General features: G+C 40.7%; 51 protein-coding genes, 3 tRNA genes and 2 riboswitches (1 of these 56 running past the window's edge). Of the genes, 24 read left to right on the top strand and 30 right to left on the bottom strand.

Translation table 11 applies throughout. From position 1 onward, the window contains the following. The 10 genes from alaS to C5N92_RS05080 form a co-directional block, all read right to left on the bottom strand. Nucleotides 1–2023: the 5' portion of an alanine--tRNA ligase gene (gene alaS / locus C5N92_RS05125; RefSeq protein ID WP_111749787.1), read on the bottom strand. The gene continues 602 nt to the left of window position 1, outside the view; only the first 2023 of its 2625 coding nucleotides appear in the window; it begins with the start codon at nucleotides 2021–2023; its stop codon lies off the left edge, out of view. Between the two features lie 227 nt (nucleotides 2024–2250). Beyond that, nucleotides 2251–2676 carry a universal stress protein UspA gene (uspA, locus tag C5N92_RS05120; RefSeq protein ID WP_111749786.1) on the bottom strand — a complete coding sequence of 142 codons (426 nt, stop codon included), beginning with the start codon at nucleotides 2674–2676 and terminating at the stop codon, nucleotides 2251–2253. Between the two features lie 128 nt (nucleotides 2677–2804). Further along, on the bottom strand, nucleotides 2805–3881 hold the full coding sequence (rlmM, locus tag C5N92_RS05115) for a 23S rRNA (cytidine(2498)-2'-O)-methyltransferase RlmM (protein WP_111749785.1): 1077 nt from the start codon (nucleotides 3879–3881) through the stop codon (nucleotides 2805–2807). After that, nucleotides 3881–4279, bottom strand: coding sequence for a DUF423 domain-containing protein (locus C5N92_RS05110; RefSeq protein ID WP_111749784.1), 399 nt, complete (start codon nucleotides 4277–4279; stop codon nucleotides 3881–3883). Before C5N92_RS05110 ends, rlmM begins: the two co-directional genes overlap by 1 nt. A gap of 105 nt (nucleotides 4280–4384) precedes the next feature. Further along, complete coding sequence (torA, locus tag C5N92_RS05105) at nucleotides 4385–6859, bottom strand: trimethylamine-N-oxide reductase TorA (protein ID WP_111749783.1); 2475 nt, start codon at nucleotides 6857–6859, stop codon at nucleotides 4385–4387. 119 nt (nucleotides 6860–6978) lie between these two features. After that, nucleotides 6979–7119, bottom strand: a riboswitch (molybdenum cofactor riboswitch). A 48-nt stretch (nucleotides 7120–7167) separates the two neighbouring features. Beyond that, a complete protein-coding gene (locus C5N92_RS05100) occupies nucleotides 7168–8244 on the bottom strand; it encodes a NapC/NirT family cytochrome c (protein WP_238138458.1) in 1077 nt (358 codons plus the stop codon). 189 nt (nucleotides 8245–8433) lie between these two features. After that, nucleotides 8434–10161, bottom strand: coding sequence for a LuxR C-terminal-related transcriptional regulator (locus tag C5N92_RS05095; protein WP_111749781.1), 1728 nt, complete (start codon nucleotides 10159–10161; stop codon nucleotides 8434–8436). 155 nt (nucleotides 10162–10316) lie between these two features. Further along, a complete protein-coding gene (locus tag C5N92_RS05090; protein WP_111749780.1) occupies nucleotides 10317–10844 on the bottom strand; it encodes an RICIN domain-containing protein in 528 nt (175 codons plus the stop codon). Between the two features lie 9 nt (nucleotides 10845–10853). Beyond that, on the bottom strand, nucleotides 10854–11687 hold the full coding sequence (locus C5N92_RS05085; protein WP_111749779.1) for a cytolethal distending toxin subunit B family protein: 834 nt from the start codon (nucleotides 11685–11687) through the stop codon (nucleotides 10854–10856). Nucleotides 11688–11695: 8 nt separating this feature from the next. After that, nucleotides 11696–12322 carry a cytolethal distending toxin subunit A/C gene (locus tag C5N92_RS05080; RefSeq protein ID WP_111749778.1) on the bottom strand — a complete coding sequence of 209 codons (627 nt, stop codon included), beginning with the start codon at nucleotides 12320–12322 and terminating at the stop codon, nucleotides 11696–11698. A 169-nt stretch (nucleotides 12323–12491) separates the two neighbouring features. Then, nucleotides 12492–12637: riboswitch (molybdenum cofactor riboswitch) on the top strand. Between C5N92_RS05080 and moaA the strand changes: the two genes are divergently transcribed. The 10 genes from moaA to C5N92_RS05030 all read left to right on the top strand — a co-directional run bounded on the left by moaA (nucleotide 12626) and on the right by C5N92_RS05030 (nucleotide 21770). Then, the gene (gene moaA / locus C5N92_RS05075; RefSeq protein WP_111749777.1) at nucleotides 12626–13645 is read left to right on the top strand and encodes a GTP 3',8-cyclase MoaA; all 1020 of its coding nucleotides are present in this window, start codon (nucleotides 12626–12628) and stop codon (nucleotides 13643–13645) included. (Overlaps the previous riboswitch by 12 nt.) Before the next feature lie 113 nt (nucleotides 13646–13758). Next, nucleotides 13759–14241, top strand: coding sequence for a cyclic pyranopterin monophosphate synthase MoaC (gene moaC, locus C5N92_RS05070; RefSeq protein ID WP_111749776.1), 483 nt, complete (start codon nucleotides 13759–13761; stop codon nucleotides 14239–14241). A 9-nt stretch (nucleotides 14242–14250) separates the two neighbouring features. Then, nucleotides 14251–14496: a molybdopterin synthase sulfur carrier subunit gene (gene moaD, locus C5N92_RS05065; protein ID WP_111749775.1), complete on the top strand. Its 246-nt coding sequence runs from the start codon at nucleotides 14251–14253 to the stop codon at nucleotides 14494–14496. Continuing rightward, complete coding sequence (gene moaE, locus C5N92_RS05060) at nucleotides 14497–14949, top strand: molybdopterin synthase catalytic subunit MoaE (protein ID WP_111749774.1); 453 nt, start codon at nucleotides 14497–14499, stop codon at nucleotides 14947–14949. Between the two features lie 32 nt (nucleotides 14950–14981). Next, nucleotides 14982–15470: an rRNA maturation RNase YbeY gene (gene ybeY, locus C5N92_RS05055; RefSeq protein ID WP_111749773.1), complete on the top strand. Its 489-nt coding sequence runs from the start codon at nucleotides 14982–14984 to the stop codon at nucleotides 15468–15470. Then, nucleotides 15470–17299: a GNAT family N-acetyltransferase gene (locus C5N92_RS05050; RefSeq protein WP_111749772.1), complete on the top strand. Its 1830-nt coding sequence runs from the start codon at nucleotides 15470–15472 to the stop codon at nucleotides 17297–17299. The genes ybeY and C5N92_RS05050 overlap by 1 nt, the downstream gene beginning before the upstream one ends. A 127-nt stretch (nucleotides 17300–17426) precedes the next feature. Next, on the top strand, nucleotides 17427–18419 hold the full coding sequence (gene mglB, locus C5N92_RS05045; protein ID WP_111749771.1) for a galactose/glucose ABC transporter substrate-binding protein MglB: 993 nt from the start codon (nucleotides 17427–17429) through the stop codon (nucleotides 18417–18419). 54 nt (nucleotides 18420–18473) lie between these two features. Further along, a complete protein-coding gene (gene mglA, locus C5N92_RS05040; protein ID WP_111749770.1) occupies nucleotides 18474–19991 on the top strand; it encodes a galactose/methyl galactoside ABC transporter ATP-binding protein MglA in 1518 nt (505 codons plus the stop codon). Nucleotides 19992–20005: 14 nt separating this feature from the next. After that, complete coding sequence (gene mglC / locus C5N92_RS05035) at nucleotides 20006–21016, top strand: galactose/methyl galactoside ABC transporter permease MglC (RefSeq protein WP_111749769.1); 1011 nt, start codon at nucleotides 20006–20008, stop codon at nucleotides 21014–21016. Nucleotides 21017–21101: 85 nt separating this feature from the next. Next, the gene (locus C5N92_RS05030; RefSeq protein ID WP_111749768.1) at nucleotides 21102–21770 is read left to right on the top strand and encodes a hypothetical protein; all 669 of its coding nucleotides are present in this window, start codon (nucleotides 21102–21104) and stop codon (nucleotides 21768–21770) included. Nucleotides 21771–21824: 54 nt separating this feature from the next. Here the strand turns inward: C5N92_RS05030 and C5N92_RS05025 are convergent, their stop codons facing one another. From C5N92_RS05025 to efeO, 3 genes are read right to left on the bottom strand one after another with little or no spacing between them, the layout of a single operon-like run. Further along, a complete protein-coding gene (locus C5N92_RS05025) occupies nucleotides 21825–23555 on the bottom strand; it encodes an FTR1 family iron permease (protein ID WP_111749767.1) in 1731 nt (576 codons plus the stop codon). Beyond that, entirely contained in the window at nucleotides 23512–24708 is a 1197-nt protein-coding gene (efeB, locus tag C5N92_RS05020; RefSeq protein ID WP_111749766.1) for an iron uptake transporter deferrochelatase/peroxidase subunit, read from the bottom strand. Before efeB ends, C5N92_RS05025 begins: the two co-directional genes overlap by 44 nt. 11 nt (nucleotides 24709–24719) lie before the next feature. Further along, nucleotides 24720–25532: an iron uptake system protein EfeO gene (gene efeO / locus C5N92_RS05015; RefSeq protein WP_111749765.1), complete on the bottom strand. Its 813-nt coding sequence runs from the start codon at nucleotides 25530–25532 to the stop codon at nucleotides 24720–24722. A 223-nt stretch (nucleotides 25533–25755) separates the two neighbouring features. Between efeO and C5N92_RS05010 the strand changes: the two genes are divergently transcribed. The 4 genes from C5N92_RS05010 to fbpC all read left to right on the top strand — a co-directional run bounded on the left by C5N92_RS05010 (nucleotide 25756) and on the right by fbpC (nucleotide 29306). After that, nucleotides 25756–25831, top strand: a tRNA-Gly gene (locus C5N92_RS05010). A 14-nt stretch (nucleotides 25832–25845) separates the two neighbouring features. After that, a tRNA-Cys gene (locus C5N92_RS05005) sits at nucleotides 25846–25919 on the top strand. A gap of 287 nt (nucleotides 25920–26206) precedes the next feature. Continuing rightward, nucleotides 26207–28246 (top strand): ABC transporter permease, encoded by a 2040-nt coding sequence (locus C5N92_RS05000; RefSeq protein ID WP_111749764.1) that lies wholly within the window; start codon nucleotides 26207–26209, stop codon nucleotides 28244–28246. 10 nt (nucleotides 28247–28256) lie between these two features. Then, the gene (gene fbpC, locus C5N92_RS04995) at nucleotides 28257–29306 is read left to right on the top strand and encodes a ferric ABC transporter ATP-binding protein (protein WP_111749763.1); all 1050 of its coding nucleotides are present in this window, start codon (nucleotides 28257–28259) and stop codon (nucleotides 29304–29306) included. 73 nt (nucleotides 29307–29379) lie between these two features. Here the strand turns inward: fbpC and C5N92_RS04990 are convergent, their stop codons facing one another. The 8 genes from C5N92_RS04990 to C5N92_RS04955 form a co-directional block, all read right to left on the bottom strand. Then, entirely contained in the window at nucleotides 29380–30339 is a 960-nt protein-coding gene (locus C5N92_RS04990) for an ABC transporter substrate-binding protein (RefSeq protein WP_111749762.1), read from the bottom strand. A gap of 194 nt (nucleotides 30340–30533) precedes the next feature. After that, a complete protein-coding gene (gene fdhE, locus C5N92_RS04985) occupies nucleotides 30534–31451 on the bottom strand; it encodes a formate dehydrogenase accessory protein FdhE (RefSeq protein ID WP_111749761.1) in 918 nt (305 codons plus the stop codon). Between the two features lie 118 nt (nucleotides 31452–31569). Continuing rightward, nucleotides 31570–32604: an ABC transporter substrate-binding protein gene (locus tag C5N92_RS04980; RefSeq protein WP_111749760.1), complete on the bottom strand. Its 1035-nt coding sequence runs from the start codon at nucleotides 32602–32604 to the stop codon at nucleotides 31570–31572. Nucleotides 32605–32744: 140 nt separating this feature from the next. Then, nucleotides 32745–34235 (bottom strand): helicase HerA-like C-terminal domain-containing protein, encoded by a 1491-nt coding sequence (locus C5N92_RS04975; RefSeq protein WP_111749759.1) that lies wholly within the window; start codon nucleotides 34233–34235, stop codon nucleotides 32745–32747. A 43-nt stretch (nucleotides 34236–34278) separates the two neighbouring features. Then, nucleotides 34279–34650 (bottom strand): hypothetical protein, encoded by a 372-nt coding sequence (locus C5N92_RS04970; RefSeq protein WP_111749758.1) that lies wholly within the window; start codon nucleotides 34648–34650, stop codon nucleotides 34279–34281. 83 nt (nucleotides 34651–34733) lie between these two features. Further along, nucleotides 34734–35969 (bottom strand): ATP-dependent RNA helicase RhlB, encoded by a 1236-nt coding sequence (gene rhlB / locus C5N92_RS04965; protein WP_111749757.1) that lies wholly within the window; start codon nucleotides 35967–35969, stop codon nucleotides 34734–34736. 73 nt (nucleotides 35970–36042) lie between these two features. After that, entirely contained in the window at nucleotides 36043–36318 is a 276-nt protein-coding gene (locus tag C5N92_RS04960; protein ID WP_111749756.1) for a HigA family addiction module antitoxin, read from the bottom strand. 10 nt (nucleotides 36319–36328) lie between these two features. Further along, nucleotides 36329–36607 (bottom strand): type II toxin-antitoxin system RelE/ParE family toxin, encoded by a 279-nt coding sequence (locus C5N92_RS04955; protein ID WP_111749755.1) that lies wholly within the window; start codon nucleotides 36605–36607, stop codon nucleotides 36329–36331. Between the two features lie 138 nt (nucleotides 36608–36745). Here C5N92_RS04955 and argF point away from each other — a divergent pair, with 138 nt between their 5' ends. The 3 genes from argF (at nucleotide 36746) to C5N92_RS04940 (ending at nucleotide 39529) form a co-directional block, all read left to right on the top strand. Next, entirely contained in the window at nucleotides 36746–37762 is a 1017-nt protein-coding gene (gene argF, locus C5N92_RS04950; RefSeq protein WP_111749754.1) for an ornithine carbamoyltransferase, read from the top strand. A gap of 169 nt (nucleotides 37763–37931) precedes the next feature. Then, nucleotides 37932–39194, top strand: coding sequence for a serine hydroxymethyltransferase (gene glyA / locus C5N92_RS04945; RefSeq protein WP_111749753.1), 1263 nt, complete (start codon nucleotides 37932–37934; stop codon nucleotides 39192–39194). Between the two features lie 56 nt (nucleotides 39195–39250). Further along, complete coding sequence (locus C5N92_RS04940) at nucleotides 39251–39529, top strand: DUF1294 domain-containing protein (protein ID WP_111749752.1); 279 nt, start codon at nucleotides 39251–39253, stop codon at nucleotides 39527–39529. Nucleotides 39530–39548: 19 nt separating this feature from the next. Here C5N92_RS04940 and C5N92_RS04935 read toward each other — a convergent pair. Beyond that, a tRNA-Met gene (locus C5N92_RS04935) sits at nucleotides 39549–39625 on the bottom strand. A 221-nt stretch (nucleotides 39626–39846) separates the two neighbouring features. Here C5N92_RS04935 and mltA point away from each other — a divergent pair. Then, nucleotides 39847–40950: a murein transglycosylase A gene (gene mltA / locus C5N92_RS04930; protein WP_111749751.1), complete on the top strand. Its 1104-nt coding sequence runs from the start codon at nucleotides 39847–39849 to the stop codon at nucleotides 40948–40950. 31 nt (nucleotides 40951–40981) lie between these two features. On the opposite strand, the gene mnmC is transcribed toward mltA, so the two are convergent. Then, a complete protein-coding gene (mnmC, locus tag C5N92_RS04925) occupies nucleotides 40982–42985 on the bottom strand; it encodes a bifunctional tRNA (5-methylaminomethyl-2-thiouridine)(34)-methyltransferase MnmC2/FAD-dependent 5-carboxymethylaminomethyl-2-thiouridine(34) oxidoreductase MnmC1 (protein WP_111749750.1) in 2004 nt (667 codons plus the stop codon). Between the two features lie 292 nt (nucleotides 42986–43277). Here mnmC and purR point away from each other — a divergent pair, with 292 nt between their 5' ends. Both purR and C5N92_RS04915 read left to right on the top strand, forming a co-directional pair. Beyond that, nucleotides 43278–44291 carry an HTH-type transcriptional repressor PurR gene (purR, locus tag C5N92_RS04920; RefSeq protein WP_111749749.1) on the top strand — a complete coding sequence of 338 codons (1014 nt, stop codon included), beginning with the start codon at nucleotides 43278–43280 and terminating at the stop codon, nucleotides 44289–44291. A gap of 9 nt (nucleotides 44292–44300) precedes the next feature. Further along, nucleotides 44301–44900 carry a DedA family protein gene (locus C5N92_RS04915; RefSeq protein WP_111749748.1) on the top strand — a complete coding sequence of 200 codons (600 nt, stop codon included), beginning with the start codon at nucleotides 44301–44303 and terminating at the stop codon, nucleotides 44898–44900. A gap of 176 nt (nucleotides 44901–45076) precedes the next feature. Here the strand turns inward: C5N92_RS04915 and C5N92_RS04910 are convergent, their stop codons facing one another. From C5N92_RS04910 to pheS, 4 genes are all read right to left on the bottom strand, one after another. Beyond that, nucleotides 45077–45610 (bottom strand): C40 family peptidase, encoded by a 534-nt coding sequence (locus C5N92_RS04910; protein ID WP_111749747.1) that lies wholly within the window; start codon nucleotides 45608–45610, stop codon nucleotides 45077–45079. Nucleotides 45611–45663: 53 nt separating this feature from the next. After that, on the bottom strand, nucleotides 45664–45960 hold the full coding sequence (locus C5N92_RS04905; RefSeq protein ID WP_111749746.1) for an integration host factor subunit alpha: 297 nt from the start codon (nucleotides 45958–45960) through the stop codon (nucleotides 45664–45666). A 15-nt stretch (nucleotides 45961–45975) separates the two neighbouring features. Further along, nucleotides 45976–48363 (bottom strand): phenylalanine--tRNA ligase subunit beta, encoded by a 2388-nt coding sequence (pheT, locus tag C5N92_RS04900; protein WP_111749745.1) that lies wholly within the window; start codon nucleotides 48361–48363, stop codon nucleotides 45976–45978. A gap of 133 nt (nucleotides 48364–48496) precedes the next feature. Then, the gene (gene pheS / locus C5N92_RS04895) at nucleotides 48497–49480 is read right to left on the bottom strand and encodes a phenylalanine--tRNA ligase subunit alpha (protein ID WP_111749744.1); all 984 of its coding nucleotides are present in this window, start codon (nucleotides 49478–49480) and stop codon (nucleotides 48497–48499) included. Nucleotides 49481–49786: 306 nt separating this feature from the next. Between pheS and C5N92_RS04890 the strand changes: the two genes are divergently transcribed. The 3 genes from C5N92_RS04890 to C5N92_RS04880 all read left to right on the top strand — a co-directional run bounded on the left by C5N92_RS04890 (nucleotide 49787) and on the right by C5N92_RS04880 (nucleotide 52416). Next, the gene (locus tag C5N92_RS04890) at nucleotides 49787–50467 is read left to right on the top strand and encodes a TIGR00153 family protein (protein ID WP_111749743.1); all 681 of its coding nucleotides are present in this window, start codon (nucleotides 49787–49789) and stop codon (nucleotides 50465–50467) included. 12 nt (nucleotides 50468–50479) lie between these two features. Next, a complete protein-coding gene (locus C5N92_RS04885; RefSeq protein ID WP_111749742.1) occupies nucleotides 50480–51742 on the top strand; it encodes an inorganic phosphate transporter in 1263 nt (420 codons plus the stop codon). Nucleotides 51743–51807: 65 nt separating this feature from the next. Continuing rightward, the gene (locus tag C5N92_RS04880) at nucleotides 51808–52416 is read left to right on the top strand and encodes a TIGR04211 family SH3 domain-containing protein (RefSeq protein ID WP_111749741.1); all 609 of its coding nucleotides are present in this window, start codon (nucleotides 51808–51810) and stop codon (nucleotides 52414–52416) included. A gap of 121 nt (nucleotides 52417–52537) precedes the next feature. Here the strand turns inward: C5N92_RS04880 and C5N92_RS04875 are convergent, their stop codons facing one another. Together C5N92_RS04875 and trmJ are read right to left on the bottom strand one after the other, a co-directional pair. Continuing rightward, nucleotides 52538–53746: an aromatic amino acid transporter gene (locus tag C5N92_RS04875; RefSeq protein ID WP_111749740.1), complete on the bottom strand. Its 1209-nt coding sequence runs from the start codon at nucleotides 53744–53746 to the stop codon at nucleotides 52538–52540. Nucleotides 53747–53958: 212 nt separating this feature from the next. Next, nucleotides 53959–54669 carry a tRNA (cytosine(32)/uridine(32)-2'-O)-methyltransferase TrmJ gene (gene trmJ, locus C5N92_RS04870; RefSeq protein WP_111749739.1) on the bottom strand — a complete coding sequence of 237 codons (711 nt, stop codon included), beginning with the start codon at nucleotides 54667–54669 and terminating at the stop codon, nucleotides 53959–53961. Nucleotides 54670–54794: 125 nt separating this feature from the next. Here trmJ and C5N92_RS04865 point away from each other — a divergent pair, with 125 nt between their 5' ends. Further along, complete coding sequence (locus C5N92_RS04865) at nucleotides 54795–55832, top strand: ABC transporter substrate-binding protein (RefSeq protein ID WP_111749738.1); 1038 nt, start codon at nucleotides 54795–54797, stop codon at nucleotides 55830–55832. Between the two features lie 82 nt (nucleotides 55833–55914). Here the strand turns inward: C5N92_RS04865 and xseA are convergent, their stop codons facing one another. Next, complete coding sequence (xseA, locus tag C5N92_RS04860) at nucleotides 55915–57378, bottom strand: exodeoxyribonuclease VII large subunit (RefSeq protein ID WP_111749737.1); 1464 nt, start codon at nucleotides 57376–57378, stop codon at nucleotides 55915–55917. Between the last annotated feature and the right edge of the window lie 293 nt (nucleotides 57379–57671).

Genomic DNA, 57671 nt, shown 5'->3' with positions numbered 1-57671 from the left:
CACCTGTCTGTTTAACGTGAGTACCACCACAAAGTTCTACAGAAAACGCTGTCATATCTACAACGCGAACTCTATCTCCATATTTCTCACCGAAAAGTGCCATAGCACCTTTTTGCTTCGCTGATTCAAGATCCATTACTTCAGTTGTAACTACAATGTTTTCACGAATTTTCGTATTAATAATACGCTCAATCTCTTCTAAGTCAGCTTTTGAGATTGCTTCACCTTGAGAAAAATCAAAACGAAGTGAAGTTTCTGACACCAAAGAGCCTTTTTGTGCAACGTGATCACCTAACACTTGGCGAAGTGCCGAATGTAATAAGTGCGTCGCACTGTGGTTTAAGGTAATAGCGTGACGACGTGTCGCATTCACTTCCGCTTTGACTTTATCACCAACGGCTAAAGCCCCCGAAGTTAATTGACCAATATGCCCAAAGACTTGACCATATTTTTGTGTATCTTTTACGTCAAAGTTGCAAACTTCTGACGTAATCACACCGCTATCCCCAACCTGACCGCCTGACTCTCCATAGAAAGCTGTACGATCTAACACAACAACGGCATTTTCACCCGACTGGATACTTTCTACCGCTTTGCCATTACTGAATAACGCAACCACCGTTGCATCACACGTTGTAACTTCATAGCCTTTGAACTCTGTTGAGCCATCGACTTTAATCACATTATTATAATCTGTACCAAAGTTACTGCTTGCCTGCGCTCTTGCACGTTGCGCTTGCATTTCACGCTCAAAGCCTGCTTCATCAATGGTAATATCACGTTCACGGCACACATCTGCCGTTAAATCGAGTGGGAAGCCATAAGTATCGTAAAGTTTAAACGCCACTTCACCCGATAAAACCTTATTATCCACTTTAGCTAACGCATCTTCTAACAATGCCAAACCACGCTCAAGGGTACGCGCGAACTGATCTTCTTCTGCTTTTAACGCTTTCTGAATATGGGCTTGTTTCTGCGTTAAAATTTCACCTGCGTGTCCCATTGCTTTAGCAAGGGTTGGCACTAATTGATAGAAGAACGCCGATTTCGCCCCTAAAATGTTACCGTGACGTACCGCACGGCGAATAATACGGCGTAATACATAACCACGACCTTCGTTTGACGGCATTACCCCGTCAGCAATTAAATAGGCACAAGAACGAATATGGTCTGCAATTACACGCAAGGATTTATTGTCTAAATCTGTCACGTTTAACAGAGACGCAATCTCTTTGATTAACGCTTGGAAAATATCAATTTCATAGTTGGAATTAACGTGTTGCAACACTGCACTGATACGCTCTAAGCCCATACCTGTATCCACAGATGGCTTAGGTAATTTCTCTAATGTGCCATCGGCTTGACGGTTAAATTGCATAAAGACCACGTTCCACACTTCAATGAAACGGTCGCCATCTTCTTCTGCTGAACCTGGTGGACCGCCCCAAATATGATCACCGTGATCGTAGAAGATCTCAGTACAAGGGCCACAAGGACCGGTATCGCCCATCTGCCAGAAGTTATCTGACGCATAAGGTGCACCTTTATTATCTCCAATACGCACGATACGCTCTGCCGGCACACCAATCTCTTTATTCCAAATTTCATAGGCTTCATCGTCGGTTTCATAGACGGTTACCCATAATTTCTCTTTTGGTAAGCCTAACCATTGTGGCGAAGTCAAAAACTCCCACGCAAACGCAATCGCATCGGGTTTAAAGTAATCACCAAAACTGAAGTTGCCTAACATTTCAAAGAATGTATGGTGACGAGCGGTATAACCCACATTTTCAAGGTCATTATGTTTACCGCCAGCACGCACACAGCGTTGAGAACTGGTCGCTCTGTTGTAACTACGCTTATCTAATCCTAAGAACACATCTTTAAATTGGTTCATTCCTGCATTCGTAAATAGCAAGGTCGGATCATTCTCAGGTACAAGCGAGCTACTTGGCACAATCTGATGTCCTTTACTTTGGAAAAACTCCAAAAAGGCTTGTCTAATCTCTGATGTTGTTTTCATTAATGTTACTCGGATATATAAAAAATGGTATATCTATGTTTTTACTAAAGTATATTAGTAATTAACCTCCGTATTCTACACATTTTTTTGAATACGTGTATTTTTTACTGAATAAATTGTGTGTTTTGTGTTAAAAAAAGACCGCTTGAGTAACTGGAAGCGAATGTTTCAGCTACACAAGCGGTCTTTTTTAACAACTATTTTACCAATGAATAGCCAAAGCTATTTTATTCACTGACGAGCGGAACAACTAGCATATCAACTGTCACACTATTCATCACTTGACGAGTAGATGACATAAACTTACTCCAAAAATCTTGGTGATGTCCCGTTACCAGTAAATCTACTTGGTATTTTTCGACAGCTTCTTCAAGTACTTGGCTAAAATCACCGCTACCATTTAATTTTTCAGTCACTGGATAGTTGACTTTATTGGCTAATTCCTCAAGTGCTTTTACTGTCTCTTCAGAAACAGAATCTTGCACTGATGACATATTAATATCAATAAGTCCAGTATAAAGATCTGAAAAATTCACATCTACATGAATCAGCGATAATTTTGCTCCACATTTCTCTGCAAGACTCGCCCCCTTACGCAATAACACCAAGCTTTCCTCAGAAAGATCTACTGCAACTAAGATATGTTTATACATAATAAGCTCCTTGTTATATAGGTTATTGAGTTACTTTCTACTTCTAGAGAAATACTACCACAGTCTTAATATATAAAATTTGAACTACTTCTCAAATTTAGTAAATTTCTTAAAATTTATTTGCAAATCTATTTTATTTGAATATGTACCGTAATCTCTTCCCTATCGTGATATAACTGTTTCGCTTGTAAAGTAAATTTCAACCCTTGCTTTTCTAAAATTTCTGCAATGGTATCAAAACAGAGTTGCACTTCTTGATAACGCTTTTTCATTGGTAATTTTAAGTTGAAAATCGTTTCACGACACCAGCCATTGACTAGCCATTTGGCAATCAGCTTACTGATCCGCAACGGCTGTTCCACCATATCGCACACTAACCAATCAATCTGTTTACGTTTTGGCGGTTGGAATTTAAAGCCGTCTTCCGCACAATGCTCAATTCGCCCCGTGTCGTGTAAACTTGCCGCCATTTTTCCGTGATCGACCGCATAAACAAACAATCCTCGCTTAACGAGCTGATAAGTCCAACCGCCCGGGCAAGCCCCCAAATCCACGCCGCACATCTGCTCGGTAAAACGTTGTTTCTCTTCGGCTTGTGGCACAAAGGTTAAAATTGCTTCTTCCAATTTTAAGGTTGAACGGCTCGGTGCATCGGCTGGGAATTTCAGACGTGGAATGCCCATAAAAAACGGTGATCGGTTATGATTATAAGCATAGCCCACATAACATTTGCCCGAACCGATAAACAAAACGTGCAAACTTACGCTATTTTTCGCCGTTTCTTTCGCCCCTAACCAGCCCTGTTTTTTCAAGGCATTGCGTAGCGGTACAGTAAATTTACGACAGAAAGTCAAAAGTTCTTTCGCTTCATTGGTATCAGGCGTTTCAACCAAAATATCGCTACTGTTTTTTGGGTTTAGGCGTTGATATTCCGCTAAAATTGGCGAAATACGATCATTTTCAGGCAAATCTTGCAACAATTCGCCCACCACAATCATCTGCCGCACAAAAATCAACTGATTAAACGCTAATTCTTTGGCTAATCTATCTGCTTCCCCTGCTTGATAGCACTCAAAAATCACATAGCCGCTGTTCTCTTTTAGGTTCGCAAAGCCGTAAATCCCCAATTGAGCGGCTTTATCGTTAATCTCCCCTGCTACTTCTTTTTCAAAACCAGCACGGCAATATAAAGCTAATTTATTCATTACTTCTGACTTCTCACACTAATATAAACCAACGCCGCCCAGCCGACTAAAAAGAGCGAACCGCCGATAGGCGTTATCCAAGCAATCGCACGGCTTGCCCCTAACGCAAGGGCGTATAAACTACCGCTAAACAATAAAATCCCTAACGCCCAACTGCCGCCAATTATATTAAAGGCTTTAGCTCGACAAGCGGGCGGATTTTGCGAAAAATTTGCAATTTGGAACAAGCCCAACGCCATTAACGCCAAAGTATGAAACATTTGATATTGCAAACCTGTTTCAATCCACGCTAACGCTTTAGGTTCTAACACTTTCTGCAAGCCGTGAGCAGCAAATGCCCCGAATGCTATGCAGAAAAAGCCGCTTAGAGCTGCGATTAAAAGAAATTTGTTTTTCATGGAGTCTCCTTAAAATAGGCAGACAATATACCATATTCCCATCTATTTTCTCAAAACAAAAGGCTAAACACTTTCGCATTTAGCCTTTGATCTTAAAGAAAAAGTTTAGCCTTGTTGATACTTCGGCTCTTTAAACACGGTCACTTCCGGTGCTTGTCCGACAAATTTTTCCACTTGGACAATCGCGGTATTTGGCGAGTTGCCTTGTGCGAGTTTTGATGTGCCTTCGTCACGGGTTAGTACGTTCGGGTTACCGAATTTACATAACGGTTTTTCGCTTGTGCCGAGATCTTGTGGATCGTACCAAGCCCCTTCGTGTAGTGCCACTGTGCCTTTGATCACGCCGTCAGTCACCACAGCACCAGCCAACACTTGCCCACGTTTGTTAAAAATACGCACAATGTCACCGCTTGCAATGCCACGTGCTTTTGCATCTTCCGTATAGATTAACACTGGCTCACGGTCTGCTACGGTGTATTTTTGACGCAATGACGTATGGCAAAGTTGGCTGTGTAAGCGGTAGTACGGGTGTGGTGTCACTAACGCTAACGGCTCTTCAGCGGTCACATTGCCGGCATATTCTGCTGGTACAAACCACGTTGGGTGTCCTTTACAGTCGTCATAATTCATTTTCGCAACGGTATCCGAGAAAATCTCGATTTTACCCGATGGCGTACCTAATGGATTGAGAAGCGGATCGTTGCGGAATGCTTCATAACGCACCCATTTTTTCGCTTTTTCTGTCGCTTTAAAGGTAACTGGTTTGTTCTCTTCCCAGAATTTTTCAAACTTCGGCATTAACACACGGTTCTTACGTGCGGCTTCAAAGGCGGTGTTATAGAAGCCTCTTAACCAATCCATTTCGGTTTTGCCTTCGGTAAATTGCTGTTCAACCCCTGCACGTTTTGCCAATTCTGCAAAAATGTCATAATCGCTTTTCGCTTCAAATTGCGGTTCGACCACTTTTTTCATCGGGTAAATGTTCATCATTGAATAGTCGCCCGACATTGTTAAGTCGTTACGTTCATAACTTGTGGTGGCTGGTAGCACAATATCCGCCATACGAGCCGTTGGTGTCCAGTTCACTTCATTCACAATGACAGTGTCTGGTTTTTGCCACGCTTTCACGAGTGTGTTAGTGTCTTGGTGATGCGTAAACGGATTACCGCCCGCCCAGTAAATCAATTTAATGTCTGGGTAGGTGACTTCTGTGCCGTTATATTGAATGGTTTTGCCCGGATTGAGTAATGCATCAGAAATACGAGCCAATGGGAACGAGAATTTAGACGTATCGTCCAACCACGTTTTTTCGCCAGCTTCGGTCGATGGGCTTGCAGTGATAGAGCCTAAAATACCGCCCGTTGCCGTTGGTGCACCGCCGTTTGCATAGTGATAGCTCAAACCAAAACCGCCACCCGGTAAGCCGATTTGACCTAACATTGACGCAAGGGTGACGATCATCCAGTGCGTTTGTTCGCCGTGACGCTGACGTTGCATACCCCAACCTGCCATTAACATTGTGCGTTTTGATGAAAAATCTGCCGCTAATTTTTTGATCGTTTCTGCTGGCACGCCTGTAATTTGACTTGCCCAAGTTGCATCTTTCGGCTGATTGTCTTCTTTACCAAGCAAATAGGTTTCAAATTTATCGTAGCCTGTGGTGTATTTTTTGATAAATGCGGTATCTACTTTACCTTCAGTGGCTAACGTATGGGCAATCCCTAGCATCAATGCCACGTCTGTTGCAGTGTTGATCGGCAACCACTCTGCTCCCAAGTATTCGCAAGTTTCGCTTTTTACTGGGTCGATACAGATCACACGTTTACCACTCTCTTTTAATTTTTTGAAGTATTCCACGCCTTGTTGGTCAGTCGATGTCCACGCATTGCGTAATGTCGTGATCGGGTTAGCAGACCAAAGTACCACGATTTCCGAGCTTTCCAACACTACTTCCCAGCTGGTTTGTTGCTCATACACTTCGATTGTGCCTAAAACGTGTGGCATAATCACTTGAGCCGCCCCTGTTGAGTAGTCGCCTTTTACGCCCACAAAACCGCCTGTTAAATTCAGATAGCGATGTAACAAGGTACGAGCGGCGTGCAACGCCCCTGAGCTATACCAACCGTAAGAACCTGCAAAAATACCGCCTGCACCGTGAGCATCTCGCACACGTTTCACTTCGTTATGCACCAATTCAAAGGCTTTATCCCACGAAATACGCACCCACTCATCACGTCCACGCAATGTTGTGTCTTTGTTGCCTTCCAAATAGCCTTTACGAACCATAGGATATTTCACCCGCACTTCGCTATAAAGTTGATCAGGTACGACATTTTGTAATTCATTTTCAATCACAGGCGTAATTGCTGCCCCTGATTTAACCGCTTTACCATTTTCGACTACCACGCCAATCGGTCCCCAGTGTGCTGCGGTCATTACCGCCGTTTGCTCTGCGGCAACAGCATTTGAACTGAGTAGCGATGTTACGCCACTTGTTGCAAGGGAAGCACCTGCCAAACCTAAAGATGAATTTTTAAGAAAATCACGGCGACTTGCGTTGAATTTGTCTTGCTTTTTCATTTGAAACCTCATTAATGAAATTTCACAACAGCATTTGCAAAAAAGAGAAAGAAAGATACCGCTTGTGATCCGTCAGAAAAGCCTTAAACGGATCACCACTTTCGCAAATACAGTTTGTGAAAGTTGATATAACGACACCTTTCTAAAGGGGAGTGGCACGCTCATTTCTAAACGTACCATTGTGTAATTTGCAAGCAAATTACAGGCACTGGTTCCATATCATCAGACTTAGGACGACAGGCTCGGAGTCGGGTTAGTTTGTCTCTGTGATTTGTAAATGCCAGAGACGAGCATTTTGTTGTAAAAAATTAGTGAGAACTACCCACAATATCTTTTGCATTACGTTGCAGATAAATCGTCACAGCACGCACATCATCTGCACTCATTGATGTTCTGTCTTTCATTGAATTGACCACGCCAATCCACTGGTTCGCCGTGTAGTGATCCGCACCAATCGGAGCGTGGCAACCGCTACAATGGGTTTGGTTTAGATTATTCCCAAATTGATTTAACGCATTTAAGTTAGAAGTCACCGCACTTTTCGGCAAAGTCACAGGGAAATGGACTTCTTTCCAATCTGATGCGGTTACATTGTCATAGACGGTTTTAGTTACTGTAACTTTCTCTTTTACCTCATCGCCCAATAACGCCACCATAATGCGTTTACCCAAATCCATATAGACCACAGACTCAGCTCCAACTTGTTGCCAGCCTTTCACCGTTGCCTGAACTTGATCGCCCTGCTCTTTCCATTCTGTCAATTCGGCATAAGGCATCAAACGTGCTTCGCCTGCATCAGAAAACTGGGCATTGCTCATCGCTAACGCATAAAGCGTCTTATCGCTAGCGGTGAAATTGCCGCCAAATTTTGCTAATTCGCCTGCCGCTGCCGCACTGTCCACAGGAATTTCAGGCATAAAATGGGCAATCCCTTTATGACAATCAATACAGGTCTGGTTGGTCTCTTGTGCTAACTTGTGCATTTTCTGTGCTGCTTCTTTTTGCTCAGAAATCACCATTGCATCAAAACTGTGGCAGCTTCGACAGGTTGCCGAATCAGTCGCTTTCATATCTTCCCAAACCTTTTGAGCCATTTCTAAACGATGTGCTTCATAGGCTTCTTGATCGGGTAACTTATTAGTGACATAGGTGTGCCAAAGATCTTTAATGGCAAACACTTTCGCTTTCACATAATGAATAGGATCTTCAGGAATATGGCAGTCAGCACATTCTGCACGAATACCCTTGCGGTTAGAAAAGTGAACACTTCCCTCCCACTCAGCTTGTGGGTGGCTCATTGAATGGCAACTGACACAAAACTCCGTGGTACTGGTCGCTTTCATCACATATTGCGTCCCACCAAAAATCCCTGCCCCAGCCAGCATTAACGCCAATCCACCCAAAATGGCTTTTTTCTTAAATCCCAACATTTGTTACCCCACAAATAAAAATACAACAATAAAAGTACGGAAATTATAGGTTTCAGGGAAAGCCATTCCAATACGCAGATTTGCGTATTTAGAGAAAGGAATTCGCGAAAAAATAGTGGGATTTGTAAATGAAATGTAACTTTCTTAAAACCTAAACCACGGCGGTAATTTAAATTTTGCTTCGGCAAATAAATTCGGGGCGATAACGGTGTTTTTGCCTTGTTGAATTTGGAACACCAAGTGCGGTTGGCTAATGGAGAGATCTGTTGTGTTATCGGGATAGGTTAAGCCAACTTGTTCATCATTGCCGAGATAGTAAGTGCCATTCACGCCGTGATAAATCAAAGAGCGAATGCCATTTAACACTTCTTTAAAGGCTCGTGGCGATGTGCTGTGTTGCCAAGTATTTGCCAAAATATGCACTTGATCATAAGCCACACTCGCTTGAGAATAACTTGGCTGATGTCCGAAAAGTTGTTGATATTGTTGGCGAAATTGTTGCCCAACGTGGTTGGTACTTAACCCTGTGGTAGAAGCCCAAACAACACCTTCGCACAGTTGTTGGTGGGGCAATAAAACAGACGGTGCATAAATGCTATAAATAATGGCGTTAATCGGTTGCTGAAGAAATGCTTGGTGAAAAGCTAAAATATCTTCCGCAAAATAAGAAGCCAGCACTACAATTTCAGGCATCAGTTGATGAACCTGTTTCATTGCATAGCTGAATGTCTGATCAGATTTTTCCAATTCAACGACTTCTACCGACCATTTCAATGCCCTTGCCGCCAAGATCAACTGCTCGACCCCAATATCAATTTTTTGCCATTTGACATTGAAGATCAACAACTGCTTATTTTTCACCAACGTAGGATACTGTTGTTGATAACTTTGCAGAAAACGCATTATCCCCAAACCGTAATTGACATCACTAGCACAGACTTGAAAGATATTCTCTATTTTTTCTAAGGGCAGATGTTGCGCCAGTTTATTGGTGGTGCTGTGGGTAGCAATATGCAAATAAGGAATGCCTTGCATCGCCACTAACTCGTGAATTTCAGGGGAGTAACAAGCGTAGTTGGTTGAAATTGCATCAACTTCTTTATCAAAGAGCTGTTGATAGGCTTGGCGAATACTTTCACGGTCTTCCACACAAAAGCCAGCAGTTTCTAGCTGAAGCTCTCGCCCATTAATTCCCCCTTGCTGATTAATGGTTTCGACCGCTAACATTGAGCCGTTAAGTAGTTCTTGGGTATCAATCAATCCAATGCCCTGTTCAACATAAGGAATACCAATAGTAATCGGCTTAGTATGCTGGTGTTTAATAGAAAATGGATTTATTTTCGTGAAATTGTCACGCTTTTTAGCTAGTTGCTCAATCTCATAACTGGCAAGAATGGAATGGGTTAAACACCCCGGTGTAGGCAGACAGCAGAGATTTTCCGTCACAGCAAAGACTGCTAAAATAGTGCGGTTCTCAATTGCCGTTTTTTCAAAAAGATGTTGAACGTGTTTGGCAACGGTGCGTTCGCTGATATAAAGCTGTTCGGCAATTTCCCCATTGCTCAACCCACTGCTAATTAAGGTTAAAATCTCTAATTCTCGGTGGCTTAATTCAAAAGGCAAATCCGTTTGGGTAACTTGCAACAGGGTAAAATGTTGCTTATGACGTTGCAAACTCACCTTAAACCATAAGCTAATCTCTTGTTTATAATAGAAAAAAGTCAGGCTATCTCGCTTTGAATAGATCAACGCCTGAGCATAACGCACCACCTCCACAAAGGAAGCCAAATACTCCGCCCCTGTTGTATCTTCCCACTCTAAAACCACCGCTTGTGTATCCACAAGACAAGACCAGCTTGTTCTGCTATCCATTTCTCCCCCACTGACAAGTTGCCTAGCCTAGCAGAAAGCATCATAAAAGCCTTGATATGTATCAAAGTCTAAAAATGATATTTGGAATAGTGGATTTAATTTGAACAATCATACCGCTTGCGAACCAGTAAAAAGGGGCATTCGCCCCTTGCTCCCTAATTTGATAACAGTTTACTTTGTCCAAACGGTGGGGCGATAATCCACAGATGTTTTAACGGGATATTCTCCGTACCTGTTTGTAAGCAGTTTTGATAGCCATAACTGCCGTAGTTCTCGCTAGTGAAACATTTTCCGCTGTTTGGCTCGGTAAGAATAAATGCCCCTGTGTCTGTGGGAATAAGATTAAACAAGGTTTCAATTTGTGTGCAGGGCAAATTACCCCCGTCTTCGCCCACCAAACAACGATCTTCTTTATCAATCACTCTAAACTGTACAAAGCGACGATTTTTTACGATAGCATCGACCAATCTCCACTGCACTTCTTTTGGATCATTGCGGTCGTAACTACGATTTGAGACAGGTTCCCCTGTATTCAGACTGCGTAATGAAATAATCGGCGGTTTAATTTCAGCTACATCAGGATAGCTTGATGGCGTTGGGGTCGGTGCTGGTGGTATCGGCGGTGTAGCCAACACAGACGAACAAAAGCCAATTGCTATAAGCAAGGTAAAACGCTTTAACATAGATCCCCCTTAACGTTTCTTCACAAAGCTCACAGGAAAATGATCGGAGGTAATCTGCGATCTCATTTGGTTAAACATAATACTGGCACTGACGGTGGTATTTTGTGTCGTTTGATCGGCATTATGCAACACAGCATAATCTAATACACTGCCCGAACGGTGTGTCGGCTCGGTCGGGGCGACAATCAAAGTGGCATTACGCAAACTCGCTTCGCTGTCTAATGCCTCTTGCATTCTGCCCGGTGAACGATTGAAATCCCCCACAGCCATCCAGCTAATATGCCGTCTCTCTGGCGTATTAAAGAATGTATGGATATTCTGAATAAGACTTAGGGAATCCGCCCCACCTGATGAAAGCGCGTGAATGCTGAAAAAGGCATCGTTGTCGATCCGAATGCCAATCGCAGGGCGCGAGGTGAGTACACTAGAACCCGAGTTGATCACAAACACTTCGCTTGCCATTCGGCGTGCAATAATGGCTAAATTGACCCGATTTGCCCCAACGTCAAGGCGAGAATAGTAGATATAGACATTATTCGGTCTGGAAGTCGTACCTAAATTCCAAATGTATTCATCAATCGGAAAGCCCACCCCTTCAGGCTGAACCATTCGGCGAGTATGTACCGCTGTAGCAGGCAATGTCCCTGCTTCTTGCACCATTAAAATTCCTGCAGCTTGAGGGCCTGTAAGCAATTGACGGACGTTGATGTTCCATTTGCTCTCATTAATCGCAGAAGATCCTTGCAAATTCCAAGTGGCAACGGTGTAATTTTCTAAATTTGCCCAAGCCATTTGGGAAGCGAAACAGCAAAGTAGTGCGATTATTTTATGAAATCGTTTCATTTTTCCCCCTATTTTAACGGACTTGCATTGAGCAACGGCGGTGTGAGATAAAAGGTTTGATCGTGCAACGGCGTAATTTTTTTATCATCACAACGATCTAAGGTGAGCGTAAAATAGCCTGTGGTACTGACCGCATTGTAGGTTAAACAACGCTGTTGCGAGACGCTTTTAATGAAAACCGCCCCCGTTGATGTCGGCAGTAGCTCAAAGTCTTGATCGAGATTATTCGGATCGCAGCTATCTTGAATAACGCCATTGCCATAGGCTTGCATACAAGATCCCATCTGCTGATTAGTAAAGCGAAAATGCTCTTGACGGAAACTGCGTTCAATCCGCCAGTTGCGAAGTTTTCCAAAATCTTGTGAACTCAACGGCGGGTACATCCAAAGCCAACTACGACGATCTACCGACCACATCGTGATCACTGCTCCATTTTGCCCCATAATGCTGATAAAATCCTTAAACTCAGGCATACCTGAACTTAATAATAACAGCCTCGGTTTCGTTTGCTGTATGGTTGGCGGCGTTGGATTGAGTGTTTCTTCAAACAGTTCTTGATCAGATTTCTCAAAATGACAACTGGTAAGAGGGATGATAGAAAGCGTGAGTAAAATAAGTTGAATTCGCTTTTTCATTGCTATCTCCTTAATAACTAAAAACGAATAATTTATGTTCAAATGTCAATTTAAGTCAATAAAATTTACAAAAAAGTAAATTTATGATTAATATATATCTGAAATGAATTTAAATTAAACAATCATACCGCTTAATCTTGCTTAATTTTCAGTTCATCACTACAATCTTTTTATTTTTGGACCCCTAGCCTGTTTTCCTAAGTCGGACGATATGGAAACTGTGCCTGTAATCGATTAATTACGCAAGATTACACAGGGATAGCAGAGAAATCGGCTATCCTCTCACGCTTAGAAAGGTGTCAAATGCAAATCCCGATTAAGAATGTTGGGAACGAGTTCGAGCAAAGTTTGGTCGACCGTTTTCAGCGTCAATACACTTATTTACGGCTGTCGATTACCGATGTCTGTAACTTTCGTTGTAACTATTGCTTGCCCGATGGTTATCAACCACCGTCGCACAAGCAAACCTTTCTAAAAGTCGATGAAATTCAACGTGTTGCCAGAGCTTTTGCCAATCTTGGCACGGAAAAAATTCGTATTACGGGCGGTGAACCAACATTACGCAAGGATTTTTTGGAAATTGCTCATACCCTGTCGCAAACAGCAGGTATTCGCCAAGTGGCTTTAACCACCAACGGTTATCGTATGGAGCGAGATGTGGCACTTTGGCAACAAGCTGGGATTACGAACCTAAATGTGAGCGTGGATAGCCTTGACCCACGTCAATTTCAGCTGATTACAGGGGAAAATAAACTCGGCACGATCTTAAACGGAATCGACCGAGCCTTTGAAATCGGCTATAAAAAAGTCAAAGTGAATGCGGTTCTGATGAAACAGTACACCGCCAAAGGCTTGGACGATTTTCTGCGTTGGATTAAAGATCGTCCTATTCAAATGCGGTTTATTGAACTGATGGAAACGGGCGAGATGGATAGCTTTTTCCAACAGCAACATCTTTCAGGGCAGACAATTTTGGATCGTTTAACCAAAGAAGGTTGGCAGTTGCAACCCAAAGCGATGTCAGACGGCCCAGCGAAAGTGTTAGCCCACCCTGATTATCAGGGGGAAATCGGCTTGATTATGCCTTATGAGAAGAATTTTTGCTCAAGTTGTAACCGCTTGCGTATCTCGGCGTTAGGCAAATTGCATTTGTGCCTATTCGGCGAAGAAGGCATTGATATACGAGATTTATTGCAATCGGACGAACAGCAACTCCAGTTAGAAACCAGATTAAAATCCGCCCTGCAAGGCAAGCGCGAACATCACTATTTACATATTGGGGATAGTGGGGTAAGGAATAATTTGGCGTCGATTGGGGGCTAATCCGTAGGGACACACTGCGTGTGTCCGCCCAATCTAATTTTGCGTAAAGATGATATTTAACGGACACACGCAGTGTGTCCCTACATCTGATTATATTTCAAACAGAGAACACAATGAACAACACCTTCACCCACATAAACCAAAACGGCGAAGCCAATATGGTCGATGTTTCTGCGAAACAAGATACCGTTCGCGAAGCACGTGCCGAAGCCTTTGTTAGAATGAACCCTGAAACCCTGCAAATGATTATTTCGGGCAATCACCACAAAGGCGATGTATTTGCCACTGCTCGTATCGCCGGTATTCAAGCGGCGAAATGCACTTGGGAGCTTATTCCGCTTTGCCACCCGTTACTGCTTTCCAAAGTGGAAGTGCAGCTTGAAGCCTTGCCTGAAACAAACCAAGTCCGTATTGAAAGCCTGTGTAAACTCTCGGGTAAAACAGGCGTGGAAATGGAAGCCTTGACGGCAGCAAGCGTGGCGGCACTGACAATTTACGATATGTGTAAAGCGGTGCAGAAAGATATGGTGATTGAACAGGTGCGTTTGTTAAGCAAAAGCGGTGGGAAATCGGGCGATTTTATCGTTTCAAAATAAGGAAAATGAATGATTAAAGTACTCTTTTTCGCCCAAACCCGTGAATTAGTGGGCGTAGATAGTTTAGAGATAAAGGCAGAATTTGCGACCGCAGAGCAACTTCGCCAACATCTGTCCGAACGTGGCGACAAATGGGCGTTAGCCTTGCAAGCAGGAAAATTGTTGGTTGCGATTAACCAAACCATTTCGCCATTATCCGCCGAAATCAAAGACGGCGATGAAGTGGCGTTCTTTCCGCCTGTGACTGGGGGCTAAATGCAGCAGACGTTAATTCGAGTTCAGCAAGATCCCTTCGATCAAAATGCGATCTACCAATGGTTGAGCGAACAGCATTCCGTTGGAGCCACGACCTTATTTGTCGGAAAGGTGCGTGAAATGAATTTGGGCGATAGCGTATCGGGTTTATATTTGGAACACTACCCTGCAATGACCGAAAAAGCGTTGCAAGAGATTGTTGATGAAGCCCGTAGCCGTTGGGAATTGCAACGTGTGGCGGTAATCCACCGTATCGGACAACTTTACACCGGCGATGAAATCGTGTTGGTCGGCGTTAGCTCGGCTCATCGTGGCAATGCCTACCACGCCAATGAATTTATTATGGACTACCTCAAAACCAAAGCACCTTTTTGGAAACGTGAAACCACAAACCAAGGTGAGCGTTGGATTGAAGGGCGTGAAAGCGATCAACAAGCAGCAGATAAGTGGTAACAAGCGGTCTGATTTAAGGAATTTTTTGCAAAATGAATTTATATATCGATTTACAAATTGCTAGCGAAAACAGCGAAGGTTTACCAACAGAAACCCAATTTCAGCACTGGGTGGATAAAGCCTTATCAATGGAAGCCAAAACAGCGGATTACCCTGAAACTGAAATCACCATTCGGATTGTCGATGAAGCGGAAAGTCACGATTTAAACTTAACTTATCGTGGCAAAGATAAACCGACCAACGTGCTTTCTTTCCCCTTTGAAGTGCCTGAAGGGATTGAATTACCGCTGTTGGGCGATTTGATTATTTGTCGTCAAGTTGTTGAAAAAGAAGCGGAAGAACAGCAAAAACCGCTTGAAGCCCATTGGGCACATCTCGCCATTCACGGCACTTTGCATCTTCTCGGCTACGACCATTTAACCGATGAAGAAGCGGAAGAAATGGAAAGTTTGGAAACAGAAATTATGCAAGCGTTGGGGTTTGAAGATCCTTATCTTGCCGAAAAAACAATTGAAGAATAATGCGTCATCTCGCTATCATCGACCACTTTCCTGAAGTAAATCATTTGTCTTGTGGGGGGATTTATCTCCCCAATCAAACTGTCGCCATTCCATTTTCTAATGCTAAAACATTACTCGGTCAAGAGTTCCCCTATACGATTTACGATATGCGGGCAAAGGGCGGCATTTGTTTTAATTTGGATGCATTTGCGATTGTGGCTGGGACGATTCAAGAAAATGGCACGCTCTATTTGCTTTGTCCTGAATGGGAAAACCTAGAACAGCAGTTGGATTTTGATGCATTACGTTGGAATGCTCAACAACCAATAGCGACACCGAATTTTTATCGTTATTTTAAAGGATTGGTTGAGCAGTTTGGCTTTTTGCAAATGAAAAATCGTAGGATGGGTCTTGACCCATCACCTATCGATTTGGATTTAAATGGTGGGTCAAGACCCACCCTACAAATGCAAAATATCTTTAATAACCTACCGCTTGATCCTGCAGATATTCATTTTATTCTTGCACCCCGTGGGCGTGGGAAATCGACTTTATCGGGCAAATTAGCCGAACAGATTTCTAAGACAGCTTCTGTATTAATTACAGCGAGAAGCCACTCTGCCCTACCTAATTTTTGGAAAGGGATAAAAAGCGACAATGTCACGTTTTTTTCTCCTGATCGCTTAATCCAGATGATCGAACAGCAGAATATCTCCCCAAAACAATGGCTGTTTATTGATGAAGCCGCAAGTTTGCCTTTGCCGATGTTGCAACACTTTTGTGACTATTTTGAGAAAGTAGTATTGACTACCACGACCCAAAATTACGAAGGCACAGGGCATGGTTTTTGTCTCAAATTTTTGCCGAGATTAAGTCGCTCTACAAAGCAGTGGGAATTGAGTAAGCCGTTAAGGTGGGGGGAGAATGATTTGCTTGAAACCTTTGTTAGTAAGTTATTGTTATTAGAAGATCTCCCCCTCTCAGCCTTCGGCAGCTCCCCCCGCAAGCAGGGGGAGCAAGATTGGCGCATTGCATTTTATCAACTTCTTGCTCAAGCCCATTATAAAACCACGCCGACAGATTTACGTCGTCTGTTTGATGCACCTAATCAGCACTATTTTGATATTACCGAAGGAAATCAATTGATTGCTGGAGCGTGGGGAGTAAATGAAGGCGAATTAGATAACGAATTAACCCAAGCGATTTGGCGTGGTGAGCGTCGTCCGCAAGGGAGTTTGGTGGCGCAATATCTCTGTTTTCAAGGGAATTTACCCGAAGCCTGTCTATTAAAATCGGTGCGGATTTCACGAATTGCAGTACAGCCTGAATATCAGCAACAAGGCTACGGCAAGCGGTTAGTTTCGCAAATTATTTTGCAAATCTCACCGCTTGTAGATTTTGTATCTGTAAGTTTTGGCATGTCTAAAGAATTATTACATTTTTGGCAATCTTGTGGATTTAAACTTGTTCAAATTACTCCAACGGCTGAAGCTAGTAGTGGTTATCCTAGTGCGATGATGCTCTACCCAACATCGATACCAGGCAGAACTTTTGTAGAAAAAGCACATAAACAATTTCAACGAGATTATCCCTTATTCCAAAATAATGAAGGAGAATTATCACTAGATCAGCAAGATCTAAACAATCTCCATGGTTTTGCTCATACTCAACGTACTTTTATAGCCTGTTACGTTAGCCTAAAGCGCCTTTATTTTATGTACCCAAAAGAACTAAATTTATTAAGAGACATTTTTACAACGCCATTGGATAAATCTACTACACATCAAAAGGCTTGGATTCAACAACTTCGTCAGATTGTTCAAAACTTAGACTTACACAAAGTTCATTAAAGTAATCGTTTGCGATTTTGTGAATGCGATCACATTCTTTTGCTTATTTTTGGAGTAAAATTTCAGTCAGTTGCTCACAAAGTGACAATTTAAACTTAATCCAAAAAAATCCAGATAGGAGCTGATTATGAAAAAAACAGTATTAAGTGCAGTTGCATTAGCTGTAGGTTTAGGTGCAATCGCATCAACAGCACAAGCGGCAGATCGCATTGGTGTAACAATCTATAAATATGATGACAACTTTATGTCATTAATGCGCCAAGAGATTGAAAAAGAAGCTAAAGCAGTGGGTGGCGTTGATTTATTAATGAATGACTCACAAAATGCACAATCAATCCAAAACGACCAAGTTGATGTATTAATTTCAAAAGGCGTTAAAGCGTTAGCAATCAACTTAGTAGACCCTTCTGCAGCTCCAACCATTATTGGTAAAGCAAAACCTGAAGGTATTCCTGTTGTATTCTTTAACAAAGATCCAGGTGATAAAGCTATTGGTAGCTATGACAAAGCATACTATGTTGGTACAAACCCACAAGAGTCTGGCGTAATCCAAGGTGAATTAATTGCGAAACACTGGAAAGCAAACCCGGCTTATGACTTAAACAAAGACGGTAAAATCCAATACGTGATGTTAAAAGGTGAACCAGGTCACCCAGATGCTGAAGCACGTACCAAATACTCTGTTGAACAATTAAACAAACTAGGTGTTCAGACAGAAGAACTCTTTGTTGACACAGGTATGTGGGATGCAGCACTTGCAAAAGATAAAGTAGATGCATGGTTATCAAGCTCAAAAGCAAATAGCATTGAAGTGGTTATCGCAAATAACGATGGCATGGCAATGGGTGCATTAGAAGCGGCAAAAGCACACGGTAAAAAATTACCTATCTTTGGTGTAGATGCATTACCTGAAGTGCTTCAATTAATCCAAAAAGGTGAAATTGCTGGTACTGTATTAAATGACGGTGTGAACCAAGGTAAAGCAGTAGTTCATCTTTCTAAAAACCTAGCTGCTGAAAAAGCACCTGCTGAAGGTACTAAATGGGAATTGAAAGAGAAAGTATTACGTATTCCTTATGTCGGCGTGGATAAAGATAACCTTTCTGAATTCTTAAAATAATAATTTGTTGTAGTGTGGGGAGGGAAACCTCCCCTATTTTATATGAGGTTGGATATGACAGAACACACTCCGCAACACAGCGAAATTCTTCTTACGATGAAGAATGTCAGTAAATCCTTTCCCGGTGTAAAAGCATTAGATAACGCTAATTTGACCGTTCGCTCCCATTCTGTACATGCATTAATGGGCGAAAATGGTGCTGGTAAATCAACTTTACTAAAATGCTTATTTGGTATTTATGCTAAAGATGAAGGTGAAATTCTCTTTTTAAATAAACCGGTTAATTTCAAAACCTCTAAAGAAGCCTTAGAGAATGGAATTTCAATGGTTCACCAAGAATTAAACCTTGTCCGTCAACGTAATGTGATGGATAACCTTTGGCTTGGTCGTTATCCACTGAAAGGATTTTTTGTCGATCATGCAAAGATGTATCGAGATACTAAAGCGATCTTTGATGAGTTAGACATCAACATCGATCCGAAAGAGAAAGTGGCAAATTTATCTGTATCACAAATGCAGATGATCGAAATTGCTAAAGCGTTCTCTTACAATGCCAAAATCGTGATTATGGATGAACCGACCTCTTCTCTCTCGGAAAAAGAAGTTGAACATTTATTCAAAATTATTGAAAAACTGAAAAATCGTGGTTGTGGAATTATCTATATTTCACACAAAATGGACGAAATTTTCAAAATTTGTGATGAAATTACTATCTTGCGTGATGGTAAATGGATCAATACTGTTCCTGTTAAAGAAACGACGATGGATGGCATTGTCTCTATGATGGTTGGACGTGAGTTAACACAACGTTTCCCACCAAAAACGAATACACCGAAAGAAGTGATTTTAGAAGTGAAAAATCTCACGGCAAAAAATCAACCTTCTATTCAAGATATTAACTTTGAATTACGCAAAGGTGAAATTTTAGGTATTGCAGGTTTAGTAGGAGCAAAACGTACCGATATTGTTGAAACAATCTTTGGCGTACGTGAACGCAAAGAAGGCTCTGTGAAGTTACATGGAAAAGAAATGGCAAATCGTACCGCTTTAGAAGCGATTAATAACGGTTTTGCCCTTGTAACCGAAGAGCGCCGTTCAACAGGTATCTATGCAAATTTAAGCATTGAATTTAACTCGTTGATTTCAAATATGAAATCTTATCTCGGCTCTTTTGGCTTACTCAGTAGTACCAAAATGAAAAGCGATACACAGTGGGTTATTGATTCAATGAATGTAAAAACACCATCCCATAAAACCAATATTGGTTCGCTCTCTGGTGGTAACCAACAAAAAGTGGTTATCGGACGTTGGTTATTAACCCAACCAGAGATTTTGATGCTTGATGAGCCAACTCGTGGTATCGATATTGGTGCAAAATATGAGATTTATCAGCTCATTATGCAACTTGCTCAAAAAGATAAAGGGATCATTATGATTTCATCGGAAATGCCTGAATTACTTGGGGTTACAGACCGTATTTTAGTCATGAGTAATGGTAAAGTTGCAGGTATTGTTGAAACAGCAAAAACTTCACAAGAAGAAATTTTGCAACTTGCTGCGAAATATTTATAAAAAGGAAGTGAATTATGTCTAGTCTCACTCAAACTAAATCATTAGATTTTCTTAAACAAAATGCGATTTACTTCGTATTATTAGTTTTATTAATCATCATCATCGCTCAAGATCCGAGCTTCTTGAGCTTACGTAACTTTAGTAACATTTTAACCCAATCATCTGTCCGCTTGATCATCGCATTAGGGGTAGCTGGTTTACTTGTCTCACAAGGGACGGACTTATCTGCAGGTCGCCAAGTTGGTTTAGCGGCGGTTGTGGCAGCGACAATGCTACAAGCAATGGATAATATGAACCGTGTGTTCCCAAATTTAGGCGAAATTCCTATTCCAGTGGTAATTTTAACCGTTTGTGCTATCGGTGCGGTTATCGGTTTGGTAAATGGTTTGGTCATTGCTTATCTAAACGTAACGCCGTTTATTGCGACAATGGGTACGATGATTATCGTCTACGGTATCAACTCGCTCTACTATGATGCGGTAGGTTCATCACCGATTGCAGGCTTTAATGAAAGCTTCTCTACCTTTGCACAAGGTTTCTTCCAAATCGGCACCTTTAGACTATCCTATATCACTATTTACGCAGCAATTGCTTCTATCCTAGTCTGGATTATGTGGAACAAAACTCGCTTTGGTAAAAATATCTTCGCTATCGGTGGTAACCCAGAAGCTGCGAAAGTATCAGGCGTAAACGTGGCGCGTAACCTTGTGGTTATCTATATGATCGCTGGTATCTTTTACGCATTCGGTGGTATGTTAGAAGCAGGTCGTATCGGTAGTGCAACTAACAACTTAGGCTTTATGTATGAGTTAGATGCGATTGCCGCTTGCGTGGTGGGTGGTGTGTCTTTCGCAGGTGGTGTGGGTACAGTTATCGGTGTAGTAACTGGGGTATTAATCTTCACCGTTATTAACTACGGCTTAACCTATATCGGCGTAAACCCATACTGGCAATACATCATCAAAGGTAGCATTATCATCTTTGCGGTAGCGATTGACTCGCTCAAATATGCGAAGAAAAAATAAATAATTCATTGATTACTTTAAGGGCTGATTTCAATCATTATATCGAATTCAGCCCTTTTAATTTAGATAAAGGCTAGGTCAGAATATGAGTTACTATGAACAAGACACAAAAAGAATTGAGCAGCTTGCTTGTGATTTATTCAATCAGATAGGCATTAAATGTTTTCTAAATAATTTAGAATCTATAACTGATGTAGACATAAAAACAGAAAACGATTTTAAAATTGATGTCCAGTTTTCAAAAAATTTTGATCGTTATGGTGACTACAGGCTAGATATTATTTCAGCCTATAAATCAGATAGCCTAGGTCAGGCAGGTTATCTAAATCAAAATAAGCCAATCTACAAGTATGATGCAAACCTACGATTTATCGAAAACTTTGATAAGAAATTTAATGTCAAGACAACAAAACCAGGCAAGATTTTCCAAAATGGCTATTTAGATGCCTTGATCATTTTCTTTTATAATGGAAGTGTTATACACAAAGATGATAGTAATCTAAATAAAATATTAATAATTAGAAAAGATGATCTCATCAACTTCTTAAAAAATAATAAAGAATTTCTCTTTGAAAAAATCAAATTAAATAATAAACAAGGCAATGGATTAGCTGATGTACACGGTTCTGCGTTTATCCCGATAAATGCAGAATATCTAGTCAAACAGACCGGTTGTATTTTTACAACATTAAATGACTTTTTATCAGAAGGTCCTAATATCCAGAAATACCTATTTTCAAATAGATTATCTTAAAAAATTATTCCGACTATATTACTTTGAACCACCACTCTTCTGATGGTGGTTCTTTTATCTATTTAAGAATTTAGTTATCACTAATATGATGAATATATAGATTAACTGAGCCACTAAACCTTCCCAAGATGAATAAAAACCGATCGCCGTCACATTTGGCACGCCATCAATAATATGACGAGGGAGAATTTGCGTGAGTTGCAACGCCTGAATACTTACCCCTAGAATCTTAAACCCTAAGCCGTAAATCAGTAGCGTCATCACTTTAAACAGATGATGAATCGGTAATTTATGTGAAAAACGATTCATCGCCCACGCCATTACCGCAAGTAAAATTAACGCAAACAGAATGCCGAGCAAGAAATCCTGCATTGTCATCATCGGGAGCATTCCAGCGTAAAACAAGATGGTTTCCGCCCCTTCACGAAAAACAGAGAGAAAACTTAACGCCAACATTGAAAATAGGCTACCCGTGGCAAGAGCCTGAGCCACCTGTTTGTTGATAAAGTTTTGCCAGCCTTTGAGTGAAGATTTACTATGTAGCCACGCTCCAACAAACAGCATCATTAACACAGCGACAATGCCGACCACACCTTCTAAAATTTCACGGTTTGTCCCCGCTGAAATGGCAGGGAACAGCAGTTGTAAAGCAACCGCTCCCGCAATGCTTGCTAATACGCCCAAACCTGCCCCAGCATAAACCCAACGTTTCGCTTGTGGTTGGCGAGCAACGGTTAAAGTCGTGAGTAATGCCATAATGATCAGCAAGGCTTCTGTGCCTTCACGCAATAAGATCAGCATCGCATCGACAATGCCGTAGCTAGACGCTAAATCAAGCTGTTGCAGATCGTCTAATAAGGTTCTAAAGTGAGCCAAATTATCGGCTTGATTGCCTTTGACCAAAATCACAGGCAGATCACTTTCTACTCGATTATACAAAGCCCCATCACGCGTTCGTACTTCACCTTCAAATACCGCCCATTGTTGAATAAACAGGGTAATATCCGCTTGCCCTTGCGATACTTGATTGTCGCTAAAGGCTTGATAACTTTTTTCAAGTAACTTAATGCCTTCTTGCAAGGTGGTTGGAGCATTGGCTGAAGCAGCTTGCGGTTGTAGCTGTTTGCCTGATTTAAAATCTGCTAAAGATTCGCCTAATTTAACCGCTTGTGTTTGCATTTCGGCAAAGTTAGCGGGTTCAGACAACATCGCAATGCGTAACAAAGTCATTGCCGTTTCAATCTGTCCGTAATGACCTAAACTGGTTTCTCGCACGATTTTTTCATTAAGTGTCCACGTCTGATTAAAACGTTTGTAGCCTTGCTGTACCGCTTCTAAATCCTGTTGTTGCACCGCTTGCAATAGCTTTTGATAAACGGGCATAACACGTTTGGCAAATTGTTGCCGTTTTTGCTCGTAATCGACAGGATTTTGCTCTTTCTCAAAGGCATATAAGGCTTTTGAAAGTTGCTCGAAATTGTCGAGATTTGGTTCAGAAATTGCAAAATTTAACGCAGAACTGACCGCTTGCCCTGCTTGCGAATTGTGGCTTGGAATTGCCACAAATTCTTGCTGTAAAGCGGTCAAATAAGGTTGAGATTTTGCAGCTTCACCCCTTTTCACTTCCGCCATGGCATCGGATAAATGCACAAATAGATGGCTGGTTTCCACTTTGGCGTAAGCCGAACTCAATAACGAAAAGCTCAGCATGACACTGAGCATAAATGTAAAGAAAGTATGGCTAAACTTGTTCAAACAAGACTTTACCCAAGTAATCCTGTTCATCTTTAACTCCAGCAAAGCAGGCAAATAATCCACTGCCAATATGGGTAATGTATTCATTCATTTTGTCGATATTGCCAAGGCTGTTTTGAATCGTGATAAATTGTTGTGGATCTTTTTGGAACGAGATAAACAACAAACCGGCGTCAAATTGCCCCGTTTTTGGATCAACACCGCTAGCATAAGAGAAAGAACGGCGTAGCATTTGTAAGCCTGTTTTCTTCGCTAAATGTAAGTGCGAAATTTCAGGGATAACAGGCTTGCCTTTTTCATCTTTTTGCTCAAGATTGACCGTATCAAACTCTTTTTTCATTCCGATGGGTGCACCCGAATCGCGATGGCGACCGAAAGTCTCTTCTTGCCCCATTAAGTTGGTTCTGTCCCACGTTTCCAAATGCATTTGAATACGACGAGCGACTAAAAATGTGCCGTTTTTCAACCAGTTATCATCTTGATACCAAACGGTTTCATCTAAAGCTTTACCTTGCGGATTGCCCGTGCCGTCTTTAAAACCGAACAGATTGCGTGGGGTGTCGCCCCCTTCAAAGGAGTTAAAACCCGCTTGGCTCCAACGCATTGTGATATTCGCCCTTGCCACACGCACCAAATTACGCACGGCGTGGAAAGCAACTTGCGGATCGTCTGCACAGGCTTGAATGCAAATATCGCCACCCGTGTAATGCTCTTTCAGCTGATCACGTGGAAAGTGCGGTAAATCTTTAAGTTGTTTTGGCTTGAGCTGACTAATGCCAAGTTTATCGAAGAAAGAAGCGGTTACGCCAAAGGTTAAAGTGAGATTGTAAGGGTTTAAACTATCCGCTTCGCCCGTATCCGTTGGCGGCACATAAGCATTTTCAGGGTAAGCTTTGACATTTTGCCCTTGAGTGAGTTTGGCACTATATTCTGTCCACGTTTTGAACATCTCTTTGATGCTATTGAGATCGGTGGTGTGAAGATCTAACACCATAAAGTAGATCTGTTTTTGAGCAGGAGTGGCAATGCCTTGTTGATGTGTGCCGTAAAATGGATAGAGATTTTTGATTTTTGGGGTTGCTCGTGGCTCCAAAGCAAAGGCGGTGCTAGCCATTAAGCCAGCACCGATTAATGTTGCTTGTTTTAGGAAATCACGACGAGCAGCATGGTTAGTTCCGCTCATAATTTATCCTTTTATTTACCAAGAAGAATACCCATTTGAGCTAATGGCTCACCTAATTTGTTTACCGCTTCCGCTAAGGCTTTGATTTCCTTATCGGTTAAGGTGTTGTAAGGTACATAGTCATAACCCTCTTTCGCTTTGTTATGTTTCGCTAATAACGCATTCACATCTTGGAAACGAGCGGCGATTTCTTTCGCCAATTTAGCGTCTTTTTGCTCTAATTTGGCTTTGAAGATCTCATAGATTTTTTCCGCCCCTTCAATATTGGCTTTGAAATCGTAAAGGTCAGTTTTAGAGAAAATCTCTTCTTCGCCAGTGACTTTGGTGGTTGAAACTTCATTTAACAAATCCACCGCCCCCGTAATCATCAATTCAGGAGTGACTTCTGCCGTTGGGATTTTCGCACGCAGTTCTTTTACATCTTTTACAAGCTGATCAGCAGTTGATTCTGTGCCTTTGGTGGTATTTTGTTCCCAAAGCACTTTTTCAATTTTGTGGAAGCCCGACCAATCTTTCTCTGTTTTACCTTCTTCTGCAACATCTGCAAGACGCGCATCAATGCGTGGGTCTAAATCGCCAAAGCTTTCTGCAATCGGCTCTGAACGCTCAAAATACATACGTGCAAGCGGGTAGATTTGCTTCGCATTTTGCACATCGCCCGCTTTTAAATAGCCAACAAATTTTTCAGTATCTGCGACAAGTTGGTCGATTTGTCCAACCACAAACTCTTTATAAGTTTGAGTTTCTTTTGATAAATCTGTTGCAAACACAGATGTAGCAACAAATAAACTCGAAATCGCAATCGTAAGAGATTTTAAACGCATAGAAGGCTCCTAATTTGTTTATCTATAATTAATCGAAAACATGTAAATACAACTTATTCTCAAAAAAAAGAATAGAGATATTATTTCACTTTTGCAATCATATTTACCAAAAAATCATCGCAATGCCCTTTTTTTCGACAGTTAATTTTGTTTTATAAAATAAATATTTGACACTAATTTAGAAATCAGTAAAATGCACCACGTTTTCAACGACAACTCAAATGCGGGAATAGCTCAGTTGGTAGAGCACGACCTTGCCAAGGTCGGGGTCGCGAGTTCGAGCCTCGTTTCCCGCTCCAATTTTCATATCTAAGGCGCGTTAGCAAAGCGGTTATGCACTGGATTGCAAATCCATGTAGCTCGGTTCGACTCCGGGACGCGCCTCCATAATTTCAATCTACTAAGTACTTTTAAATAAGTAGAACTGTCAATTTTTTATTACTATTCTATTCGGATAACCATTCAAAACTTTACTGTTTGTTTAATAAAAAATCACAATTTCTTTTAAGTCATTTCCTACAAATTGCACTCGCCTATTTATTCAGCATTTAAATGCGAATTTAATTGGCTTTTGCCAACTAGATCACATCTTTAGAGATAAGCGTTTGACGATCTTTACATAGCTTTTTATAGTACACGCCTTTCCTAAACAAAAATGAATTTTGTGAGGTAGTATGTCAATATCATTTTTTGCACGTCCATTATTTTGGGTGTTTTTTGCTTTATTGGGATTTTTAATTCTTCCTTCTAAAGCGTTGGATTATGGATTATTCGAGTCCACATCAGATGAAATCTGGCAAGCAATGGGTTGGTCTAGCACTAACTTAAGCTGGGCTTGGTTTTTCCCTTTACTTATCTATTTAATACCAAATAAAGAGAACAGTCGATCTCGTGCGATCTTAGAGCTGGTCGGCGTTGCGGCTATATTCTTATTTGTCTTTATTTCAGCCATTATTGGTAAAATTAGTCTTGGCTATTCGGTGATGTTCTTGATTGTGGCACTCGTCGCTTTAGCAACCAATGCGTTGGCAAATCTTAAAGTGATGCAAGGAGATCGCTTTATTATTGCCTCTTTAATCAGCATTATCCTGTTAATTTTCTTCTTTATCGTCTATCCGACCATTGCGATTTTTATCTCAATGTTTTATGACGGCAGTGAGTTTGTACCAAGCCAAGTATTCACCATTTTACAACAGCCTTATATCGTTCGAGTGATTGGAAACTCATTAAGTGTTGCAGGGACTGTTGGTGTACTTTCAACGTTATTTGGCTTGGCATTTGCTTTATATACCACCCGAATTGCTAAACGCACCGCATTTATTGGGAAAATTTTCTCTATTTTACCTATCGTCACCCCGCCGTTTGTAGTCGGTTTGGGCGTAACTTTAATGCTTGGGCGTTCTGGTTATGTGACTGCTTTTTTAGTTGAATACCTTGGCTTTAGTAGTAACTGGCTTTATGGTTTCACAGGGATTGTTATTGCCCATACTTTAGCACTCACGCCAATGGCATTTATGATTTTAGAAGGGGCATTGAAATCGATTCACCCGTCTGTCGAAGAAGCAGCTTATACCTTGCGTTCTAATCGCTATCAAGCCTTTTTCTATATCATTTTCCCACTGCTTAAACCTGCTTTAGCGAATGCGTTTTTAGTTGTAGCAATTCAATCTTTAGCCGACTTCAGTACGCCATTAGTGTTAGGCGGTAGCTTTGATGTGATTGCAACCCAAATTTATTTCTATATTGCAGGTTCGCAGTTAGATTATGCCTCTGCAAGTACCTTAGGTACCATTCTACTTGTCTTCTCTTTAGCAATTTTTGTGATTCAATATTTATGGATTGGTAACCGCTCTTATGTCACTGTTTCAGGTAAATCTTATCGTGGTGATGTGCAAGACTTACCAAGCGGTATGAAATGGCTCATTATTTGCACATTAGGCTTTTGGGTGGTGTTCAACTTTGTCCTTTACGGCAGTATTTTCTACGGTAGTTTTACGGTGAACTGGGGCGTAGATTACACCTTAACACTCAACAACTACATTAACCTATTCGGACAAGGATTTAGCGATGGCGCTTGGCCTTCACTGATTCAAACAGTTATTTTTGCCGCCAGCGCCGCCCCAATTACTGCGCTATTTGGTTTGTTGATTGCTTATGTGACGGTACGCCGTAATTTTAAAGGCAAAAAAACGCTCGAGTTTTTAACCCTACTCTGCTTTGCGGTACCGGGTACGGTTGCAGGGGTTTCTTATATTCTTGCTTTCAACAATGCGCCAATTTACCTAACTGGCACGGGCATTATCATCGTGTTATCTATGGTGATGCGTAATATGCCTGTTGGAATGCGGGCGGCAATCGCAGGTCTAGGGCAGTTAGATAAATCCTTAGATGAAGCATCTCTGTCGCTTAAAGCAGGCTCTTTTAAAACGATTTTCTTCATCGTTTTACCGCTATTAAAACCTGCCTTATTATCGGCATTAGTCACCAGTTTCGTGCGAGCGATGACAACGGTGAGCGCAATCGTCTTCCTTGTTACTGCAGATACTCGTGTAGCAACGTCCTATATTTTAAACCGTGTCGAAGATGGCGAATATGGTATTGCGATTGCTTACGGGTCGATTTTAATTGTCGTGATGATGGCGATTATCTTTATTTTTGACTGGCTAGTTGGCGACACACGCATTGCCCGTTCAAAAGCGAAAAAAATGAATTAAGGAGAGCAAAATGGAACAACAAAATGATTTTTTAGTATTAAAAAATGTGACTAAATCGTTTGGTAAAGCAACGGTTATTGATAATTTAAACCTGTCGATTAAAAAAGGCACCATGGTTACTCTGCTCGGTCCTTCTGGCTGTGGTAAAACGACAGTATTGCGCTTAGTGGCAGGGTTAGAAAACCCCACTTCAGGGCAAATTTTTATTGATGGCGAAGATGTCACACACAATTCTATTCAACAACGTGACATCTGTATTGTGTTCCAGTCCTATGCCCTTTTCCCGCATATGTCGATTGGCGATAACGTAGGCTATGGATTAAAAATGCAAGGCGTACCAAAGGCAGAACGTGAACAGCGTATCAAAGAAGCCTTAGAATTAGTGGATTTAGCAGGTTTTGAAGATCGCTATGTCGATCAAATCTCAGGCGGTCAGCAACAACGTGTTGCCCTTGCTCGTGCCTTGATTCTCAAACCTAAAGTGCTGTTATTTGATGAACCATTAAGTAACTTAGATGCAAATTTACGTCGCTCAATGCGTGAAAAGATTCGTGAATTACAACAACGTTTAAACATTACATCACTTTATGTTACCCACGACCAAAGCGAAGCCTTTGCGGTGTCAGATCAAGTGATTGTGATGGATAAAGGCGTTATCCGCCAACAAGATACCGCAAAAAATCTCTATTTACAGCCAAATTCCCTATTCCTAGCAAACTTTATGGGGGAATCCACCATTCTGGCTGGCAAACGTGATAACGATACCATCCACATTGGCGATTTCAGCTTTAACCTTGAAAATGCTGCACGTTTTAATGTGCCGAATGGCGATTGCCTCGTTGGTATTCGCCCAGAAGGGATTCGTCTGCTTACAGAAGGGTCCCCTGCTCAGCGTTGTGAAATCAAGCACGCTATTTATATGGGTAATCACTGGGAAGTAACGGCACTATGGCAAGGCAATGAAGTGATGATTAATCTAAACCCTGAAGATTATGATGAAACGCAACAGCACTGCTACGTGGAAATTAAAAATAAAGGGGTGTTCCTTTTAAATCCATAAAGTAATACAAGCGGGTAGATTCGACGTATTTTTTGCAAATCTGTCATTCAATCTACCCGCTTGCATTTAATGATTAGAATAACTCTTTCGCTTCTTTCACTAACGCATCAGAAACGGTAATACCTAACACTTTTGCGGTTTGCTGATTAATGGATAGTTCCATTTTGCTTACATCGTGCGTTGCAATGCTACCAGCTTTTTCACCACGTAACACTCGAGCTGCCACTTTGCCTGTTTCTGCGCCAATGTCATATTGATTTACCGCATACGCCGCTAATGCACCACGTTTTACTGTATCTCTATCTGCGGCAATCACAGGGATTTTCGCTTCAAGTGCCGCTTTGTGTAACGCTTCATAGGCAGAAACCACCGCATTATCTTCAGAGATATAAATCGCCTGAACTTTACCATTTAAGCTACGAGCCGCCGTGCCAATATCTGCACTACGTTGTACCGCTACAGGCACGACTTTGATATTTGCCTGTTTTGCTGTCGCTTCAAGTTCTTCAAGTACGATGGTTGAATTGACTTCGCCTGCACTATACACATAGCCCACGGCTTTTAATTCAGGCACAAGGCTTTGAATTAATTTAAGTTGTGGTTCAATCGGTTTGTGATCTGAAATACCTGTCACGTTTGTACCACTTGGCTCCCAAGATTTCACTAATTTTGCCGCAACAGGATCGGTTACTCCTGAGAAGACAATCGGAATAGAACGCGTTGCCGCCACCACAGGTTGCGCACTTGGTGTGGTAATTGGAATAATAATATCTGCTTTATCGCCAACAAATTTGCGTGCAATTTGAGCAGCTGTGGCGGTACTGCCTTGCGCTGATTGGAAGTCAATTTTGATATTTTTGCCTTCAACAAAACCTTCACGGGCTAATTCTTCAATCACGCCTTGTCGAATAGTATCAAGGGCAGGGTGTTCTACAATCGCAGTAATGGCGACATGATGTACTTTATCTTGTGCAAAGCCGTTGAGTGAAAATGCGGTTAATGCGGTGAGTAATAATGTTTTGCTGAATTTCATAGAATTTTCCTTAAATGTGAATTTGTATCTTTGTACTATTAAAATAGTACAATATATATAAAAATACTTAATCCGTTAGGGAAAAGCAAGGGGATTTTTATGTATTAAAAGAAAAGAACACACAAGCGGTCAGTTTATAATCAAGATTTGCAAAATCTACGGATAAACTGACCGCTTGTATGAAAAGAATAAGGTTATTCTACTTGAAATAGGAATGGATTGATCGCACTACGCGCCAAGCCTTTTTGCTCCATTTCGGCATCTAAGAATAGGGTGCCTAAATCATCAGCAATCGGCTCAACATGCGGATCTTTATCTTGATACATGACTTTAAGATAACTCTCACAGTCGCCGCAACTTTCTGCTTTCACAGCGGCATCCATGCTGTCTAAGCTCCAGTAATCCAATTTACCTGTTTGTTCGCAGTTACTGCATTTCGCACGCACCATATTCCATTCACTTTCACATAATGAACAGTGTAAATAGCGTAAGCCTTGTGCTTCACCAAAATGAATCACGCTTGCTACTGGTGCAGAATTACACACTGGGCACGTATGACGTTCTTCACCTTCTGCACGGGTATTACGTGGTAGCTGTTGGGTTAATTGTACCCAGTAAAGTGATAATACCGCCCAAAGGAAAACGGCTTTATCTGCCCCTACATCTTCATAACGCTCATTGAGTAAGTGATCGGCAAGGGTTTCTAACTCTGCACTTGATGCTTTCTCAAGCCATTCTAATGTTGCTAATACCGTATCCGATGCATAAGGTTTAAATTTTTCAATAAACGCTAAAAGTAACTGCTGCCACTCTGCTGAACGTTTAAAGCGTTTTGGATCTAACGGTTTAATCCCTTCATTTGCTTCTAGGTAAGCGGTCAGATCTTTTGAAATATTTGCAATCGGCTGATTTTGAAGAAGATCAAGCTGAACTTCTACGATATTTGCCACAAACTCAAGATAATCGCCAAATGGATTATTTTCTGCTAACTGGCGTAAGCGTTTTGCTCGGCGAGCATATAAATTTTTAGGGTTTGCATATAACAGATCAGGATGCTGAAATGAACTAGCAACTTTTTGAATTTCATCTTGTGGAAGGATTCGAATACTCATACGATTTCTCTAGTGGTAATTAATTTAGTGAGAATTTTACCGCACTTTATCCAAAATTTGTTAAAAAGTTGTAGCAAAAAAACTCCCCCAAATTAAGGGGGAGTTCTGCAGACAAATGCTATTGTGCTAATTTAACTTCGTTAACCCATTTATCAATCAAACGCTTACGCTCCTCATTTGAACCATATTTTTCAAAGTCGTAGTTGATTAAATTCAGTTTTGTAGGGTCAAGTGAATATGGAGAAGGTTCTGCAGTGGTATTTGTTAATACTTGGAAAGCTTCACCTTTTTGCCATGAAAGTTCTTGTGCTTCTTTAGATAATGCCCAATCCACGAAAAGTTTTGCGTTATCTAAGTTTCTTGCGCCATGTAAAATACTCACACCGCCTAATTCATAGCCAGTACCATCTGTTGGTGCAACAATTTCAAGATTAGCCCCATTTTTCTTTTCAGTTGAATAATCATGTAAGAAGCCGATACCAATCGCGGTTTCACCACGAGCTGCATTTCGTGACGGTGTAATGCCTGATTTAGTATATTGTGAGATATTTTTATGAAGTTGTTTGAAATATGCAAATGCTTTCTCTTCTCCCCATAGTTGAACAAAAGTCGCAATCGCTGTATAAGCTGTGCCAGAACTTTGTGGATCTGCAATTTGAATTTCACCTGCTAAACGAGGATCAAGCAACTCTTCCCATGTCGTTGGAACTTTCTCAATCCCTAATTTCTTCAATCGATCTAAATTCACGCCAAAACCTAAAATCCCCATGTAAATGGCAGAAGTATAGTTTCCTTTAACTTTTGCAGGATCACGGAATTTTTCCATGATTTGAGAAAGATTTGGTGATTGATAAGGCTGGAGCAGTCCCATTTCACCTGCTTGCGATTGAGGATCTAATGTACCACCATACCAAACATCCGCTTGTGGGTTTCCTTTTTCTGCTTCAACTTTAGCTAACGTACTTCCTGAGCCATTACGAATAAAAGAGACTTTAACATCATATTTTTCACCAAATGCTTTGGTTTCTTGCTCACAAAATAAGTTTGTTGCACTACAATAAACAACTAAACGTCCTTCCGCCTGAGCAGTAGATGAAACTGCTGCGCCCAAAAGTAATGTAGAAAGTAAATAAGAGAGTTTTTTTAGTTTCATTACATCATCCTTCTATGAATAAAAGTAGATGCAATATAACGAGATTTTAAGATGAATACTGTGACCTGATTCACAAATAAGAAAAAACGGTGAGTTTTTGTAAATTTTTTATGCAAACTCACCGCTTATATTAGTACAAATTATTTTTTCGTGATTGCACCCAGTAAACCACGCATAATCTGTTTGGTCACTTGGTTACGTAAATTACGTCCAACGGATTGAGCCACGCTGCCAACCACTTGTTCTGCAAGGCTTTGCTCGCTTTTTTTCTTCGTACCGAAAATACTACCAAGCATACCGCCTAAAAAGCTATCTTCTTCTGCTTTCTCTTGTTCAACAGCCTGTTGCTGAACTTGTGCTTGGGCATTTAAGGTTTCAAAGGCAGAAGGATTATCAATCGATTCACTGTAATGATGATAAAGATCATCTTGCTTCACAAGGGCTAAACGTTCATCTTGAGAGATTGGTTTCAGCTGACTTTGTGGTGGATAAACATAAGCAATTTCCACAGGGGTTGGCATACCTTTTTCATCTAATACTGAAATTAATGCTTCTCCAACGCCAAGCTGAGTAATAGCTTCAACGACATTCACTCCCGGATTTGCACGGAAAGTTTCTGCTGCCGATTTTACTGCTTTTTGATCTTTTGGAGTAAAGGCACGCAAAGCGTGTTGCACACGGTTACCAAGCTGACCTAATACTGACTCTGGCAAGTCTAATGGATTTTGCGTGACAAAATAGACGCCAACACCTTTTGAACGAATTAAACGCACCACTTGTTCAATTTTATCGACTAACACTTTCGGTGCACCGTCAAAAAGTAAGTGCGCTTCATCAAAGAATAAGACAAATTTCGGCTTATCAGGGTCACCCACTTCTGGTAATTGTTCAAACAACTCCGCCATAAACCACAGTAAAAATGCGCCGTACATTCTTGGTGAATTAATCAGTTTTTCCGAGTTCAACACATTAATCACACCACGACCATCACGGGTTTGAATCCAGTCTTGCAAATCTAATGCAGGTTCGCCAAATAAGTTTGCCGCTCCTTCATTTTCAAGAGCAAGTAACGCACGTTGAATCGCGCCAACACTCGCCGCCGAAACATTGCCATATTCTAATTGGAATGTTTTAGCATTTTCTGCCACAAATTTAAGCATTGCACGCAGATCTTTGAGATCGATTAATAATAAACCTTTATCATCTGCCACGCGGAATACAAGATTTAACAAGCCTTCCTGTGTATCATTTAAGTTAAGCAAACGAGCGAGCAACATCGGCCCCATTTCTGAAATAGTGGTACGAAGCGGAATGCCCGATTCGCCAAACACATCCCAAAATGAGACAGGAAAGCCGTTTAAGTAGCTTTCGCCGCCTAAACCAAATTGCTCAATACGTTCTGCAATTTTTCCTTGAAAACTGCCCGCTTGCACTAAGCCCGATAAATCGCCTTTAACATCAACAAGAAACACAGGCACGCCATCATTACTGAAAGTTTCAGCCAATTTACGCAATGTAACTGTTTTACCCGTTCCTGTTGCCCCTGCAATTAAACCGTGACGGTTTGCCATTTTGGCAGTTAATGAAATCGGTTTTCCTTCTTTTGATTGAGCAATTTCATAATTCGACATAGATTCATTTCTCCAATAAGCGTTAATTTATGAGATTATTCTATTACACTTTTTTACGGGCTTGGCGATTTTGTTTATTTTTTGCTTTAATATTTTCATTATTTCCAACAGAAAAGCCATTTTCCCAATTTGTTTTAAACTGCTGTGGGAGTGTTTTTAGCGATAATTGGCAAAAACCAACTCGCTGTTGTAGCATTTGTGCTTTTTGTGTAGAAAACGATTTTCCAACACGATAACCATCTAAATACCAATCATCTGTATCTAAACATTCCGTCGTATTTATACGTTTATTTACGATAGTATTGGAAGAATATCTTGCTTGTTCTTTGTTATGAACAACAGATACACCTTGGCGAGTACAACCTGCCACTGATAAAACTAATAATGCGGCAAATGCCGTTTTTATCATATCCATATTTTTTCTCCTTTTTAAAATAAAATAAGCGGTAAGTTGTCTTACCGCCCTGTGATAGAGTCTTTATTTTGCTAAATGTTCAATTACGATGACGATTTTTCTCTACGTCTATTTGATGCGATACTCTTAGAACGGGCTCGTTGTGGTTTAGGTAGATCAAGTAATACCTGACTGTCATATTGACTGACAGGAATCGGATGCCCGATATATTCTTCAATCGCCGGAAGATTGACCGCATAACGCTCACAAGCAAAGCTAATCGAAACACCACTCTCCCCCGCTCTCCCTGTACGCCCGATACGGTGAACATAATCTTCTCGGTCGTCAGGCAGATCGTAGTTAAAGACGTGGGTCACATCAGGAATATGCAAACCACGCGCAGCCACATCAGTCGCCACTAAAATATCCAATTCGCCTTGTGTAAAGCTATCTAGCAATGCCAAGCGTTTTTTCTGCGGAATATCGCCCGTCAGCAAACCGACACGATGCCCGTCAGCACTGAGATAGCCCCAAATTTCTTCGCATTTATGTTTGGTATTGGCAAATACAATGCAACGGTCTGGCCACTCTTCTTCCATTAAAGTGAGCAACAACGCCATTTTGTCTTCGTTAGACGGATAGAACAGCTCTTCTTTAATGCGATGCCCCGTGCGTTGTAACGGCTCAATTTCCACATATTCCGCATTGTGCATATCTTCAAACGCCAACTCACGCACACGGTGAGAAAGCGTGGCAGAAAATAGCATCGTCAAACGTTCTTCAGGTTTCGGGCATTTTCGCATTAAATAGCGAATATCTTTGATAAAGCCAAGATCGAACATACGATCCGCTTCATCAAGCACCACCACTTGTACCTTATCTAAATCAATCACGCCCTGTTTGACATAATCAATCACACGCCCAGTCGTTCCGACCAAAATATCCACACCACGCTCAATCTCTTGCAACTGCTTATCGTAACCGTCTCCGCCATACGCCAACGCTAAACGCAAATCAGCATATTGGGTCAGCATTGACGCATCAGATGCAATTTGCACCGCAAGTTCACGAGTTGGAGCAAGAATTAAGGCTCTCGGCTGATTTTTTTTAGTTGGAATTTCGTGGCTCAGTAGATGATGAAAGGTTGCCACTAAAAAAGCTAAGGTTTTACCTGTCCCCGTTTGAGCTTGCCCTGCAATATCTTGTCCTGCAAGAGTGTAAGGCAAGGTTTTCGCTTGAATAGGCGTACAAAACTCAAAGCCTTTGCTATCAAGAGCGGCTAACACGCTGTCGTGAATAGGGAAATCAATAAAACGTTGTTCAGTGAGATGTTTAGACATTGGGTTCTCCTACAAATGATAAGGGCGACAAGCGGTGAGTTTAAAGGAAAAATTTGCAAAATACATAGCAAAACTACGCAAATAATGGCTGTATATTAAAACTTGGACGTTGCTCAAGTTGCCATAGGTCGTATTGTGATTGCATATTGAGCCAAAATTGTGGCGTTGTTGTATTTAATAATGCACTTAAACGTAATGCCATTTCAGGTGAAATAGACGCTTTGCCGTTTAAAATACGAGAAAGTGTCACTCGGGTAACGCCTAAACGTTTAGCTACATCAGTAACATTATAACCTTCAATATATTCTCTTAAAATTAGTCCTGGGTGAGCTGGATTGTACATTTTCATTGATAACTCCTTAATGATAGTCTTGATAGTCCACGATTTCAGCGTGACCATTTTCAAATCTAAAAGTTAAACGCCAATTTTCGCTAACTTTAACAGACCAATGCCCTGCTAAATCACCTTGTAATTGATGTAAATTCCAACCTGGTACGCTCATTGCTAATGCTGTCTCGGCAGCATCTAAAGCAGTTAGTAGTAATCGAAGTCTATTAGCGTGATTTGCCTGAATACCTGCTGTTGAGCCTGTTTCAAAAAACAATTTCAAACCTTTATGCTTAAATGAAAGGATCATTTTTTCCCCTTTAACTGTATCGCCTAACTATACACAAAAAAACATAGCCTGTAAATAAAAGGGATAAAAGAAATTCTGATTGTTCTCCCCCCGAAAGCCTTTATAATAAGACAACTTTATTATCACAAGGAACCCATTATGTCTGCAAACACCACACCCAATCTTAAACATCGTCACTTTTTACGTTTAATGGATTTCAGCCCTGCTGAAATTCAGTATCTTCTTGATTTATCAGCAAAATTAAAAGCGGATAAAAAAGCAGGTTGCGAAGTGCCAACGATGAAAGGCAAAAACATTGCGTTGATTTTTGAAAAGAGTTCGACCCGTACTCGCTGTGCTTTTGAAGTGGCAGCGTTCGATCAAGGGGCGAATGTGAGCTATATCGGGCCAAGCGGATCGCAAATCGGGCATAAAGAATCAATGAAAGATACCGCTCGTGTGTTGGGCAGAATGTATGACGGCATTCAGTATCGTGGTTACGGTCAAGAGTTAGTAGAAATTTTGGCGGACTATTCGGGCGTGCCTGTTTGGAATGGTTTGACCGATGAATTTCACCCAACCCAAATTCTCGCTGATTTCTTAACGATGATCGAACATTCAAACAAACCGCTCAACCAAATCAAGCTCGCTTATTTGGGCGATGCTCGTAACAATATGGGCAATTCGTTTGTGGAAGGGGCGGCGTTAATGGGCGTGGATCTCCGTTTGGTTGCGCCAAAACAGTTTTTCCCTGAACAAGCGTCATTAGACGAAGTAGCAGAAATGGCGGCAAAAACAGGGGCGAAAATCACTTGCACCGAAAATGTAGCAGACGGCGTGAAAGATGTCGATTTCGTCTATACGGACGTTTGGGTTTCAATGGGTGAGCCTGAATCAGCGTGGGAAGCTCGAATCAACTTGATGAAACCCTATCAAGTCAATGCGGAGTTAATGAAGCTAACAGGCAACCCAAATGTAAAATTCTTGCACTGTCTGCCCGCTTTCCACGATGATCAAACCACGGTCGGCAAAGAGATTGCTGAAAAATATGGTATGAATGGGTTAGAAGTCACCGATGAAGTATTTGAATCTGAAGCCTCCATCGTGTTTGATGAAGCAGAAAACCGAATGCATACGATTAAAGCGGTGATGGTGGCAACACTAGGAAATCAATAAGATCGCAAGCGGTGAGTTTTGCTGAGAATTTTGCAAAACTTACCGTTTTTCTTTATTAAATTCTTTAATACACACTTCCCAAAAAAATCACTATCAAAACCCCTAAAAACTGCGTAAAATAGCCTTGATTATTAGTTACGCAAACGATTACTTATTATAGGAGAACCCCATGTTAAGACGTGATATGAATATTGCAGATTATGATCCAGTGCTATGGCAAGCGATTCAAGATGAAAATCGTCGTCAAGAAGAGCATATTGAACTGATTGCATCTGAAAACTATGCAAGCCCTCGTGTGATGGAAGCACAAGGCTCACAATTTACCAATAAATATGCAGAAGGTTATCCGGGTAAACGTTATTATGGCGGTTGTGAATATGCGGATATCGTGGAGCAATTAGCAATTGACCGTGCAAAAGAATTATTTGGCGCAGACTACGCAAACGTACAGCCACATTCAGGCTCACAAGCAAATGCTGCTGTTTACGGTGCATTGTTAACGCCGGGCGATACCATTTTAGGCATGAGCCTTGCACACGGTGGGCATTTAACTCACGGTGCTTCAGTTAGCTTCTCAGGAAAAGTTTACCATGCAGAGCAATACGGTATTACTGCAGAAGGTTTAATCGACTACGATGCACTACGCAAACAAGCTCACGAAGTGAAACCCAAAATGATTGTAGGCGGTTTCTCTGCTTACTCACAAATCGTTGATTGGGCAAAAATGCGTGAAATCGCAGATGAAGTCGGTGCTTATTTGTTCGTTGATATGGCGCACGTTGCAGGCTTAATTGCAGCTGGAGTTTATCCAAGCCCACTTCCGCATGCTCACGTTGTGACGACAACCACTCACAAAACATTAGCGGGTCCGCGTGGTGGTTTAATCCTTTCAAATGCGAAAGATGAAGAACTCTATAAAAAACTACAAAGTGCTGTGTTCCCACGTGAGCAAGGTGGTCCATTAGTTCACATTATTGCCGCAAAAGCCGTTTGCTTTAAAGAAGCGTTAGAGCCTGAATACAAAGTGTATCAGCAACAAGTGGTTAAAAATGCCAAAGCAATGGTGGAAGTATTTAAACAACGTGGCTACAACATAGTGTCAAACGGAACAGAAAACCACTTATTCTTAGTTGATTTAATCAGCCACGGTTTAACTGGTAAAGCAGCAGATGCAGCGTTAGGCAAAGCAAACATCACGGTAAACAAAAATGCGGTACCAAACGATCCACAAAAACCGTTTATTACATCAGGTATCCGTGTAGGCACACCTGCTGTAACTCGTCGTGGCTTTAAAGAAGCCGAAGTTAAAGAGCTTGCAGGCTGGATGTGTGACGTGTTAGATAGCATTGGCAAAGAAAACGAAGAAGCCGTCATCGATGCGACAAAAGCGAAAGTATTAGATATTTGTAAACGTTTACCAGTTTACCCATAAGCTTTCTGTACATTAAATTCAAACCCCGAATTATCGGGGTTTTATTTTGAAATTTTATGCTAATTTATATTTTAATTTATCTTGTTTTGATTAATTTATTGAGTGCTTATTTGATGTATCAGGATAAGCAAAAAGCCATTCAAAAGGCATGGAGAGAGCCTGAATCTAATCTACTTTTTCTCTGTTTTTGTGGTGGATTCATGGGGACTTATCTTGTGATGAAATATGCTCGCCATAAAACAAAACATTGGCAATTTCATCTCAGTGTCATTGTATCAACATTATTGTGGGTAGTTGGATTACCTATTTTATATTGGTATATAAAGACTTATTAGGATATCTGAAAGGAAAAACTGGTTGCGGGGGCCGGATTTGAACCGACGACCTTCGGGTTATGAGCCCGACGAGCTACCAAGCTGCTCCACCCCGCGTCTGAATGCGGACATAATACAGTTCTGAGAAATAAAAGCAATCTTTAAATTCACTTTAGTTATTTATTTGCTGTAATAACACTCAAAAAGCATATAAAAAATACGAATAATGCCATCTCACAAGCCATATATTATACTATCGTTAGTCTCGTTTTTTTGGTAATCTATACCCTTTTGGAATTTATTAACTACGTCCTTCTAATCTCACAGGAATATTCTCTATGTCTTGGAAAGCCTATAAAAAAATTGCCCTACTAACAGGTATTGCCGTACTTGTTGCAAGTTGCTCAACGACCACAAAGAAAACCACCACAGGTTATAATCCAGAAACAGCCAAACTAGGTGCCGTTTTCAAAAATCGTCAATTCATCCCTTATAATACACAATTTATTGCAACTTCTCGTGTGGCAGCGAGTGGAAAAATTGTTAACCAACGTGATTTCTTACAACAAGTTTCAAATGTAAGAGCCTATTCCAATAGTTTAATGAATCGCTACGCAGGAACCTATGGAAAACTTTCTTCTTGGTTAGCTAACGGCGGAAATATTAACGATCTCGCACGCTATGGTATCAATGCTCGTCAAATGCGTGGTGAAGATGGCTACCAAAACGTATTAATGACAGGTTACTATATCCCTGTCATTCAAGCTCGAATGACGCCACAAGGCGAATTTCGTCATCCACTTTATGCTATCCCCTATGGCAATAAAAAATTTGACCGTGCTGAAATTTATAATGGGGCCCTTGCAGGTCAAGGTTTAGAACTTGCTTATACCAACTCTATGCTTGAAAACTTTTTAATGGAAGTTCAAGGTAGTGGCTTTGTAGATATCGGTGGAGGTAACTTACGCCATTTTGCTTATGGCGATAAAAATGGTTATAGCTATACGAGCATTGGACGTTTATTAGTCGAAGATGGCGAGATTTCTAAAGAAAAAATGTCTATACAAGCCATTCGTGAATGGGGGGCAAGAAATCCACACCGCTTACAGGCTCTTCTTGAACGTAATCGTTCATTCGTTTATTTTAAACACGACCCAACTCTCAATGTAAAAGGATCTGCTGGCGTGCCTTTAGTAGCATTAGCATCTGTTGCTTCGGATAAACGCATTGTTCCAACCGGTAGTGTATTATTGGTTGAAATGCCATTAATTGACCATAACGGTAACTGGACTGGTCGACACGAATTACGTTTAATGGTGGCTCTTGATGTTGGTGGTGCGGTAAAAGGACAGCACTTCGATCTCTATCAAGGTATAGGCGATAAAGCAGGTCACCAAGCTGGACATATGAAACATTATGGACGTGTTTGGGTACTAAATTAAAATGTTAATCCCCGCAAATGCGGGGATTTTTTTATGCTACTTGTCGCCCTTTCAACAAATTCCGTACCCAGCTTCGATTGGTACTAAGGGCATGCAAAATATCTTGGCTTAAGGGCTGCGGTTCGCCACATAGTTGGCAAGCTAGCACTTCACCGAGTAAAAAGGCGGTGGTTAAGCCTCTTGAGCCTAAACCTGCGACAGTGTACAAATTTGGGTAGCAACGGGCTTGAGTCACCTTTTCTTTACGGCGAAGTTGGTTGTAAAGATTGGCATAATCGGCTTTTTGTGCCCCAAAATCAGGCACAGCCCCCACCATTGGCACTCGATCTCGAAAAGCAGAGCGAATACCGACTTTGGCTAAATTTGCTGAAAAATCAATCCCTTGCGTCCAATCGCAAGCGGTCAGATTTTGCTGAAGTTTTGCGATATTTTGCTCGTGTTCAGCCAAACTGAAGGTTTCATCGGCATTGTCTCGAAAATGGCTTGCCCCAATGCAATGGGTTTGTTGAGCCGACATTGGCGTGATGTAGCCATCATAACAGACGACGCATTTCAACTTGGCTAACGCTTGATTGGTCGGCACTTGGCTCACCTGCCCACGCACAGGATAAAGGGGAATGCCATGGGTTTGGCTAAATTCGGTCAGCAAATGCCCATTTGCCAAAATCAACGTTTGGTGAGAAAAGCTTTGCCCTTGATATTGCCAATGCCACTGCCCTGCTCGCCATTCAGGATTTTCGACCTTGTGATTAAGCACAATCTTCAAGCCACGTTCCGCCAACCACGCAAACGCCCTTTGCACAAACTGCACGGGGGAAAGCCAGCCCCCTTGTGCGATAAAGGCTCCGCCATTTTGCACGGGCAAACCGATTTTTTCGCTCAAGCTCTCCGCCGAACAAAGTTGATAAAGTTCGCTGTCCCAGCCCTGCTCTGCCATTTTTTGTAATTTTTGAGCGTTTTTTTCATTGTAAGCATACAGGGCAACCCCTGAAAATTGATGTTCAAATTTGACCGCTTGAGCCAGCTGTTTGAAGCGTTGCAAGGCGTAATCGAAACTATGCACATAAAAGCGGACGTTGCGTTCATCATCATCGCTCAACTGCGGATAAATCGCCCCTTGCAAATTACCTGACGCATTTTTCGCCAGTTGTTCATCTTTGCAATATAGGGTAACTTTTTTGCCACGCTCTAACAGCGACAAGGCAACGGCAAGGCTTGCAATTCCGCCACCGACAATCGCAACATCATCGCTAGACGTTTGATTTTGTTGATAAAAATAAGGATAAGCCAACACATTTTCATTTTGAGCCACAGGCTTTTCGCCCCACAACATTTCACGCTTTTTGCCAAAGCCTTTGCGTTTTTTTACCTCAAATCCCACCGCTTGCAAGCCACGCCGAACATTGCTTGATGCGGTAAAAGTCGCAAAAGATCCGCCCGCTTTGGTTAAGCGGAACATTTGCTGATAAAGTTTTTCATTCCACATTTCAGGGTTTTTGTCGGGCGAAAAGCCGTCTAAAAACCAACAATCGACACTGTTATTGTAGTGATCGCTGAGCTGTGGCAGATTTTGGTGCAAGTCGCCAAACCAAATATCAAGATAGACTTGCTCAAAATGGTAACGCTGACAACCAACTTGACGGGGTTGCCAACAAGCTGTCAATTTCGCCGAAAATTCTGCAAATTGTGGGTAAGATCGATGAATATCCGCTAATTGTGTGGAACGTAACGGGAATTTTTCAAAGGAAATAAAATAAAGGCGTTTTAATGGGGCATTGGGAAATTCGCTCAAAAAGGCGTTAAATCGCTCGGCTACAGCAAAAAAATTCAACCCCGTGCCAAAGCCAGTTTCAGCAATCACAAAAAATGGCTGACGATGCTGTTGCCACTTTTCCCACAGCTGATTACCCTCTTGAAACACATAATGACTTTCTGCAAGCCCGTCTTGCGTTGAAAAATAGATGTCGTCAAACCGCTCAGACACGGGCGTGTTTGAGTTATTGAAACTTAATTCAGCAAAGGTGAGTTTTGACATTGTTGCTCCCATTGGCAGTGTAAAACAAAAATGGTGAGCCAGTTTCCTAACTCACCATTTAAACGGTTCATTTCATTAGAAAATGTTGATACCAAACAACACAATCATTCCTAACGCACCTGCAACGGTTAATAACGCATAACCTAATGTACCCATTTTCTACTCCTTAAAAATAAAATTCCCTTGCATTCTAAAACTATTTGCTAAAAAAGCAATGCAAGCGGTTATTTTATTTAAGAAATTTGCAAATTTTTCGTTATAATGGGGCAATTTTTTTAGACGAGGAATAGATATGGCTACGATTAAAGATGTTGCCAAATTAGCTGGTGTTTCTACGACAACCGTTTCTCATGTAATAAATAAAACACGTTTTGTCGCAGAAGATACTACAAAAGCGGTTTGGGATGCCGTTTCTGAATTAAATTACTCTCCAAGTGCAGTGGCTCGTAGTTTAAAAATCAATACGACTAAATCTATTGGAATGATTATTACGACTAGTGAAGCCCCCTATTTTGCAGAAATAGTCCAAGCTGTTGAAGAGTACTGCTATCGCCAAGGTTATTCTCTTTTTTTATGTAATACACAAAATGAATCAGAGAAAGTACAAAACCATTTGGATATGTTAATTAAAAAGCGTGTAGATGGTATTTTAGTCATGTGTTCTGAATATACTGAGAACTCATTAGCGCTATTCAATGGAACGAATGTACCGATGGTAGTTATGGATTGGGGTCCAAACGATAATAAAAGCGATCGTATTTTAGACCATAGCTTTGATGGTGGTTATATGGCGACACGCCATTTAATTGAAAATGGTCACCGTGATATTGCTATTATTGCCGGCTATCTCTATAAAACGACAGCGAAAGCACGTTATGAAGGTTTCGTAAAAGCGATGACTGAAGCAGGTCTTTTAATTCGTAAAGAGTGGATCTTTGAAACTGATTTTCAGCCAGAAGGTGGCTACGAATGTATGAATAACTTATTAAAACAAGATAAGTTACCTACAGCGGTCATCTGTGGCTGTGATGCAATGGCACTTGGAACTATTTCTGCGATTACTGAAAAAGGGCTTTCTGTGCCACAAGATATCTCTGTGATTGGATATGACAATATCCATAGTTCTCGTTTCTACGCTCCACCACTTACGACAGTTCACCAATCAAAAACGAGATTGGGACAAATGGCTATTGATGTTTTACTAGAACGAATCCAAAGTGAAGAAAAAAATCACGCCCCAAAAGTATTAGAGTTTTATCCTGAACTTGTTATTCGTAGCTCTGTCCGTAATCTCAACCAGAAATAAGGAGAATAAATGGAGTTATTAATTGAATTTTTTAGTAGTTATGGCTATTGGGCTGTCTTTTTAGTATTGCTCGCTTGTGGTTTTGGTCTACCGATTCCGGAAGATATCACGTTAGTCTCTGGTGGCGTTATTTCAGGACTTGGCTACACCAATGTGCATTGGATGCTTGTGGTTAGTATGCTAGGTGTTTTAGTTGGCGATAGCACCATGTATTGGCTAGGACGAATTTATGGAGAGAAGATCTTACAATTTCCACTTATTCGTCGAATTGCAACACCTGATCGTTTTCAAACCGTCCAAGAACGCTTTGAAACACAAGGTTGGAAATTGCTTTTTGTGGCACGTTTTCTCCCTGGTTTACGTGCTGTTGTTTATTTAGTTTCAGGGATTACACAACGAGTGACATTTACTCGTTTTGTATTAGTCGATTTTTGTGCGGCAATTATTTCAGTGCCTATTTGGGTCTATCTAGGGGATTTTGGTGCAAAAAACTTAGATTGGTTACATAATCAAATCCAGAAAGGGCAAATGGCAATTTGGGTTATACTATTGATTGGTGGCTTGATTGTTTTTTGGAAATGGAAAAAATCACGCAAAGCCCCCCAATAAGCAACTTTATACAAAAAAAAGCCCCTAACTAAGGGGCTACTCGGAAAGCAAATTTATGAATTTGGTTGTTGGACACAACACTTGTTGTTGGTGATGTGTAGATTACGTCAAGTTAGTAAATTTTTCAAATATTTTTAAATAAAAATCTTATTTTTGTGATCTACCTCATGTTTTTACTACAAACGACGAGCCTGCCAAAAGGTTTTTGACCAATAAGGTGAGTCCATATCTGAATAAATTACACCTCCTTTTGTTGAAGCATGTAAAAATTGACCGTTCTTTACATATACACCAACATGTTTTCCATTTGGTCCACGACCCGTTTTGAAGAAGACTAAATCGCCAGTTTGTATATCATTTTTAGATACACGAGTTCCTTCTTGGGCTTGTTCAGTTGTTGTTCTTGGCAAATCAATTCCAAATAAATCACGGAAGGTAATTTGCATAAACCCAGAACAATCCACTCCACTTCGACTAGTTCCACCAAGCCTATAGCGTGTGCCTTTCCATTCTCTTTGGTGCTCACTTAAACTACTAATCACAAAAATAGGATCATTGATGCTTCCCTTACTTGTCCTGTAAATTTTCGATGCCGAAGATTTAGATGATTGGGATCTTGTATCTTGAGAACCACTACATGCAGTTAATAGCAATGCCGTCGTAATAAGTGAACAAAAAAAGAGTTTCTTGCTTTGTTTTATATAAAACATTTTCTAATCCTCTAAAAAAATCTTCTGTCACTAACATGACAGAAGATTCAATATTAGGCTTTTACCTTCGCATTTTCGACACGCTCTCGCAATTTTTGTCCCGGTTTAAAGACAACGACTCGACGAGCAGAAACAGCAACATCTTCACCTGTTTTTGGATTTCGACCTGGTCGTGCTTTTTTATCTCGAACGGTAAAATTACCAAAGCCTGATAATTTTACTTCCTCGCCTCTTTCAAGTGAAAGGCGAACTTCTTCAAAAAAGTCCTCAACAAATTGTTTTGCAACACGTTTATCCAAACCTAATTTTTCAACTAGGTTTTCTGCGATTTCAATTTTGGTAAGTGCCATAATTTATCCTTAAATCTAATCTCTTAGATAAGCATTAAAACGTTGTGCAAGAGCATCAAGCACTGCTTGCATTACCGAACTAATCTCTTCTTCTTCAAGGGTTTTTTCTGTATCTTGAATGGTTAAGCTGATCGCTAAACTTTTCTTACCTTCGGCTAAATTGCTGCCTTGGTAAACGTCAAATAAATTGACAGAAACAAGCTTAGATCCGCCTGCTTGTCTTGCTGTATCAAGTACATCACCCGCAGGAACATTGCTATCCACCACCACAGCAATATCACGTTTGTTTGCAGGGAAACGTGAAATCTCTTTTGAACTTGGTACTTGGCGTTCTGCAATAGCAGACCATAGCAACTCAAAAGCAACTGGTTTGCCAGATAAACCCAATTTTTGGACAATTTTCGGGTGAACCGTTCCGATAACGCCAATCTCTTGATCATCAATTAAAATTGCCGCCGATTGACCTGGGTGGAAAGCAGGATATGATTTTGCTACAAAACGCAAACGATTGCCAGCATTTGTTAGTGATAAAACACGCTCTAAATCCCCTTTTAGATCAAAGAAATCGACATTTTCTGCTTTATGCTCCCAATGGGTCGGACGTTTGTCACCCACAATCACCGCACCAAGTACCAATTCTTGACGCACGCCATTTTCAGCGTTGGCATCTGGAATAAAGCGTAAACCACTTTCAAAGATACGCACACGGCTTTGCTGACGATTTTGGTTATAAGCCACAGTTTCCAACAAGCCCGTAAGCAATGAAACACGCATTGCCGACATTTCGCTAGAAATTGGGTTTGGCAGAATTAAGGCTTCTTGATTTGGGTGGAGCAATTCTTGCACTTTTGGATCAACGAAGCTATAAGTAATCACTTCTTGATAATCGCTATCCACTAACGCCGTTCTCACACGCAATGCTTCAAGAATTTTTTCAGGGAAGCCTTTCATCTGTAAATGAGCAAGGGGTGCATTGTTTGGAATACTGTTATAGCCGTAAATACGAGCCACTTCTTCAACGAGATCTTCTTCGATCTCAATATCAAAACGCCAACTTGGTGACTGCACTGTCCAGCTGTCATTTGCATAGCTTGGGTTTAAGCCTAAGCGAACAAAAATATCGGTAACTGTGTCGGTGTCGATATGATGTCCGAGTAAGCTATCTAATTTCGCACGGCGTAAAACCACTTGTTTTGATTTTGGTAAAAATTCAGGGCTAACCGCTTCGACAATTTCGCCTGCTTCACCGCCACAAATTTCAAGCAATAACGCTGTTGCACGCTCCATTGCTTTGCGTGTTAATTCAGGATCAACCCCACGCTCGAAACGGTGTGATGCGTCAGTGTGCAAGCCGTACTGTCTTGCTCTGCCTGTGATTGCAAGCGGTGCGAAAAATGCCGCTTCTAACACCACATCTTTGGTCTCTGCACTTACGCCACTGGCTTCACCACCGAAGATACCTGCCATTGCAAGCGGTCCGTTTTGGTCTGCAATTAGCAAAGTATTTGGTTGAAGTTTAGCGGTGGTTCCGTCAAGTAAAACTAGCTCTTCTCCCTCTTTTGCCATACGCACTTGAATAGCACCATTAATTTTCGCCGCATCAAAAGCGTGCATCGGTTGCCCTAATTCAAGTAAGCTCAAGTTAGTAATATCGACAATCGGATCGATTGAACGAATACCACAACGGCGTAATTTTTCTTGTAACCACAACGGCGATTGGGCTTTTACGTTCACATTACGCACCACACGTCCTAAATAACGTGGGCAAGCTTCAGGAGCTTGTAATTCGATAGCTACTTTATCTGCAATAGTCGCAGGAACCGCTTGAATAGCAGGCTCATTTACTGCTAATTGATTAACCACACCCACTTCACGAGCGATCCCTGCAATGCTTAAGCAGTCCGCACGGTTTGGGGTCAAGCTGATTTCAATCGCTTTGTCGTTTAATTGCAAATAGTCACGGAAATCCACACCAACAGGGGCATCGGCAGGTAATTCGATAATACCGCTGTGATCTTCCTTAATGCCTAATTCAGAGAATGAGCAAAGCATTCCCTCTGACGGCTGACCACGCAATTTGGTTTTCTTGATTTTGAAATCGCCCGGTAATACCGCCCCTTCTGTCGCACAAGCCACTTTCAACCCTTGACGGCAGTTTGGTGCACCACAAACAATATCTAACAAGCGTTCACCGCCCACATTGACTTTGGTCACACGCAATTTATCGGCATCTGGGTGTTGCGCACACTCGACCACTTCGCCGATCACCACACCGTTAAACTCACCTGCTACGGCTTCTACGCTATCGACTTCTAAACCTAACATTGTAATTTGGTCGCATAATTGTTCGGTGGTAATCGCTGGATTAACCCACTCACGCAACCAACTTTCGTTGAATTTCATTATTTCTATCCTATTTTGTAAAATTTTCTACAAATTTCACCGCTTGTTATAACGGACACACGCAGTGTGTCCCTACAAAGTGAGAAATACGCTATTGATATGGTAGGGACACACTGCGTGTGTCCTTAAAAGATTATTTAAACTGCTTCAAAAAACGCAGATCATTCTCGAAGAATGAACGTAAGTCTGTCACGTTATAACGTAACATCGTCAAACGCTCAACGCCCATACCTACCGCAAAACCTGTGTATTCATCAGGGTCAATGCCCACGTTACGCAACACATTCGGGTGAACCATTCCACAGCCTAATACTTCTAGCCATTTGCCGTTTTTACCCATTACGTCCACTTCCGCTGACGGTTCAGTGAATGGGAAGTAAGACGGACGGAAACGCACTTGCAGATCTTCTTCAAAGAACGCACGCAAGAAGTCGTGGAGCAAGCCTTTTAACTCGGTAAAATTAGCTTTTTTATCGACATAAAGCAGCTCGATTTGATGGAACATCGGGGTGTGCGTTTGGTCGTAGTCATTACGATAAACACGTCCTGGAGCCATAATGCGAATAGGCGGTTGCATTTTTTCCATTGTACGAATTTGTACCCCTGACGTTTGGGTACGCAACAGACGCTCGGCATCAAACCAGAACGTATCGTGATCGGCACGAGCTGGGTGATGTGCAGGGATATTTAACGCATCAAAATTGTAGTAATCCGTCTCAATTTCAGGGCCTTTTTCCACACTAAAGCCCAATTCAGAGAAGAATTTCACTACACGCTCAATGGTAATCGAAACAGGGTGTAAACCGCCTAATTCGGTTTTACGACCCGGCAAGCTCACATCAATGCTCTCACTCGCCAATTTAGCGTCTAGCTCTGCAGCATCTAGCTGCTCTTTTTTCGCATTTAACGCATCTTGTGCTTTTTGTTTCGCTTCATTAATTTTTGCCCCCACCGCAGGACGCTCGTCCGCAGGCACATCACGCAAACCTTGCATTAACAAGGTAAAATGTCCTTTCTTTCCAAAGTATTCGACACGCAACGTATCAAGTGTTGCAGCATCATTTGCTTTTGCTACGGCATCTAAAGCCTGAGCAACAATATTTTCTAGGTTTTGCATACCTACCCTCTAAATTTTCATACTAAAAATAACGCCCCAAAACGATAGGCATAGTGCTTTGAATAATAATATGTATAAGAAATATTGTAAATTTAAATGTGTGAGAAAACGAAATTAAGTTATTGATTTCCATATGTTAGAAAAAATGCTCTGGATGTTTTTTGTTCTTATCTTGCAAAAAAATCATAAAATCTTACCGCTTGTGAGAGATTAATCCGTGATCTTCTTAAAAACATCCTGTAAAATTCGCCACGGTTTGCAAGTTAAGTGAATCATTTATGTTAAATTTTTTTGGAGAGATACAATATGGCAATGAATAATATTTTAGGATTATTCGCACAATCGCCACTCAAACCATTACAGCAGCACTCGAAAAAAGTGACTGAATGTTGTGGACTACTTGTTCCATTTTTTGAATCTACATTCAAAAATGAATGGAATGAAGCAGAAGAAATCCGTCGTAAAATTATTGATTTAGAACACCGCGCCGATACATTAAAACGTGAGATTCGTTTGAAGTCACCGCGCGGTTTATTTATGCCTGTAGAACGTACAGACTTACTCGAATTAGTTACACAATTAGATAAGTTAGCTAACTATGCTAAAGATATTTCTGGCAGAATCATTGGTCGTCAATTAATGATTCCAGGTGAAATTCAAAGCGTATTCCAACAATTCTTAAGTAGAAGCTTAGATGCAACAATTCATGTTGATAAAGTCATTAATGAAATGGATCACTTATTGGAAACGGGTTTCCGTGGACGAGAACTCAATTTCGTCAATAATATGATTCTTGAATTAGATACTATTGAAGATGATACTGATCAGCTTCAAATTGTATTACGTAAAGCAATGCTTAGTATTGAAGAACAATATAATCCTATTGATATTATGTTCTTATATAAAATTATTGAATGGGTCGGTGTCCTTGCAGATCAAGCACAACGTATCGGCTCACGTATTGAGTTGATGTTAGCTCGTTCATAGAGGATGTAAATAATGGAACTGATTCAACAATATGGTTCACTAATTATTATTATTACCGCAATTTTTGGCTTTTTCATGGCGTTTGGTATCGGCGCAAATGACGTATCAAATGCGATGGGAACTTCCGTAGGTTCAGGTACAATCACTGCTAAACAAGCAATTTTAGTTGCAATGGTATTTGAATTTGCAGGTGCTTATTTAGCAGGTGGTGAAGTCACTGAAACCATCAAGAGTGGTATTATTGATATCCACCAATTTTCAGGTCGACCAGATACTTTAGTATTAGGCATGATGTCCGCTCTTTTTGCTGCAGGAACATGGTTACTTATTGCATCAAAAATGGGCTGGCCAGTATCTACTACTCACTCAATTATTGGTGCTATTATCGGTTTTGCCTTAGTCACTATTGGCTCTGAAGCAGTTCATTGGGGTGATTTATCAGGTATCGTTGGAAGCTGGTTCGTCACACCAGTCGTATCAGGGATTATTGCATATGCTATTTTTACCAGTACACAAAAATTAATCTTTGATACCGAAAACCCTATGAAAAATGCCCAAAAATATGGTCCATTCTATATGGGGTTAACCACGTTCATTTTAAGTATTGTAACCATGACAAAAGGGTTAAAACATGTTGGGTTACACTTGACAATGACTGAAACTTTACTGATTTCAAGCACTATTTCTGTTATTTCTATCATTGCATGTTTCTTCTACTTCCGTAGTGAATCTTTTGCTAATCGTGTTCAAGGTGGTACCTTTGGTGGCGTAGAAAAAGTATTTAGTATTTTAATGCTATTAACTGCTTGTTCTATGGCTTTTGCACATGGTTCAAATGACGTTGCGAATGCTATCGGTCCTTTGTCTGCGGTAGTATCTGTAATTGAAAACGGTGGTGTTATTCAAGCTAAATCGACACTTGCCCCATGGATTTTACCATTAGGTGCAACTGGTATTGTTGTTGGTTTAGCCGTAATGGGTTATAAAGTAATGGGTACCATTGGTACAGGTATTACCGATTTAACGCCAAGCCGTGGATTCTCTGCAGAATTTGCGACAGCAATGACCGTTGTGGTTGCTTCAGGTACAGGTTTACCAATCTCAACCACACAAACTTTGGTGGGTGCGGTCTTAGGTGTAGGCTTTGCTCGCGGTATTGCTGCATTAAACTTAAATGTGATTCGTAATATTGTGGCATCATGGGTAGTTACACTACCTGCTGGTGCATTCTTCTCAATTATTATCTTTTATATTTTAAGCGCTATTTTTTATTAATTTTTTGTTAAACTGAAGAAAAGTGCGTTATCGCACTTTTCTTTTATTTTTTATTAAGGAATCTTATGCAAAAACATCTCTCGGCATTACTTGCAACTTTACTTTTTAGTGTCTCACTTCCTACATTAGCTGAAACCCAATATGTTACAGAAAATCTTAGTACTTATTTGCGCAAAGGACCTGGTGATCAATTTAAAATTTCAGGTGCTATTCAAGCTGGTGAAAAAGTGACATTAATTGATAAAAAAGAACGTTATTCTCTCGTTCGTGATAGTAAAAACCGTGAAGCATGGATTCTTAATAGTGAATTAACATCAACACCAAGTTCAAAAGAACTAACCCCACAGTTACAGCAGAAAGTTCAAGAGCTAACGACCAAATTAAATAGTATTGACAAAGATTGGCAACAACGTACTGCAGAAATGCAACGTCGTACACAGCAGGCAGATCAGCAAAGTAGTGAATTATTAGAACAAAATGCACAATTAAAGCGTGAGTTAGATATTCTTAAAAATAAGAATCGTGATTTAGAAGCTATTCAAGATGCTTCTTCACGAGAGATCATGATTCAATATTTTATTTATGGCGGTTCTGTATTAGGTGTAGGATTATTATTAGGTTTACTTATCCCTGCACTTTTACCAAGACGTAAACGTAATAACGGATGGGCGTAATTTAATATAAATTACGATATTCTATAGCTGTTGCACAAGTACTGTATTTGGTATGAAAAAAGAAAAATCCTTACAAGTAAATTTGTAAGGATTTTTTATTTAATAGCAATAAATTAAGTTATTAGCCAACTACTTTTGGTAATAGTCCATTTTCAATTAAGAATGGGACATTCATAATGAGTAATCCTAGTACTAATGCTAAGAGCAAACCTAAACTTCCGCCCATAACACGATATGGTAAGCCAGGAAATTTTCGTCTCAGCATCCAAACGATTCCAACTGGTAATACTAAGCCATAGAAAGTAAACATTTGACCCGCATAGGTTAATACTGATAAGAAATCTCGATAGAATAGTGCAAATAAAAGTACAGGAGCAAATGTCAATAAACTAAGAGAAAGTCTATTTGCACTAATATTTACACGTTTAAGTAAGTCATCTAAACAATCTACTAATGCTAAAGCTACCCCTAAGAAAGATGTAATTAATGCAAGCGCTGAGAAAATACGGACTGCACCACTAATAAATTCGCTACCAGTCGCTTGGTAAGTTGCTACAACTAATCCATTTAGTGTCGGATCTTGTCTAACAATTTCTACAAACTGAACTTGACTAAATACGCCGTGTGTTGCCATTTGCCACAAAATATAAGCAACCAATGGAATCGCTGTACCGACAATAATCGCGATACGTAAACGGCGAATATCTCCATCTAAATAGCTATTGATACTTGGAATAACTACATGGAAGCCAAAAGACGTAAAGAATACCGGGCTTGCAGAAATAATTAATAGATATTGTAACGGCATCGCACCTAAATTTTCTAATGTCACTTTTGGTAACATCATGAATAAAACAAAGCAGAACACAGCAATTTTGATGATAAATAGTAAGCGAGTGAAAGCATCAACTGCTGAAGTTCCAACTGTAACAGAGATCGCCAAAATTAATACAAAGAGAATAATTGCAGTTGTTTCGGCATTTTCTCCCATAAAAGTTAAGAAGGGCGCTAATAAACTACCACCGCCTAAAGCATAGACTGTCAGTATTGCATACATAAAAATCACAAGAGAAAGCGTTGCTAATACACGGCCAGCCATACCAAAATGCTGCTCGGCTAAAGTCGCAATACCCGCATCTTTACGTTCAGCTTTTTGATAGGCTTCTACAAATAGCAACGCACTATAAGAGAGCAATCCCCAAAGTGCAAATAACAAAATTAATGTATAACCAAAACCCATCTCTGCTGATGTTAATGGCATCGCCAACATACCAGCACCAATCGTTGTCCCTGCAACAATTAATGCACTACCGAATGTTCTATTTTTCATTATAAACCTCAAAACATTTAGAAAAGGGGTGCATTCTAGCAGAGAAAAAATCAGATTGTAAAATATTTATTACCATGTAAAGAAATAATTACATTTTAATGAGTGTATTGAAATATATTTATAAACCTATAAGTATTAAATAAAAGGACCAAGTGCAAGCAACACTCAGTCCTTAAATAGATCGATTTAATACAATTGAATAAGATTATATGTTACCTATACTTTTCAACGGCTGTTAACATTCCCCTTAACAAGTTTAATTCGTTTGTTTCTAATTCTGCACGTTGATACAGACGTCTTAATTTCAACATAACTGTATCATTACGTATAAATCCAAGTTCTTTATACAGTCGTTCAGTATGTTGGAAAAAATGCTCTAAAGCTTCATGATTTGGATACTCGACAAGCGGCTTGATTCTAGGATTATTTTGCAATGCAATCCAAGCCATACGAATTTCATAACACGCGAGCTGTACCGCCATGGCTAAATTGAGTGAACCATATTCAGGGTTGGTTGGAAAATTTAAATGATAATGGCATTTGAGTAATTCTTCATTGGTTAGTCCAACTCGCTCCCTTCCAAACACAATCGCAACTTTACCTTGAACTGCTCTTTGAATTGCCATTTCACCACATTGTCTTGGCTCAATGAGACTATTTTGCAAATGTCTTAATCTCGCACTTGTTCCAATCACTAGCTGACAATCTGCAATAGCTTCATCAAAAGTTTCATAATATTGAGCATGCTCAAGAACATCACTTGCGCCTGCAGCAAGTGAAATGGCCTGTTCATCAATTGATTGTTTAGGTAAAACTAAACGAAGGTTTTTTATCCCCATTGTTTTCATAGCACGTGCAGCAGAGCCAATATTGCCACTATGAGAGGTTTCTACGAGAATGATGTGAATTTGATTAAGTTGCATAGCCAATTATTTTAATAGATTAAATTATTGCAATTTTACCATAAAACTCACGATATAGTTATTTCAAAAATGTAGCATAGATGTTACACTTCTCAAACTAGTTCTGCATGATTAGGTGGTATTTAATGAAATTATTTAATCTAAAAAAATTATTTGTCAGCATTTGTTTTGTTTCTCCCCTACTTTTATCTAATTCTGCACAAGCAGAAGGTAAACTTACTGTATATTGTGGTGTTCAAAATAAAGTCTGTGAAGATTTAACAAAACGTTTTTCACAGAAATATAACGTTGACACTCAATTTATTCACGGTGGTACAGGGACAATTTTAGGTAAATTAAAAGCAGAAAAAGAAAATCCGCAGGCAGATATTTGGTATGGTGGAACGATTGAACCACATTTTCAGGCAGGACAATTAGGACTGCTAGAAGCTTATCGTTCTCCTTTACAAGCAGAAATTTTGCCACAGTTTAAATCCTTAATGGATAGTGAAAAAGGAAAATACACATCTGCAGCCTACTTAATGGTACTCGGCTTTGGTATAAATACCGAAAAATTAAAACAGTTAGGCATTCCGACCCCGCAAAAATGGCATGACTTGTTAGATAAACGTTTACAAGGTGAAGTCCAGCTATCTGATCCACGCAGTTCGGGAACCATGTATACAATGATGGTGACGTTAATTCAACTTTGGGGTGAAGAAAAAACTTTTGCTTACTTAAAGCAGTTGGATTCAAATATTTCTCAATATGTAAAAAGCACTCTTGTCACTACAAATCTTTCTCGTGGAGAAAGTACAGCAACCGTTGGCTTTGTTCATGGCTATGCCACAGAAAAAGAGAATGGTGCCCCTGTTGACTATGTATTACCAAAAGATGGTGTAGGTTATGCATTAGGTGGTGTAAGTATCATTAAAGGCGCTCGCAATTTAGAAAACGCAAAACTATTTATGGATTGGGTGCTTTCTAAAGATGTACAAGAAATTCCTTGGCGTGATCATGGCGTTTATCAAACCCCAACAAATGTTAATGCTGCCGTATCGCCATTGTCGCCAAAATTAGATAAGATCAAGTTGATTGATATTGACTATGATCGTTTTGGCTCAAGCGATGAGGGTAAACGTTTGATTGATAAGTGGGTATCTGAAATCAAATTAGCCAAATAAATTATCATTGAAGAATAATGACTAAATAGGGTTAAAGCTTTATAGATTGCTTTAACCCTATTTTTCTTGATTATTCATGTAGTTATCTAATTTCAACCACCTGACTTACTATACTCCCTTGAGCTAAACTAGTTACAATATTTTCTCCAATCGAAATATCTTTACTTGACAACACCGCTTTCCCCTGCTGATTTTGCGTGACAGAGTAACCTCTCGCTAAAACGGCAAGCGGGCTTAAACTGTCTAATTGAGTACAAAGCGTTTGGAAACGTTGGCGATGTTGGCTCAATTTTTTCTCCATTGCATAATGCAAACGTTGCTCAAATTTATGCCACTGTTGCGTTTGTTCCGCAAGATGATAAGGCAGAGGATTGCGTTCAACACGTTGCACAACGGTTTTCCAACGTTGTTGTTTTTTGAGTAGCAACTGTTCAATCTGTTGTTTCGCCTGTTTTTCTAAACGTTGCAACTGTTGAGCTTGTTGTTGCAACTGGCGTTGTGGGTGTTGCAGTTGAAGCCGTTGCGACAGTTGAGCCAATCTCTGTTGTTGCTGTTGCAAGCGGTAAGAAACGCCACGAATAATGCGTCTTTCCAACTGTTGAAGTTGAAACTGCTGTTGTTGGAGCTGTTTGGCTGGGTGTTGTGCTTGTAAACGTAGTTGCAAGCGGTCAAATCGAGCCAATTTTTCGCCCCAAAGACGATCAAAAGCCAAACTGATTTTATCGAATTGATGTTGCAACTGACGGCGTAATTCTTGCTGATCTCGGCTGACCAACTCTGCCGCCGCTGACGGTGTTGGCGCCCTTAAATCTGCCACAAAGTCGGCAATGGTAACGTCCGTTTCGTGACCAACTGCACTGATAATCGGCAACTGCGAATGATAAATCGCCCAAGCCACGGCTTCTTCATTAAAACACCACAAATCTTCCAACGAACCGCCGCCACGCCCGACAATCAGCACATCACACTCTTGTCGCACATTCGCCAGCTCAATCATTCGCACAATTTCTGCCGTTGCTTCTTTACCTTGCACAAGCGTTGGATAGATCACAATTTCAAGGCTTGGATCTCGCCGTGCCAAAATTTGTAACATATCTTGCAACGCCGCACCGCTTGATGAAGTGATAATCCCCACCCGTTTTACAAAAGCTGGGATCGGCTTTTTATGCTCTTGAGCAAATAGTCCTAAGCCTGCCAGTTTCATTTTGAGTTGCTCAAATTCCTGTTGCAACAAGCCGTCGCCAGCAGGCTGCATCGTCTCAATAATCACCTGATAATCGCCACGAGGCTCATACAAACTCACATTCGCTCGAACCAATACTTGCATTCCGTTTTGCGGACGAAAATTCACTCGCATATTTTTCATTCGGAACATCGCACAGCGAACCTGAGCTTGCTCATCTTTCAAGGTCAAATACCAATGCCCCGAAACAGGTTGAGAAAAGTTGGAAATTTCGCCGATCAGCCAAACACTACCGAATTCCACTTCAAGCATCTGTTTGACGGAATAGTTGAGCTGGCTAATGGTGAGAATATTGTTTTGCATAGAATTGCTATATTAGATAAGAGAGTTAGTGGCGCATTTTAACAAAATGAGTGTTTGAACTCTATTTATAAAAACAATTTAAATAATACAAGCGGTAAGATATAGCAAAATATTTGTTAATGTTTGCTATCATTTTGTCACTTGCTAAGGTTTATTTTCAAATGATTAAAAAACAAAACCCAGCGAATAGCTGGGTTATTTACATCTAATATTATATTAGAACGGTTGTTTCTATATTATTTATAAAATGTAAATTATAAAATGATTTAAAATCAATCAATTAAATGTTAACT

Origin of the sequence: Glaesserella australis (assembly GCF_003260095.1) — a bacterium.
In the GTDB taxonomy this organism is placed as follows: Bacteria; Pseudomonadota; Gammaproteobacteria; order Enterobacterales; family Pasteurellaceae; genus Glaesserella; species Glaesserella australis.
This window is presented reverse-complemented; position numbering and strand designations above follow the sequence as displayed.

Excerpts from the sequence above, each read along its gene's own strand:
- C5N92_RS04975 (WP_111749759.1), bottom strand. The coding sequence starts at position 34,235 with ATGTCGAATTATGAAATTGCTCAATCAAAAGAAGGAAAACCGATTTCA.
- ybeY (WP_111749773.1), top strand. The coding sequence starts at position 14,982 with ATGAATTTATATATCGATTTACAAATTGCTAGCGAAAACAGCGAAGGT.
- uspA (WP_111749786.1), bottom strand. The coding sequence starts at position 2,676 with ATGTATAAACATATCTTAGTTGCAGTAGATCTTTCTGAGGAAAGCTTG.
- xseA (WP_111749737.1), bottom strand. The coding sequence starts at position 57,378 with ATGCAAAACAATATTCTCACCATTAGCCAGCTCAACTATTCCGTCAAA.
- C5N92_RS05100 (WP_238138458.1), bottom strand. The coding sequence starts at position 8,244 with ATGCTGGCTGGGGCAGGGATTTTTGGTGGGACGCAATATGTGATGAAA.
- C5N92_RS04905 (WP_111749746.1), bottom strand. The coding sequence starts at position 45,960 with ATGGCACTTACCAAAATTGAAATCGCAGAAAACCTAGTTGAAAAATTA.
- efeB (WP_111749766.1), bottom strand. The coding sequence starts at position 24,708 with ATGAGCGGAACTAACCATGCTGCTCGTCGTGATTTCCTAAAACAAGCA.
- C5N92_RS04980 (WP_111749760.1), bottom strand. The coding sequence starts at position 32,604 with ATGAAACTAAAAAAACTCTCTTATTTACTTTCTACATTACTTTTGGGC.
- moaE (WP_111749774.1), top strand. The coding sequence starts at position 14,497 with ATGCAGCAGACGTTAATTCGAGTTCAGCAAGATCCCTTCGATCAAAAT.
- moaA (WP_111749777.1), top strand. The coding sequence starts at position 12,626 with ATGCAAATCCCGATTAAGAATGTTGGGAACGAGTTCGAGCAAAGTTTG.
- fdhE (WP_111749761.1), bottom strand. The coding sequence starts at position 31,451 with ATGAGTATTCGAATCCTTCCACAAGATGAAATTCAAAAAGTTGCTAGT.
- C5N92_RS05080 (WP_111749778.1), bottom strand. The coding sequence starts at position 12,322 with ATGAAAAAGCGAATTCAACTTATTTTACTCACGCTTTCTATCATCCCT.
- efeO (WP_111749765.1), bottom strand. The coding sequence starts at position 25,532 with ATGCGTTTAAAATCTCTTACGATTGCGATTTCGAGTTTATTTGTTGCT.
- C5N92_RS04970 (WP_111749758.1), bottom strand. The coding sequence starts at position 34,650 with ATGGATATGATAAAAACGGCATTTGCCGCATTATTAGTTTTATCAGTG.
- C5N92_RS05025 (WP_111749767.1), bottom strand. The coding sequence starts at position 23,555 with ATGAACAGGATTACTTGGGTAAAGTCTTGTTTGAACAAGTTTAGCCAT.
- rlmM (WP_111749785.1), bottom strand. The coding sequence starts at position 3,881 with ATGAATAAATTAGCTTTATATTGCCGTGCTGGTTTTGAAAAAGAAGTA.
- glyA (WP_111749753.1), top strand. The coding sequence starts at position 37,932 with ATGTTAAGACGTGATATGAATATTGCAGATTATGATCCAGTGCTATGG.
- C5N92_RS05000 (WP_111749764.1), top strand. The coding sequence starts at position 26,207 with ATGTCAATATCATTTTTTGCACGTCCATTATTTTGGGTGTTTTTTGCT.
- pheS (WP_111749744.1), bottom strand. The coding sequence starts at position 49,480 with ATGCAAAACCTAGAAAATATTGTTGCTCAGGCTTTAGATGCCGTAGCA.
- C5N92_RS04915 (WP_111749748.1), top strand. The coding sequence starts at position 44,301 with ATGGAGTTATTAATTGAATTTTTTAGTAGTTATGGCTATTGGGCTGTC.
- C5N92_RS04910 (WP_111749747.1), bottom strand. The coding sequence starts at position 45,610 with ATGTTTTATATAAAACAAAGCAAGAAACTCTTTTTTTGTTCACTTATT.
- mglA (WP_111749770.1), top strand. The coding sequence starts at position 18,474 with ATGACAGAACACACTCCGCAACACAGCGAAATTCTTCTTACGATGAAG.
- argF (WP_111749754.1), top strand. The coding sequence starts at position 36,746 with ATGTCTGCAAACACCACACCCAATCTTAAACATCGTCACTTTTTACGT.
- C5N92_RS04960 (WP_111749756.1), bottom strand. The coding sequence starts at position 36,318 with ATGAAAATGTACAATCCAGCTCACCCAGGACTAATTTTAAGAGAATAT.
- C5N92_RS04875 (WP_111749740.1), bottom strand. The coding sequence starts at position 53,746 with ATGAAAAATAGAACATTCGGTAGTGCATTAATTGTTGCAGGGACAACG.
- pheT (WP_111749745.1), bottom strand. The coding sequence starts at position 48,363 with ATGAAATTCAACGAAAGTTGGTTGCGTGAGTGGGTTAATCCAGCGATT.
- torA (WP_111749783.1), bottom strand. The coding sequence starts at position 6,859 with ATGAAAAAGCAAGACAAATTCAACGCAAGTCGCCGTGATTTTCTTAAA.
- C5N92_RS05095 (WP_111749781.1), bottom strand. The coding sequence starts at position 10,161 with ATGGATAGCAGAACAAGCTGGTCTTGTCTTGTGGATACACAAGCGGTG.
- moaC (WP_111749776.1), top strand. The coding sequence starts at position 13,759 with ATGAACAACACCTTCACCCACATAAACCAAAACGGCGAAGCCAATATG.
- mglC (WP_111749769.1), top strand. The coding sequence starts at position 20,006 with ATGTCTAGTCTCACTCAAACTAAATCATTAGATTTTCTTAAACAAAAT.
- mglB (WP_111749771.1), top strand. The coding sequence starts at position 17,427 with ATGAAAAAAACAGTATTAAGTGCAGTTGCATTAGCTGTAGGTTTAGGT.
- C5N92_RS04865 (WP_111749738.1), top strand. The coding sequence starts at position 54,795 with ATGAAATTATTTAATCTAAAAAAATTATTTGTCAGCATTTGTTTTGTT.
- purR (WP_111749749.1), top strand. The coding sequence starts at position 43,278 with ATGGCTACGATTAAAGATGTTGCCAAATTAGCTGGTGTTTCTACGACA.
- C5N92_RS04885 (WP_111749742.1), top strand. The coding sequence starts at position 50,480 with ATGGAACTGATTCAACAATATGGTTCACTAATTATTATTATTACCGCA.
- C5N92_RS05030 (WP_111749768.1), top strand. The coding sequence starts at position 21,102 with ATGAGTTACTATGAACAAGACACAAAAAGAATTGAGCAGCTTGCTTGT.
- C5N92_RS04990 (WP_111749762.1), bottom strand. The coding sequence starts at position 30,339 with ATGAAATTCAGCAAAACATTATTACTCACCGCATTAACCGCATTTTCA.
- rhlB (WP_111749757.1), bottom strand. The coding sequence starts at position 35,969 with ATGTCTAAACATCTCACTGAACAACGTTTTATTGATTTCCCTATTCAC.
- C5N92_RS05050 (WP_111749772.1), top strand. The coding sequence starts at position 15,470 with ATGCGTCATCTCGCTATCATCGACCACTTTCCTGAAGTAAATCATTTG.
- C5N92_RS05085 (WP_111749779.1), bottom strand. The coding sequence starts at position 11,687 with ATGAAACGATTTCATAAAATAATCGCACTACTTTGCTGTTTCGCTTCC.
- moaD (WP_111749775.1), top strand. The coding sequence starts at position 14,251 with ATGATTAAAGTACTCTTTTTCGCCCAAACCCGTGAATTAGTGGGCGTA.
- trmJ (WP_111749739.1), bottom strand. The coding sequence starts at position 54,669 with ATGCAACTTAATCAAATTCACATCATTCTCGTAGAAACCTCTCATAGT.
- C5N92_RS04890 (WP_111749743.1), top strand. The coding sequence starts at position 49,787 with ATGGCAATGAATAATATTTTAGGATTATTCGCACAATCGCCACTCAAA.
- C5N92_RS04880 (WP_111749741.1), top strand. The coding sequence starts at position 51,808 with ATGCAAAAACATCTCTCGGCATTACTTGCAACTTTACTTTTTAGTGTC.
- C5N92_RS05110 (WP_111749784.1), bottom strand. The coding sequence starts at position 4,279 with ATGAAAAACAAATTTCTTTTAATCGCAGCTCTAAGCGGCTTTTTCTGC.
- mnmC (WP_111749750.1), bottom strand. The coding sequence starts at position 42,985 with ATGTCAAAACTCACCTTTGCTGAATTAAGTTTCAATAACTCAAACACG.
- fbpC (WP_111749763.1), top strand. The coding sequence starts at position 28,257 with ATGGAACAACAAAATGATTTTTTAGTATTAAAAAATGTGACTAAATCG.
- C5N92_RS04940 (WP_111749752.1), top strand. The coding sequence starts at position 39,251 with ATGCTAATTTATATTTTAATTTATCTTGTTTTGATTAATTTATTGAGT.
- mltA (WP_111749751.1), top strand. The coding sequence starts at position 39,847 with ATGTCTTGGAAAGCCTATAAAAAAATTGCCCTACTAACAGGTATTGCC.
- C5N92_RS04955 (WP_111749755.1), bottom strand. The coding sequence starts at position 36,607 with ATGATCCTTTCATTTAAGCATAAAGGTTTGAAATTGTTTTTTGAAACA.
- C5N92_RS05090 (WP_111749780.1), bottom strand. The coding sequence starts at position 10,844 with ATGTTAAAGCGTTTTACCTTGCTTATAGCAATTGGCTTTTGTTCGTCT.